General features: G+C 58.6%; 51 protein-coding genes, 1 tRNA gene and 1 other RNA gene. 37 read left to right on the plus strand and 16 right to left on the minus strand.

Annotated elements, in window-relative coordinates:
* Positions 1-28: 28 nt before the first annotated feature.
* Positions 29-1,717, minus strand: a complete 1,689-nt coding sequence (locus N4A58_RS06665) for an acyl-CoA dehydrogenase family protein (protein ID WP_293708478.1) — start codon at positions 1,715-1,717, stop codon at positions 29-31.
* Between the two features lie 147 nt (positions 1,718-1,864).
* Here N4A58_RS06665 and N4A58_RS06670 point away from each other — a divergent pair, with 147 nt between their 5' ends.
* Positions 1,865-2,635, plus strand: coding sequence for a sulfite exporter TauE/SafE family protein (locus N4A58_RS06670; RefSeq protein WP_293708479.1), 771 nt, complete (start codon positions 1,865-1,867; stop codon positions 2,633-2,635).
* Positions 2,636-2,743: 108 nt separating this feature from the next.
* Here the strand turns inward: N4A58_RS06670 and N4A58_RS06675 are convergent, their stop codons facing one another.
* Positions 2,744-4,342, minus strand: coding sequence for a phosphoenolpyruvate carboxykinase (locus N4A58_RS06675; RefSeq protein ID WP_293708480.1), 1,599 nt, complete (start codon positions 4,340-4,342; stop codon positions 2,744-2,746).
* Between the two features lie 335 nt (positions 4,343-4,677).
* Here N4A58_RS06675 and N4A58_RS06680 point away from each other — a divergent pair, with 335 nt between their 5' ends.
* From N4A58_RS06680 to N4A58_RS06710, 7 genes are all read left to right on the plus strand, one after another.
* Positions 4,678-5,379 carry a response regulator transcription factor gene (locus tag N4A58_RS06680; protein WP_072709750.1) on the plus strand — a complete coding sequence of 234 codons (702 nt, stop codon included), beginning with the start codon at positions 4,678-4,680 and terminating at the stop codon, positions 5,377-5,379.
* A complete protein-coding gene (locus N4A58_RS06685; RefSeq protein WP_072709761.1) occupies positions 5,379-7,097 on the plus strand; it encodes a sensor histidine kinase in 1,719 nt (572 codons plus the stop codon). The genes N4A58_RS06680 and N4A58_RS06685 overlap by 1 nt, the downstream gene beginning before the upstream one ends.
* 3 nt (positions 7,098-7,100) lie before the next feature.
* Positions 7,101-7,559: a serine kinase gene (locus N4A58_RS06690; RefSeq protein WP_293708481.1), complete on the plus strand. Its 459-nt coding sequence runs from the start codon at positions 7,101-7,103 to the stop codon at positions 7,557-7,559.
* 7 nt (positions 7,560-7,566) lie between these two features.
* A complete protein-coding gene (gene rapZ / locus N4A58_RS06695) occupies positions 7,567-8,457 on the plus strand; it encodes an RNase adapter RapZ (protein ID WP_293708482.1) in 891 nt (296 codons plus the stop codon).
* Positions 8,458-8,465: 8 nt separating this feature from the next.
* Positions 8,466-8,858: a PTS sugar transporter subunit IIA gene (locus tag N4A58_RS06700; RefSeq protein WP_072709767.1), complete on the plus strand. Its 393-nt coding sequence runs from the start codon at positions 8,466-8,468 to the stop codon at positions 8,856-8,858.
* Between the two features lie 8 nt (positions 8,859-8,866).
* Positions 8,867-9,145: an HPr family phosphocarrier protein gene (locus N4A58_RS06705; protein WP_072709769.1), complete on the plus strand. Its 279-nt coding sequence runs from the start codon at positions 8,867-8,869 to the stop codon at positions 9,143-9,145.
* 69 nt (positions 9,146-9,214) lie between these two features.
* Complete coding sequence (locus N4A58_RS06710) at positions 9,215-10,075, plus strand: lysophospholipid acyltransferase family protein (RefSeq protein WP_293708511.1); 861 nt, start codon at positions 9,215-9,217, stop codon at positions 10,073-10,075.
* 116 nt (positions 10,076-10,191) lie between these two features.
* On the opposite strand, the gene rpsU is transcribed toward N4A58_RS06710, so the two are convergent.
* Positions 10,192-10,395: a 30S ribosomal protein S21 gene (gene rpsU / locus N4A58_RS06715; RefSeq protein WP_072709771.1), complete on the minus strand. Its 204-nt coding sequence runs from the start codon at positions 10,393-10,395 to the stop codon at positions 10,192-10,194.
* Between the two features lie 111 nt (positions 10,396-10,506).
* On the opposite strand from rpsU, the gene N4A58_RS06720 reads away from it, so the two are divergent.
* Together N4A58_RS06720 and N4A58_RS06725 are read left to right on the plus strand one after the other, a co-directional pair.
* Entirely contained in the window at positions 10,507-11,199 is a 693-nt protein-coding gene (locus N4A58_RS06720; RefSeq protein ID WP_293708483.1) for a COQ9 family protein, read from the plus strand.
* Positions 11,200-11,211: 12 nt separating this feature from the next.
* Entirely contained in the window at positions 11,212-12,195 is a 984-nt protein-coding gene (locus N4A58_RS06725; RefSeq protein ID WP_293708484.1) for an NAD(P)H-quinone oxidoreductase, read from the plus strand.
* Positions 12,196-12,207: 12 nt separating this feature from the next.
* Here N4A58_RS06725 and N4A58_RS06730 read toward each other — a convergent pair whose 3' ends face one another.
* The gene (locus tag N4A58_RS06730) at positions 12,208-12,831 is read right to left on the minus strand and encodes a ribonuclease T2 (RefSeq protein WP_293708485.1); all 624 of its coding nucleotides are present in this window, start codon (positions 12,829-12,831) and stop codon (positions 12,208-12,210) included.
* Between the two features lie 129 nt (positions 12,832-12,960).
* Between N4A58_RS06730 and N4A58_RS06735 the strand changes: the two genes are divergently transcribed.
* Entirely contained in the window at positions 12,961-13,722 is a 762-nt protein-coding gene (locus tag N4A58_RS06735) for a DUF1013 domain-containing protein (protein ID WP_293708486.1), read from the plus strand.
* Positions 13,723-13,785: 63 nt separating this feature from the next.
* Here N4A58_RS06735 and N4A58_RS06740 read toward each other — a convergent pair whose 3' ends face one another.
* The 7 genes from N4A58_RS06740 to N4A58_RS06770 form a co-directional block, all read right to left on the minus strand.
* Positions 13,786-14,127 carry a hypothetical protein gene (locus N4A58_RS06740; RefSeq protein WP_072709780.1) on the minus strand — a complete coding sequence of 114 codons (342 nt, stop codon included), beginning with the start codon at positions 14,125-14,127 and terminating at the stop codon, positions 13,786-13,788.
* A gap of 67 nt (positions 14,128-14,194) precedes the next feature.
* A complete protein-coding gene (recR, locus tag N4A58_RS06745; RefSeq protein ID WP_072709797.1) occupies positions 14,195-14,788 on the minus strand; it encodes a recombination mediator RecR in 594 nt (197 codons plus the stop codon).
* A 6-nt stretch (positions 14,789-14,794) separates the two neighbouring features.
* Positions 14,795-15,139 (minus strand): YbaB/EbfC family nucleoid-associated protein, encoded by a 345-nt coding sequence (locus tag N4A58_RS06750; protein WP_072709799.1) that lies wholly within the window; start codon positions 15,137-15,139, stop codon positions 14,795-14,797.
* A 23-nt stretch (positions 15,140-15,162) separates the two neighbouring features.
* A complete protein-coding gene (locus N4A58_RS06755; RefSeq protein ID WP_293708487.1) occupies positions 15,163-16,917 on the minus strand; it encodes a DNA polymerase III subunit gamma/tau in 1,755 nt (584 codons plus the stop codon).
* A 165-nt stretch (positions 16,918-17,082) separates the two neighbouring features.
* An RNA gene (gene ffs / locus N4A58_RS06760) (signal recognition particle sRNA small type) lies at positions 17,083-17,181 on the minus strand.
* A gap of 44 nt (positions 17,182-17,225) precedes the next feature.
* Positions 17,226-17,870: an HAD family phosphatase gene (locus tag N4A58_RS06765; RefSeq protein WP_293708488.1), complete on the minus strand. Its 645-nt coding sequence runs from the start codon at positions 17,868-17,870 to the stop codon at positions 17,226-17,228.
* A 68-nt stretch (positions 17,871-17,938) separates the two neighbouring features.
* Complete coding sequence (locus N4A58_RS06770; RefSeq protein WP_293708489.1) at positions 17,939-19,915, minus strand: bifunctional 2',3'-cyclic-nucleotide 2'-phosphodiesterase/3'-nucleotidase; 1,977 nt, start codon at positions 19,913-19,915, stop codon at positions 17,939-17,941.
* Positions 19,916-20,058: 143 nt separating this feature from the next.
* Between N4A58_RS06770 and nudC the strand changes: the two genes are divergently transcribed.
* Positions 20,059-21,027 carry an NAD(+) diphosphatase gene (nudC, locus tag N4A58_RS06775; RefSeq protein ID WP_293708490.1) on the plus strand — a complete coding sequence of 323 codons (969 nt, stop codon included), beginning with the start codon at positions 20,059-20,061 and terminating at the stop codon, positions 21,025-21,027.
* Positions 21,028-21,070: 43 nt separating this feature from the next.
* A complete protein-coding gene (locus N4A58_RS06780) occupies positions 21,071-21,532 on the plus strand; it encodes an SRPBCC family protein (RefSeq protein ID WP_072709810.1) in 462 nt (153 codons plus the stop codon).
* Between the two features lie 15 nt (positions 21,533-21,547).
* On the opposite strand, the gene N4A58_RS06785 is transcribed toward N4A58_RS06780, so the two are convergent.
* Positions 21,548-22,384: a prephenate dehydratase gene (locus N4A58_RS06785; protein ID WP_293708491.1), complete on the minus strand. Its 837-nt coding sequence runs from the start codon at positions 22,382-22,384 to the stop codon at positions 21,548-21,550.
* 113 nt (positions 22,385-22,497) lie between these two features.
* Here N4A58_RS06785 and N4A58_RS06790 point away from each other — a divergent pair, with 113 nt between their 5' ends.
* From N4A58_RS06790 to N4A58_RS06810, 5 genes are all read left to right on the plus strand, one after another.
* Positions 22,498-23,013 carry a cytochrome c family protein gene (locus tag N4A58_RS06790; protein WP_293708492.1) on the plus strand — a complete coding sequence of 172 codons (516 nt, stop codon included), beginning with the start codon at positions 22,498-22,500 and terminating at the stop codon, positions 23,011-23,013.
* A gap of 169 nt (positions 23,014-23,182) precedes the next feature.
* Entirely contained in the window at positions 23,183-25,108 is a 1,926-nt protein-coding gene (locus N4A58_RS06795; protein ID WP_293708493.1) for an extracellular solute-binding protein, read from the plus strand.
* Between the two features lie 24 nt (positions 25,109-25,132).
* Positions 25,133-26,284 (plus strand): microcin C ABC transporter permease YejB, encoded by a 1,152-nt coding sequence (locus tag N4A58_RS06800; protein ID WP_072709817.1) that lies wholly within the window; start codon positions 25,133-25,135, stop codon positions 26,282-26,284.
* On the plus strand, positions 26,284-27,393 hold the full coding sequence (locus N4A58_RS06805) for an ABC transporter permease (RefSeq protein WP_293708494.1): 1,110 nt from the start codon (positions 26,284-26,286) through the stop codon (positions 27,391-27,393). Before N4A58_RS06800 ends, N4A58_RS06805 begins: the two co-directional genes overlap by 1 nt.
* Positions 27,390-28,982 (plus strand): ABC transporter ATP-binding protein, encoded by a 1,593-nt coding sequence (locus tag N4A58_RS06810; RefSeq protein ID WP_293708495.1) that lies wholly within the window; start codon positions 27,390-27,392, stop codon positions 28,980-28,982. The genes N4A58_RS06805 and N4A58_RS06810 overlap by 4 nt, the downstream gene beginning before the upstream one ends.
* A 24-nt stretch (positions 28,983-29,006) precedes the next feature.
* Here N4A58_RS06810 and N4A58_RS06815 read toward each other — a convergent pair whose 3' ends face one another.
* Positions 29,007-30,422, minus strand: coding sequence for an FAD-binding oxidoreductase (locus N4A58_RS06815; protein ID WP_293708496.1), 1,416 nt, complete (start codon positions 30,420-30,422; stop codon positions 29,007-29,009).
* Between the two features lie 72 nt (positions 30,423-30,494).
* On the opposite strand from N4A58_RS06815, the gene N4A58_RS06820 reads away from it, so the two are divergent.
* Positions 30,495-30,571: transfer RNA gene (locus N4A58_RS06820), tRNA-Met, on the plus strand.
* A 60-nt stretch (positions 30,572-30,631) separates the two neighbouring features.
* On the opposite strand, the gene N4A58_RS06825 is transcribed toward N4A58_RS06820, so the two are convergent.
* Entirely contained in the window at positions 30,632-31,396 is a 765-nt protein-coding gene (locus tag N4A58_RS06825; protein ID WP_072709823.1) for a DeoR/GlpR family DNA-binding transcription regulator, read from the minus strand.
* 269 nt (positions 31,397-31,665) lie between these two features.
* Between N4A58_RS06825 and glpD the strand changes: the two genes are divergently transcribed.
* The 11 genes from glpD (at position 31,666) to N4A58_RS06880 (ending at position 45,045) form a co-directional block, all read left to right on the plus strand.
* Positions 31,666-33,270, plus strand: a complete 1,605-nt coding sequence (glpD, locus tag N4A58_RS06830; protein ID WP_293708497.1) for a glycerol-3-phosphate dehydrogenase — start codon at positions 31,666-31,668, stop codon at positions 33,268-33,270.
* A gap of 28 nt (positions 33,271-33,298) precedes the next feature.
* Positions 33,299-34,387, plus strand: coding sequence for an ABC transporter ATP-binding protein (locus N4A58_RS06835; RefSeq protein WP_293708498.1), 1,089 nt, complete (start codon positions 33,299-33,301; stop codon positions 34,385-34,387).
* Positions 34,388-34,398: 11 nt separating this feature from the next.
* The gene (locus N4A58_RS06840) at positions 34,399-35,475 is read left to right on the plus strand and encodes an ABC transporter ATP-binding protein (protein ID WP_293708499.1); all 1,077 of its coding nucleotides are present in this window, start codon (positions 34,399-34,401) and stop codon (positions 35,473-35,475) included.
* Positions 35,475-36,344 carry a carbohydrate ABC transporter permease gene (locus N4A58_RS06845; RefSeq protein ID WP_072709841.1) on the plus strand — a complete coding sequence of 290 codons (870 nt, stop codon included), beginning with the start codon at positions 35,475-35,477 and terminating at the stop codon, positions 36,342-36,344. The genes N4A58_RS06840 and N4A58_RS06845 overlap by 1 nt, the downstream gene beginning before the upstream one ends.
* A gap of 3 nt (positions 36,345-36,347) precedes the next feature.
* The gene (locus N4A58_RS06850) at positions 36,348-37,199 is read left to right on the plus strand and encodes a carbohydrate ABC transporter permease (RefSeq protein WP_072709843.1); all 852 of its coding nucleotides are present in this window, start codon (positions 36,348-36,350) and stop codon (positions 37,197-37,199) included.
* Positions 37,200-37,223: 24 nt separating this feature from the next.
* Positions 37,224-37,496 (plus strand): DUF2160 domain-containing protein, encoded by a 273-nt coding sequence (locus N4A58_RS06855; RefSeq protein ID WP_072709845.1) that lies wholly within the window; start codon positions 37,224-37,226, stop codon positions 37,494-37,496.
* Between the two features lie 68 nt (positions 37,497-37,564).
* Positions 37,565-39,289: an ABC transporter substrate-binding protein gene (locus tag N4A58_RS06860; protein WP_293708500.1), complete on the plus strand. Its 1,725-nt coding sequence runs from the start codon at positions 37,565-37,567 to the stop codon at positions 39,287-39,289.
* A gap of 112 nt (positions 39,290-39,401) precedes the next feature.
* Positions 39,402-40,889 carry a glycerol kinase GlpK gene (gene glpK, locus N4A58_RS06865; RefSeq protein WP_293708501.1) on the plus strand — a complete coding sequence of 496 codons (1,488 nt, stop codon included), beginning with the start codon at positions 39,402-39,404 and terminating at the stop codon, positions 40,887-40,889.
* Positions 40,889-42,034: an iron-containing alcohol dehydrogenase gene (locus tag N4A58_RS06870; protein WP_367176785.1), complete on the plus strand. Its 1,146-nt coding sequence runs from the start codon at positions 40,889-40,891 to the stop codon at positions 42,032-42,034. Before glpK ends, N4A58_RS06870 begins: the two co-directional genes overlap by 1 nt.
* Before the next feature lie 169 nt (positions 42,035-42,203).
* The gene (locus tag N4A58_RS06875; protein ID WP_293708502.1) at positions 42,204-43,919 is read left to right on the plus strand and encodes a methyl-accepting chemotaxis protein; all 1,716 of its coding nucleotides are present in this window, start codon (positions 42,204-42,206) and stop codon (positions 43,917-43,919) included.
* Positions 43,920-44,187: 268 nt separating this feature from the next.
* Positions 44,188-45,045, plus strand: a complete 858-nt coding sequence (locus N4A58_RS06880; protein ID WP_293708503.1) for a LysR family transcriptional regulator — start codon at positions 44,188-44,190, stop codon at positions 45,043-45,045.
* Here the strand turns inward: N4A58_RS06880 and N4A58_RS06885 are convergent.
* Together N4A58_RS06885 and N4A58_RS06890 are read right to left on the minus strand one after the other, a co-directional pair.
* Entirely contained in the window at positions 45,038-45,451 is a 414-nt protein-coding gene (locus tag N4A58_RS06885) for a response regulator transcription factor (protein ID WP_072709857.1), read from the minus strand. The two genes, N4A58_RS06880 and N4A58_RS06885, sit on opposite strands and share 8 nt — an antisense overlap.
* Before the next feature lie 100 nt (positions 45,452-45,551).
* Complete coding sequence (locus N4A58_RS06890) at positions 45,552-46,493, minus strand: LysR substrate-binding domain-containing protein (protein WP_293708504.1); 942 nt, start codon at positions 46,491-46,493, stop codon at positions 45,552-45,554.
* An 88-nt stretch (positions 46,494-46,581) separates the two neighbouring features.
* Between N4A58_RS06890 and pcaD the strand changes: the two genes are divergently transcribed.
* From pcaD to N4A58_RS06925, 7 genes are all read left to right on the plus strand, one after another.
* Positions 46,582-47,367, plus strand: a complete 786-nt coding sequence (pcaD, locus tag N4A58_RS06895; RefSeq protein ID WP_293708505.1) for a 3-oxoadipate enol-lactonase — start codon at positions 46,582-46,584, stop codon at positions 47,365-47,367.
* Entirely contained in the window at positions 47,367-47,753 is a 387-nt protein-coding gene (gene pcaC, locus N4A58_RS06900) for a 4-carboxymuconolactone decarboxylase (RefSeq protein WP_293708506.1), read from the plus strand. The genes pcaD and pcaC overlap by 1 nt, the downstream gene beginning before the upstream one ends.
* Positions 47,746-48,474: a protocatechuate 3,4-dioxygenase subunit beta gene (gene pcaH, locus N4A58_RS06905; RefSeq protein ID WP_293708507.1), complete on the plus strand. Its 729-nt coding sequence runs from the start codon at positions 47,746-47,748 to the stop codon at positions 48,472-48,474. Before pcaC ends, pcaH begins: the two co-directional genes overlap by 8 nt.
* A gap of 1 nt (position 48,475) precedes the next feature.
* A complete protein-coding gene (pcaG, locus tag N4A58_RS06910) occupies positions 48,476-49,075 on the plus strand; it encodes a protocatechuate 3,4-dioxygenase subunit alpha (protein WP_293708508.1) in 600 nt (199 codons plus the stop codon).
* A gap of 51 nt (positions 49,076-49,126) precedes the next feature.
* Positions 49,127-49,969 carry a 3-keto-5-aminohexanoate cleavage protein gene (locus N4A58_RS06915; protein ID WP_177158250.1) on the plus strand — a complete coding sequence of 281 codons (843 nt, stop codon included), beginning with the start codon at positions 49,127-49,129 and terminating at the stop codon, positions 49,967-49,969.
* Complete coding sequence (locus N4A58_RS06920) at positions 49,966-51,303, plus strand: lyase family protein (protein ID WP_293708509.1); 1,338 nt, start codon at positions 49,966-49,968, stop codon at positions 51,301-51,303. Before N4A58_RS06915 ends, N4A58_RS06920 begins: the two co-directional genes overlap by 4 nt.
* The coding region (locus tag N4A58_RS06925) for a CoA-transferase (protein WP_293708510.1) at positions 51,300-51,482 on the plus strand (183 nt) is incomplete at its 3' end. The genes N4A58_RS06920 and N4A58_RS06925, both read left to right, overlap by 4 nt.

A 51,482-nucleotide genomic window follows, 5' to 3' on the forward strand; every position in this document is an offset into this window, starting at 1 on the left:
CGGGGTGTGGGGCAGAGCCCCACGCACCTTAGCCCAGCAGGCGACGCGCGATCACCTGCGCCTGAATTTCACCAGCACCTTCAAAGATGTTCAGGATGCGCGCATCACACAGGATGCGGCTGATGGTGTATTCCAGCGCAAAGCCATTCCCGCCGTGGATCTGCAGGCCATTGTCCGCCGCCGCCCAAGCCACACGGGCTCCCAGCAGCTTGGCCATGCCTGCCTCGAGGTCACAGCGACGATCGTTGTCCTTCTCGCGGGCCGAGAAGTAGGTCAGCTGACGCGCGATCATCAGTTCCACCGCCATCATTGCCAGCTTGTTGGCCACGCGGGGGAATTCGATCAGCGACTTGCCGAACTGCTTGCGGTCCTCGGCATAGCGCATCGAAACATCCAAAGCAGACTGACCCACACCAACAGCACGCGCTGCGGTCTGGATACGTGCCGATTCAAAGGTCTGCATCAGCTGCTTGAAGCCCTGACCTTCTTCGCCACCCAGCAGGTTCTCGCCCTTAACCGCGAACTTGTCGAAGCCCAGTTCGTATTCCTTCATGCCGCGGTAACCCAGAACCTCGATCTCACCGCCGGTCATGCCGGGTGTAGGGAAGGGCTCTTCGTCGGTGCCGGGGGTCTTCTCGGCCAGGAACATCGACAGACCTTTGTAGTTGTCGGTCGATGGATCGGTCCGCGCCAGCAGGGTCATCACGTGGGTGCGCGCCGCGTGGGTGATCCAGGTCTTGTTGCCGGTCACTTCATAGTCGCCGTCGGCATTCTTGACCGCGCGGGTGCGCAGGCTGCCAAGGTCCGACCCTGTGTTCGGCTCGGTGAAAACAGCGGTCGGCAGCTTCTCGGCAGAGGCCAGTTCGGGCAGCCACTTCTGCTTCTGCTCTTCGGTGCCGCCTGCCAGAATCAGCTCTGCCGCGATCTCGGAACGGGTGCCGAGCGAGCCAACGCCAATATAGCCGCGCGACAGCTCTTCCGAGACAACGCACATCGCTGTCTTGGACATGCCGAATCCGCCGTATTGCTCGGGGATAGTCAGGCCAAAGACGCCCATTTCCGCCAGCTCGTTGATGATCTCCAGCGGGATCAACTCGTCCTTCAGGTGCCATTCGTGCGCATGAGGCTCCACGCGGTCCACCGAATAGCGGCGGAACTGCTCGCGGATCATCTCCATTTCTTCGTCTAGACCCGACTGGCCCGTAGTTAGGTTCGCACGGTTGTCGCGCATGATCTCGACCAGACGAACGCGCGCGGACTGAGAGTTGCCGCTCGCGATCAGGGTTTTGACCGCGTCGGTCATCATCTCTGCGACGGCCTCGGGCGAGACACCCATATCCGACACGCGGATCAGCTCACCTTGGTTCATGGGAATGCCGCCAGCAATCTGGCTCAGGTATTCGCCGAACGCGATCTGCAGGATCAGCTCTTCGGTCTCGCCGAATTTGCCTTCTTCCTTCAGCGCGATCGCCCAACGGTGCATCTCGCGCAGCGCTTCGACATAGGTCGCCAGCCAAGCCACGCCGTGCGCCGCCGTCTGGTTCTGCTCGACCAGAGCGTTCGAAATCCGATCACCGTCAGTCACCATTGCGCGGACATTGTTCAGCGCTTGTTCAAGGATCGCCTCGGCGGGCGCGATCGCTGCCTCTGTCAGGCTGAGCAAATCGGGAAGCAGCGTCGCGGTATGCGCTGCGAAGTCCTGTCCGTCATGTGCCATGAGTCATCTCCTATAATGCTTGTGCAGAGAACTAGAGCCTTTGCAGGCGCAGCGCAATAAAAATACCAAAGTCGGCACGAAAGTATGCCCAATATTGCGCGTTGAATTTTTCACCTACTGCGCTAATGGCCGTGCTAAAGCGCTGAAATGGAACTTGTTACACATCTCATGACACCGTCGGCCTTTGCGCTGGCTTTGAGTGTCGCTTTCATTGCTGGAGTGGTCAAAGGCATGGTGGGTTTTGCCATGCCAATGATTCTCATTTCCGGCCTTTCTTCTGTTATTTCGCCGGAATTGGCGCTCGCGGGCCTGATTCTGCCGACGGTGATCACCAACGGGATGCAGGCCCTGCGCCAAGGGCCCCGCGCTGCGTGGGAATCACTCCTGAAATTCCGCGGATACCTTGGGACGCTGTTGATCGTTCTGTTGCTAAGTGCGCAGTTGATCCGCGTGATCCCCAGCAATGTCATGTTGCTGATCATCGGTATCCCCATCGTGATTTTTGCTGCAACGCAGCTAGCGGGCATGCCGCTCAGGATTTCGTCTCCCCCGAGCAAAGCGACCGAAATTGGGATCGGTGCTTTCGCTGGTTTCATCGGCGGCCTCTCTGGTGTCTGGGGCCCGCCCACTGTGGCTTACCTGACCGCTTTGGATACACCAAAGCAAGACCACATTCGTGTTCAAGGCGTGATCTATGGCCTCGGTGCGATTGTCCTATTGTTCGCCCACATCGGCTCTGGCGTCGTGCGCGCAGAGACCCTTCCGTTCTCGATCGCCATTGTCCCGCCTGCCATCTTGGGTATGTGGCTGGGGCTCAAGGTCAACGACCGTATTGACCAAGCGGCCTTCCGCAAAGCAACGCTGTTCGTCCTGATGATCGCAGGTCTGAACCTGATCCGCCGCGGCCTGATGGGCTAAACGAAAACCGCCGGCCCAAAACAGGACCGGCGGCGTTTATTCACTTTGGCAAAATACCCCGAGGGTGAATTGCCGCAGGCAAGAGGGGGCAGCGCCCCCTCACTCCAATCAACCGATTGCAGCGGCCTTCACGTCTTTGTCGATGTAAGGCACGTACTGCTCGAAGTTGTCCGAGAACATCTTGACCAGTTTCTCTGCCTGCGCGTCGTAGGCTTCGGGATCACCCCAAGTACGGCGGGGATCCAGCAGCACTTCGGGGACACCGGGAACGTCCACGGGTACGTCGAAGCCGAAGTTCGGGTCCTTGCGGAACTCGACTGCGCTCAGGCTGCCGTCCAGAGCGGCGGTCAGCAAGGCGCGGGTTGCTTTGATGGGCATACGCTTGCCGGTGCCGTAGGCGCCGCCGGTCCAGCCGGTGTTCACCAGCCAGCAGGTAGCACCGTGCTTGGCGATCTTGTCCCGCAGCAGGTTGCCGTACACCTCGGGGCGACGGGGCATGAAGGGTGCACCGAAGCAGGTCGAGAATGTGGGCTCAGGCTCGGTCACGCCGCGCTCGGTCCCTGCAACCTTCGAGGTGAAGCCCGACAGGAAGTGGTACATCGCTTGCGCAGGTGTCAGACGCGCGATCGGAGGCAGAACACCGAACGCATCGCAGGTCAGCATGATGACGTTCTTGGGGTGGCCGCCCTGCGCCGAGTAGGACGCGTTCGAGATGTAGTGCAGCGGGTACGCGCAACGCATGTTGGCGGTCAGGCTGTCATCGTCGAAATCCAGCTCGAGGGTCTCTTCGTCGTAAACCATGTTCTCGATCACAGTCGCGAACTTGGTGGTGGTCGCGTAGATCTCGGGCTCGGCTTCGGCGTTCAGGTTGATGGTCTTGGCGTAGCAGCCACCTTCGAAGTTGAAGGTGCCTTTGTCCGACCAGCCGTGCTCGTCGTCACCGATCAGGGTGCGCGACGGATCTGCCGATAGGGTGGTTTTGCCGGTGCCCGACAGACCAAAGAAGACAGCCGCGTCCACGGGGTTGCCGGTGGCGTGGTTGGCCGAGCAGTGCATCGGCATGATGCCTTTGGCGGGCAGCAGGTAGTTCAGCAAAGTGAACACCGACTTCTTGTTTTCGCCTGCATACTCGGTACCGCCGATCAGGATGAGCTTCTTGTCGAAATTCAGCGCGATCACGGTTTCGCTGCGGCAGCCATGCTTTTCAGCGTCCGCTTTGAACGAGGGGCAGTTGATGATGGTGAACTCGGGAACGAACTCGTCCAGCTCGTCACGATCAGGGCGACGCAGCAGGTGACGGATGAACAGGCCATGCCATGCCAGTTCAGTCACAACGCGCACGTCCAGACGGTTGGCCGGATCGGCGCCACCGAACAGATCCTGTACGTAGTAATCCTTGCCCTTCATATGGGCGAGCATGTCCTCGTGCAGGATGTCGAACTTGTCGGCCTCCATGGGGGCGTTGTTTTCCCACCAGATCGTGTCTTCGACGCTGGGGGTGCGGACCACAAATTTGTCCTTGGGCGAACGGCCGGTGTGCTTGCCGGTGGTCACCAAGAAAGCACCGCCACGACCGAGGCGGCCTTCGTTATTCTTTACCGCTGCCTCCACGAGCGCGGGTTCCATGAGGTTGTAATAGACATTACCCAGCTCACTGATCCCTTGATCTTCAAGCCGATGCTGCGGGTTTACCCGTCCAAATGCCATTTTCTTCACTCCTGTCCGCGCCAGCGGTCACAAAACTTGATAGGGCCCCGATGTCGTTGCTTCATTGCAACGTGTCGGTAAAGGGGTCCTTAGCATGATGGAAAAGGAAATGAATAGGATGCTAAGCTGCTGTTAGCGCAACCAAATTCAGTTTATCGCAAACATGACTGCGAAGAGGGACTTTGGTCTGCGACACTCTGTCAGAATTGGACCGCTAACATAATTACCACGTTAGCATAGTACCAAATCCGCGAATCGCAAAAAGGATTGCGGAGAGATACGAAATCCCTGCATAACTGTAAGAAAAAATAATCGTGCAGTACAAGGAATGAGTTATGTCCAGAATTGCTCTGGTGGATGATGATCGCAACATCCTGACATCGGTTGCCATGACCCTTGAAGCAGAAGGGTTCGAAGTCGAGACCTACAATGACGGCCAAGCAGCGTTAGAGGCTTTTGAAAAAAAGCTTCCCGATATGGCTGTGCTGGACATCAAGATGCCGCGCATGGACGGCATGGATCTGCTACAGCGTCTGCGCAAGAAAACCACGATGCCTGTCATCTTCCTCACGTCCAAGGACGACGAGATTGACGAGGTTCTGGGCTTGCGAATGGGCGCCGACGATTATGTCAAAAAGCCATTTTCTCAGCGGCTGCTGGTCGAGCGTATCCGCGCGCTGCTGCGCCGTCAGGAAGCCCTGAACGGAGACAGCGAGGGCGAGGTTGAGGACAGCAAAGTTCTGGCCCGTGGACAGTTGTCAATGGACCCGCTGCGCCACGCCGTGACGTGGAAAGGGCAGGACGTGTCACTCACGGTAACGGAATTCCTTCTCCTTCAGGCACTGGCACAACGCCCTGGTTTCGTCAAAAGCCGTGATCAGTTGATGGACGTGGCCTATGATGATCAGGTTTATGTCGACGACCGTACAATCGATAGCCATATCAAGCGTTTGCGTAAGAAAATGCGGATGGTCGATTCGGAGTTTTCGGCGATCGAAACCCTGTATGGCGTCGGATACCGGTACAACGAAGAGTGATGACTGACATCGGAGATACCTCAGCAGCGCAGAAGCGGGCCGTTCGGTCTGCCGATATCGTGCTGGGTGATGATTACGTTTCTCCGGACGCCCTGCACGAGACCGTTGAGCGCGAAACTGCAGCCAAGCGCGGTGTGCTGACGCTGAATACATCGCCGCTGGCGCGCAAGATCATCACCTTTAACTTGCTGGGTCTGATCGTCCTGCTCGCGGGCATCCTCTACCTGAACCCATCGCGGGAATCTTTGGCGTTGCAGCGTGCGACCTCTTTGGCCGCAGAAGCCGAACTTGTGGCTGACGTATTTGAGGCCCGCTTGAGCGCGCAGGCCGAGGCGGGTGTTGAGAACATCGCTGGGGTCGGAGCCGAGGATACCCTGCGGGGGATGTCGTTGTATCGCGGGACCGAGGTCTACGTTTTCGACGGCAACGGTAACTTGCTGACCGTCGCAGAAGGCAGCCGCAGCCGCGCCGAACTGGCGGATGTCGGCGAGAATGACACCTACATCACGGACGCTCTGGAAACGGTGTGGCAGTGGATGGTGCAATTCTTTGCGCCTGCTGATTCGCTGCCTGCTGGTGTCGAAAACGAGGAGATCGTGCGCGACATGATCGGCGGCGCGCGCATCAACGAGACACGCATGGCCACTGGCGTGGGTGCATTTGGCGACACAGTGTTCACTGTTGCGACCCCAATCATGGTGGGCGACCTGCCTGTCGGCGCGATCGCCATGGCGAGCTCCACGACCGAAATCGACCGCCTTGTGAGCGTTGAGCGCGAACGTGTGCTTCGGATGTTCATCGTCGCACTCTTTGTGTCGGTCGGCCTTAGCCTGCTCTTGGCCTCGACCATCGCGAACCCGCTGTCCGATCTAGCCGCAGCTGCCGAGATTGGCCGCGACCGCAATCGCACGCGGTATAGCCCTGGCCGTGTTCGTATTCCTGACTTGTCCGCCCGTCCCGACGAGATTGGCCGCCTGTCCGAAGCCCTGCGCGGGATGGTCGGTGCGCTGTACGAGCGGATCGACAGCAACGAGCAGTTCGCCGCCGATGTGGCTCACGAGATCAAGAACCCGCTGGCCTCCTTGCGCTCGGCGGTCGGCACCCTGCGGTTCGCCAAGAAGCAAGAGCAGCAGGATAAGCTGCTCGAGGTGATTGAACATGATGTGCGGCGTCTGGACCGCTTGGTCAGTGATATCTCAAATGCGTCGCGTCTGGACAGCGAGCTGGTCCGCGAAGAGGAAGAGACCTTTGATCTGCTGACGATGCTCGGCAATCTGATCCAATATTTGGGCGAGGATGCAAAAGCCAAAGGCATCGACTTTATTTCTGACCTGCCCGACGACTCGATCGAACTGACAGGCCTGGAGGCGCGTCTAGCGCAGGTCTTTGTAAACCTGATCACGAATGCGATTTCCTTTTGCGAGGAGGGCGACGCGATCCGCGTGTGGGCCCGACAGCGGGACAATCGCGTTCTGGTGGTGGTCGAGGATACGGGGCCCGGCATCCCGGAGCAGTCGTTGACCAAAATCTTTAAACGTTTCTACTCGCACCGCCCCGAAGGTCAGTTTGGAAATAACTCGGGTCTGGGACTCGCGATCTCAAAGCAGATCGTCGAAGCCCACGGCGGAGTTGTCTGGGCCGAGAACATCCGTGCCAGCCACGCTGACCCGACTTCGGACCCGCTGGGCGCCCGCTTCGTAGTGGGGCTACCGCTCTAACTCATGCGGACTCTAGCACTGACCGAGATCACAAGGGGGCATGGACCAGCAATGGTTCATGCCTCTACTGTTATGGTGCATGGCCAAGCAGTGGTGTTGTTTGGGGCATCAGGTAGCGGCAAATCCTCGATGGCACTGATGCTGATGTCTTTAGGCGGTACGCTCGTGGCGGATGATCGCACAGTGCTGACACGCGAGGGAGCACAGATTATCGCGCGCTGCCCCGAAACGATCTGTGGACGGATTGAAGCGCGGGGCGTTGGTATTTTGCGGGCGGCTGCGACCGGGTCTGCGCCCGTCTCCCTCTTTGTTGATATGGACCAGACCGAGACAGAGCGCTTGCCGCAGTCACGGGATCTGACTGTGTTCGGCTTGCAAAGGCCGCTTCTTCATAAAGTCGAGAGGGGTTATTTCCCTGCAGCCCTTATGCAATATCTTACCCACGGGATAGATGGGGAATGACAGACACATGTCAGAACAATCACCGCGCGTTGTCTGGGTGACGGGGCCTTCGGGCGCCGGACGGAAAACCGCGATAAATGCGCTCGAGGACTTAGGTTTCGAGGTTATCGACAACCTCCCACTGCGCCTGCTGCCAGCCGTGATGAAGGATGCTGTAGCTGGCGACCGGCTCGCGTTGGGGCTTGATGTGCGCAACCGTGATTTCAGTATGAACGCGATGCTGGATGCAATGGAGGATTTGGCGCGTAACCCCAACAGTGGCGTGCAGCTCTTGTATCTGGACTCTTCGCCCGAGGTGCTGCTGCGCCGATATAGCGAAACTCGTCGCCGTCATCCGCTGTCGCCTGCCGAAACTGCCGAGGTCGGCATCGACCGCGAATTAGATTTGCTGGCACCGATCCGTGCACGGGCAGATATTTTGCTAGACACCTCGGAGATGACTCCACACGACCTGAAGGCCGAGATCGAGCGCCAATTCGCGATTGGGCAAGAGGGTAATCTGGCCGTTTCAATTCAGTCCTTTTCGTTCAAGCGGGGCACCCCGCGCGGCATCGACATGATCTTCGATGCGCGGTTTCTGCGTAACCCCTACTGGGAACCTGCGCTGCGAAAGATGAATGGTCAGGACGACGCGGTCAGCGACTACATCAGCCAAGACCCGCGCTTTGCCGAGTTTTTCGATCGCGTAAAAGGTCTGGTTGAATTCCTATTGCCACAATATGCCACAGAGGGAAAATCCTATTTGTCGATAGGGTTTGGTTGTACCGGAGGACAACACCGTTCGGTTGCACTCGCAGAAAAGCTGGCCAAAGCCCTTGCAACTGCGGGATGGCAGGTGTCAATTAGACATCGTGAATTGGAAAGACAGGCCCCCTCGGGTTCTGCAAAGGGTAAGTAAGGCAAGGCGTGATCGGGATCGTAATCGTCGCGCATGGTGGGTTGGCCAAAGAATATCTGGCCGCGGTTGAACATGTGGTAGGCCCGCAGAGCGGGATCAGCGCCATTTCGATCGAACCGGATCATGACCGTGCACAGAAGCAGCGCGAAATTTCCGCAGCAGCGGATGCTGTCGACAGCGGCGACGGAGTGATTGTCGTGACCGATATGTTTGGCGGCTCTCCGTCGAACCTGAGTCTTCGGGCCTGCAGCCCCAAAAACCGACGAATTCTATATGGCGCGAACCTGCCCATGCTGATCAAGCTGGCCAAGAGCCGCCATTTGAACGTCCCCGAAGCAGCCCAGTGTGCGCTGACCGCAGGGCGGAAATATATTGACAGTTGCGACGTCAGTGAGGACTAAGAGCCCTTATGTCACATTCTGTTTGCCGCACATTCCCGATCATCAACGTCAAAGGGCTTCATGCCCGCGCTTCGGCAAAATTTGTCGAAGTTGTCGAGCAATTCGATGCCCGTGCCGAGGTTGCCCATAACGGCATGTCCACCTCTGGTGACAGCATTATGGGATTGCTGATGCTTGCGGCCGCCCATGGCACATCGATTGATGTTGAGACGACGGGACCCCAGTCGACCGAACTGGCCGATGCGCTCGAAGCTCTGGTCGCGGACCGCTTTGGCGAAGACATGTGATCGCGGGCAGGGGGAACGATTGTGACGGATACATCCGAGTCCCACTCTGACCGTCTTCACTCAGCGTCGCTGAGTGGCCAAGGGGACGGCGGAAACCTATCGGACCAGTCCTACGATCGCCGCCGCCTCTCTTATGCGACTACGTTTGATAATGCTTTCCAACGCCGTACCATTCAGACGATGGAGTTCCTGACCGGCAAGCTACGTCTCCTGCGTCTGATCCGTCGGTTCGAAGCGATGGGCGTGCCCTTTGGTCAACCTTTCTGGAAACAGGCGCTTGAAGTGATGGGGATTCCGCTCGAGACCCCACAAGAACAGATCAATCGTATCCCCGAGACGGGTCCGCTTATCGTGGTCGCAAACCACCCACACGGGCTGGTCGACGGTATGGTCCTGGCGGAACTCATGGGCCGCCGCCGCACGGACTACAAAATCCTGACGCGCTCTTTGCTGACGGGCGTTGGCGAGATCGACGAATTCATGATCCCAGTTCCCTTCGCACACGAAGAAGACGCCCTGCAGAAGAACCTGCTTATGCGCAAACGGGCGATGGATCACCTCTCAGATGGCGGGGCCATTGTGCTGTTTCCGTCAGGTGTGGTCGCCTCATCCGACACCATGTTCGGCCCCGCAATTGAACGGGAATGGAATCCCTTTACTGCGAAAATGATCCAGCGCTCCAAAGCGGACGTGCTGCCGATCTTCTTCCCTGGTTCAAACTCGCGCTGGTACCAGATGGCAAACCGCACTTCAGCCACCCTGCGTCAGGGGTTGCTGCTGCATGAAGTCGTGCATGCTCTGAACAAACCGCAGGCGCCCGTGGTTGGCAACGTCTTCGACCGCGATGAAATCGCGAAATGGTCCACCAACCCCCGCGGTTTCATGGGGTGGCTCCGCGAGCAAACGCTCGCATTGGGAACAACCGCCTAACCTTCATCTTGGTGAAAATACCCACGGCCGTAGGCCGCGCCGTCAGGCGCAAAAAGCAAAACCCCCGCGGCCGGGCCTCGGGGGTCTCAATTCTTTTTCAGTGCGACTGAATGTCTTTATAGACCTTCGCGCTGGGCCTTTTTACGTGCCAGCTTGCGAGCGCGGCGAATCGCTTCTGCCTTCTCGCGTGCCTTCTTCTCAGAGGGCTTCTCGAAGTGCTGCTTAAGCTTCATTTCACGGAAAACGCCTTCACGTTGAAGCTTTTTCTTCAGGGCGCGGAGCGCCTGATCGACATTGTTGTCACGAACACTGACCTGCATACCGGTGTCACCACCTTTCTAGTTTAGAGTTTCAATCAATAGCAGGAAGTGGCCGTATAGCATCGGCGCCCTAGTTTGTCTAGCATCCGGAGAAACAGACGGAGCAGACATATGACCGACTCGCCCAAAGCACAGCTTCTCGACGCGATCAAGATGCACGTCCCCTTTGATGGGTGGACTCGCCCTGCCTATCAGGCGGCTGTTGCCGACACAGGGATTGATCCCGTTTTGGCCAGCGCCGTGTGCCCTCGTGGGGCCGTCGACCTAGCCATTGCGTTTCATCAGGAAGGCGACGCGCAAATGGTGATGCGGATGGCCGAACCCGATGTTGCGGAAATGAAGATCCGTGAAAAGATCACCTTTGCCGTGCGCACGCGGCTGGAGCTGGTCGAGGACAGGGAACTGGTCCGCCGCGGGATGACGCTGTTTTCGCTGCCCCAGCATGCGGCTGATGGCTCCAAACTGATTTGGCAGACCTGCGACGCAATCTGGAATTCAATCGGTGACACCTCTGACGATGTGAACTGGTACACGAAGCGCGCGACGCTGGCCGCTGTCTATTCTTCGACCGTGCTCTACTGGCTGGGGGACGAGAGCGAAGGACACGAGGCGACGTGGGCCTTCCTCGATCGCCGGATCGAGAACGTCATGCAGATCGAAAAGATGAAGGCGACCGTGCGCAAAAGCCCGTTCCTCTCCAAGCTGATGGCAGGGCCGAATGCGGTACTTTCGCACATCAAGGCCCCTTCGCGCTTGAACGATCAGGGATTGCCGGGTCACATGGCCCCGAAATCCCAAAGCTGACCCGAGGACGAAATGACCCAAGACATGCGCGTGATCGAAATCGCTCAACCGGGCGGCCCCGAAGTGCTGACCCCAGCACAGCGTGACATTCCGGCGCCAAAGGCAGGCGAAGTTGTGATCCGCGTGGCCTATGCCGGTGTGAACCGCCCCGATGCTCTGCAGCGCGCGGGACTCTACAATCCGCCCCCGGGGGCAAGCGACTTGCCGGGCCTTGAGGCTTCGGGCGAGATTAGCGCGGTGGGCGAAGGCGTGTCAGAGTGGAAGGTCGGCGATCAAGTCTGCGCCCTTCTGCCTGGCGGAGGCTACGCAGAGTACGTGGCAACGCCTGCAGCGCACTGCTTGTCCATCCCTGACGGCATGTCGATGGACCAGGCGGCCTGTCTGCCCGAGACCTTTTTCACCGTGTGGTCGAACGTTTTTCAGCGGGGCGGCTTGCAGGCCGGCGAGCGGTTCCTGATCCACGGCGGCTCGTCGGGCATCGGCACGACAGCAATACAGCTCGCCCGCCATTTCGGTGCCCGTGTGTTTGTCACAGCCGGGTCGGAAGACAAGTGTGCAGCCTGCATCGATCTAGGCGCAGAGCGCGCGATCAATTATCGCGACGAAGACTTCGTCGAGGTGGTCCGTGCTGAGGGTGGTGCGAACCTGATCCTAGATATGGTCGGGGGCAGCTATCTGCCGCGCAACGTCAAATCGCTGGCTGATGACGGTCGCTTGGTTCAGATCGCGTTCCTGCAGGGGCCCAAGGTCGAATTGAACTTTGCCCAAGTCATGATGCGCCGTCTGACAATCACGGGCAGCACTCTGCGCCCCCAGAGTGATCTGGCCAAAGCGCGTATTGCAGTTGAATTACGAGAAAAGGTCTGGCCACTGCTGAGCGCTGGTCAGATCAAACCCGTGATGGATAGCGAATTTGCTTTGGACGAAGCGAGCCAAGCGCATGCCCGCATGGAAAGCAGCGGGCACATTGGCAAGATTGTCCTGAAAGTCAGCTAATGGGCATCGCCCCTAGCGAATAGGGGCGAACAGCGCATCCTTTTGCGTGCAATCGCGCACCACGTCCTGTCCGCAGGGGACAGGGTCCAAATCCTTGGACAGACATATGCGCACTTCCTGAATGCGGCGGTCGCGGCAGGTGACCGTCAGCATATCTGGCTCAAGCTGGGGATTCGCTTTTAAAAAAGCTTCTTCGACCAGAGAGGCGGGCAGGCGGACCTCTTCCTCCAACCGGCGAAAGACGTCAGGACGGGTGATCGTTTCATAAGCCTGACGGGACAGATCAAAATAGGTGTTTGGACTTAGGCCAGTGCAGACGCCATGCTTTTTCCACTGATGCCACGCCAGCCCTCCAGAGCCCATGATATCGGCTATCTCGCCGGTTTCGCGGCGAGATGGCGCACGCTCTACCGTGTTGCAATAACTGGGATATCCGCGGTGAAACTGGGGCCAAAGGCCGTGCAGGCTCCATCCCAGATCGGTGTCGCACTGCTCGGCGTCCCGCGCATCCCCTTCGATTGCGCACCACGTCGGGCTCCAGCTCAGGGCCATGACGTAGTAGTCGAACTCACCGGCTGTGTCGCCCTCGGCATGTGCCACAGCGGTCGAAAGTAGCAGTCCTATCACCCAACGCATTTGCCCTTTTCCTTTTACCCGTTTCACGCTATATCGCCGTTCAGTTCCCCGTAAATTGTGAACAGTTCTGCCAAGGCAGGACAGCCCCGAAGGCGGGCGACGGGGGAAGTCTATTCAAGGAGTGACCACATGGGCAAACCGATCATGGCGAAGGCAACGGCTGTATGGCTCGTTGACAACACCACTCTGTCGTTCAAGCAGATCGCTGATTTCGTCGGCATGCACGAGCTGGAAATTCAGGGGATCGCCGACGGCGATGTGGCCGGTTCGGTGCGTGGGTTTGATCCCGTCGCAAATAACCAGTTGGACGCCGAAGAGATCAAGCGCGCGGAAAACAATCCGATGCACAAGCTGAAGCTCAAGTTCAACAAAGCGGCTCAGGGCGAGGAAAAGCGCCGCGGCCCGCGCTACACCCCCCTGTCCAAGCGTCAGGATCGTCCGGCGTCGATCCTGTGGCTCGTCAAGTTCCACCCCGAACTGGCGGACAGCCAGATCGCCAAGCTGGTCGGCACCACCAAACCGACCATCGCAGCGATCCGCGAGCGCACCCACTGGAACATTGCGAACATCAACCCGATCGACCCCGTCGCACTGGGCCTGTGCAAGCAGTCGGAGCTGGACCTTGCCGTTCAGAAAGCAGCCGAGAAGCGTCGCGCCGAAGGCGTGATGTCGGACGACGAGCGTCGCGCGCTGGTTAGCACCGAGGCAAGCCTGTCCATGGACTCGGCCGAGCCTCGTATCCCCACCGCGATCGAAGGTCTGGAGACCTTTAGCTTCGGATCGGACTCGAACGATCAGGAAGAAGAAGCAGACAAATTCGACGACACCCGCGATGCGGACAGCTTCTTCAACTTGCCGAACTCGAGCGACGACGAAGACGACGACAAATAAGACGGAATACGGTTCCACGAAAAACCCGGCCTAGTGCCGGGTTTTTGCTTTTTGGGCTGCGTGTCAGACAGGAACCTGATTATGTGCGATCAGTTTCCAGCCTTCGTCTGCTTCGCAATAGGTGGAGCTGCAGAGCGCGCGATAGGTGTCTTTGCCGCGCTTGGCGTGGGCCTCGTAGGCCAAAACAAAGGCCGATCCATGACGCATCGCGATTTCGTCCTCGAACTCGACTGATTCCCAGCGCGGACCTTTTTCAATCACATTGAGGATTTTCTTGCCGCACAGAATGCCGGTTGGCTTCGGAAGTACCATGACCGCGTCTTCAGCGATTTTGTCATTGTAGAACGCAGGACCTTCGAGCCAGAACCTTTGTTCGTCCTGCCAGCGGGCTTGCTCAATATTCATTATAATAGCCTCAATAAATTCCGGACCTTAAACCCAGTGAAGCTAACTTAGTTCCAATTTATTAAAATTAAATTGATCTACGTGCCTTGAGCGCGGCAGAAATTGTGCCGTCGTCCAGATAATCCAGTTCTCCGCCGATCGGGACGCCTTGGGCAAGCGAAGTTATGCGCACGCGGCCATCCAGCTGGTCCGCGATGTAGTGAGCGGTGGTTTGCCCGTCTACAGTTGCGTTCAGCGCCAGAATAACTTCGGAGATCTGTTCGTTTTCGATACGGGCGACCAGCTGCGGAATGCGGATATCTTCTGGGCCGATATCATCAAGTGCCGATAGCGTACCGCCAAGCACATGGTACCGCCCGCCAAAAACCGCGCCGCGTTCCATCGCCCACAGATCGCTGACGTCTTGGACAACGCAAATCTCGCCGGTTGCGCGCTTTTCAGACCGGCAGATGTCACAGATGTCCTCGGTCCCGATATTCCCGCAGTTCAGACATTCGCGGGCGGTTGCCGCGACCTTGGCCATCTGTTCCGCAAGCGGGGACAAAAGCTGTCCCCGCTTGCGGATCATTTGCAGCACAGCACGCCGCGCCGAGCGAGGCCCCAAGCCAGGCAGTCGGGCCATCATCTCGATCAGCTTGTCGATGTCGCGGGTGCTGCTCATATTCGTTTAGAAGGGCAGCTTCATGTCCGCAGGCAGGCCCATTTCGGCGGCCAGCTTCTGCATCTCTTCGGCGGCCTTTTCTTGTGCCTTATCTTGTGCGTTAGAGATCGCGGCAAGGATTAGGTCCTCGACCACCTCTTTGTCCTCGGCACTAAAGATCGAAGGGTCGATGTCCAGCGACTTCACCTTGCCTTTGGCATTGGCGGTCGCCTTGACCAGACCCGCCCCAGCTTCGCCAGTGACGGTCATGTCGTTCATTTCTTCCTGCAGATCGGTCATGCGGGTCTGCATGTCCTTAGCAGTTTTCATCATCTTGGCCATGTCGCCCATGGCGCCCAAACCTTTGAACATCGGGTTTCTCCTATTTCGGGTGGTTACTGATCCTCGAAAGGATCCCATTCATCTTCGACTTCGGGCAGAGCCTCTGACATCGCTTCGGCTTGCTGCTCGGCCTGCGTGCGGATTTCCGTAATTTGCGCCTTGGGAAAGAGGGCGCGCACGGCGGCAAACATCGGGTGTGCCTCGGCTTCCTGTCGCAGTGCCAAGGCTTCGGCGTCGCGCACTTCGGCAATCGTCTTGCCACCGCCAGAGCCTACCACAATCACGGCCCATCGCGCACCAGTCCATGCCTGCAATCGCGACCCAAGGCGTTGCGCCAGATCACGCGGTGCTTGGTCCGTCACTTCGCACTCAATCCGACCGGGACTGTATTTCGCGAGCCGGAAGTAATTCTCAACCTCGATCAAGAGTTTTACGTCGCGATGGGTGCGGATCAGGTCCAGAACGTTTTCGAATGTCGCATAGGCCGCAAGCGGGTTCGCCTGTGCGGTCACCGGCTGTGCTCCGCCACGGGCAACGGGACCACTGGGACCAGTATGGGTTGGCGTGGGCATAGAGCCGCGGGCTGATACGTTGCCTCCGCCGCCACCAGCGGGGCCGCCGCTCGGCGCGGGGCCGCGGGGCGGGTCTTGCTGCAGCTTACGTACCAACTCCTCGGGGCTTGGCAGCTCTGCCACATGGGTCAAACGAATGATCGCCATCTCGGCGGCCATCATGGCGTTCGGCGCGGCACTGACTTCCTCTAGCGCCTTCAGCAGCATTTGCCACATGCGGGTCATCGACCGGATCGGCAAACGGTTCGCCAGATCAACACCGCGGCGGCGCTCGTCTGGACTGATGGTCGGATCCTCTGCCGCATCGGGGGTGATCTTCACCACGCTGATCCAGTGGGTGATCTCGGCCATATCTCGCAGAACGGCCAAGGGATCGGCCCCATCCGCGTATTGCGCCCCCAACTCGGTCAAAGCCCCAGCGGCATCCCCGCCCATGACCATCTCGAACAGGTCCATCACGCGGCTACGATCCGCCAGTCCCAGCATCGCACGCACTTGATCTGCGGTGGTCTCACCCGCCCCATGGCTGATCGCCTGATCCAGCAGCGAGGTTGCATCGCGCGCGGATCCTTCGGCCGCGCGGGTGATCAGCGCCAAAGCATCATCGGAAATATCTGCGCTTTCAGCCCCTGCGATCTTACGGAGCAACGCAATCATCACCTCGGGCTCAATCCGGCGCAAGTCGAACCGCTGACACCGCGATAGCACCGTCACAGGCACCTTGCGGATTTCGGTCGTCGCAAAGATGAACTTCACATGGGCCGGAGGCTCCTCCAGCGTCTTGAGCAGCGCGTTGAACGCACTGTTCGACAACATGTGAACCTCGTCGATGATATAAATTTTGTAGCGCGCCGAAGCCGCCCGATAATGCACAGAATCGATGATTTCACGAATGTCACCCACACCGGTGCGCGAAGCGGCGTCCATCTCCATGACGTCGACATGACGCCCTTCCATGATCGCGGTGCAGTGCTCGCACTGACCACAAGGCTCGGTCGTCGGCCCGCCGTTTCCGTCCGGCCCGATACAGTTCATCCCCTTGGCAATGATCCGCGCGGTGGTCGTCTTACCGGTCCCGCGAATGCCGGTCATGATGAACGCCTGCGCAATCCGGTCCGCAGCAAAGGCGTTCTTCAGCGTGCGCACCATTGCGTCCTGACCGACCAGATCGGCAAAGGTTTCGGGGCGGTATTTCCGCGCCAATACCTGATAGGCAGTCTGTCCGGTCTCGCTCATGGGGCCTCCCAATTCTTCCGTGGCAAACCTAAGGCTCACCCTGTCAAAGGTCCAGCGCCGCTGCTTTCACTTTGGCAAAAATACTCTGGGGGAGACGCGCGCCAGCGCGGCGGGGGCAAAGCCCCCACTCGCGTGGGTTCCACGAGATCAAGATGTCGGGGAATAAGGTGAGAGGTTGAACAGCGACCCAAGCGGGGCTCGTTGCGGCTGCTTCCTTCCGGACCTGACCGGGTTGGCGAGGCGCTCGCCCGCGCCAACCTCTCAAGGCGTCATTTAGGGCGTTCGAAAACAGAATGCAAGGGGGCGGATTATCCGATGATCCCCGCCCATTTCAGTCCCGCCATCAGGTCGTCGGCTACGAAATGTGCAAATCGGCGCGACGATGGGATGGCGTCCGGCACTTGAACCACCGTCAAACCTGCGGCGAACGCGGCTTGCGCACCGGTCTCCGAATCTTCGAATGCAAGCGCACGGCCGGGCGCAACTCCCAGCTGTTGCGCGGCCAACAAATAAGGCTCGGGCGCGGGCTTTGCGTTTTCCACGTGGGCGACGGTCACAACCACATCGAAATGGGAGTGCAGCCCGGTCGCGGTCATCTTGAGTTCCGCCTCACCCTGTTGGGACGAGGTGCAGATCGCTTTGGGCAGGCCCGCCGCATCGACCGCCGCCAGCGCGTCCAAGAGGCCCGGCTTATGAGGGATGCCGTCTGTCGCATACAGCTCTCCGACAATCTCGGCCCAGCGTCGTTCGATCTGCGCCATGTCCACATCGTCATACCGGGCACGGATGATGGCGCCACCGGTTTGCTTGTCGCGGCCGACAAGTTGGTGGAACAGGTCTTCTTCCAGATCAATGCCTTGCTCAGCAAAGGCCCGACGTCCAGCTTGCCAGCCCAGAGCCTCTGTGTCGATCAGCGTCCCGTCGAGATCAAAAATAACCGCGTCAAACTTCATCGCGCTCTCCTGACAACCAAAAGGGCGACCCGCGAAGGCCGCCCCTCTTTCGGGTTATCGCTATCAGCTTAGAGAGCGATGCGGAAGAGCGTGAAGCCTTCGTCGCCTTCGCCCGCCTCAGTGATGTCCAAGGCTGCGATGTCGCTTAGATGCGCTTTGGCTTTGGGGCCGGTTTCGAACAACACTGTTGTGTCCGGCACCGGTGCAAAGGACCAGTTGTTGTCAGCAGTTGGATTGATGGTTCCTTGCTCGACGATATAGCGGACAAGGATATCGCGGTTGGTGTCCGGCCCTTCAAAGATGATCGTATCGCCCTTGGCTCCGGGGAAGTCACCACCGCCGCTGGCGCGGTAGTTGTTGGTGGCGACGATAAATTCCTGATCAGGATCAACAGGCGCGCCGTCGTATGAGAGATTCACGATGCGGTTCGCCTCTGGATTCAGGTCTTCGCCCTTTGGCCCGAACTTCGAGGGCTGGGTTAGGTCGATCTGATAGGTTACCCCGTCGATGACGTCGAAGTTGTAGCTGGGGAAGTCGGGGTCCAGCAGGGTCTGGTCCTGTTCACCTTCGGTGATCTGGTTGAACATACCAGCAGAGCGTTCCAGCCAGTCTTTCAGCTGCGCTCCAGAGATTTTCACGGCCCGAATCGTGTTGGGGTAGAGATACAAGTCCGCTACATTCTTGATCGCCACATCGCCGACTGGCACGTCGGTGTAGTAGTCAGGACCACCGCGGCCGCCCGCCTTGAACGGCGCCGCAGCCGAGAGCAAGGGCAGCTCCGCGTACTCGGTGTCTGCGAGCATCTGTTCAATGTACCACATCTGCGCATTCGACACGATTTGGACGGACGGATCGTCGGCAACCAAAGCGAAATAGCTGTAAAGCGGCGCGCTGGTCTTGCCCACGGCGCGGCGCACATAGTCCAGCGTTTCGTTATGCTCTTGGCGGACAGACGCGAGCACGGCGTCGTCGCTTTCGACCAGCGGGGTGATGCTGCGGTCGTCGCCGCGTTCGTAGATCGGACGCACGGTGGCAGAGTGGGTTACAATGCGCCATTCGCCGCCTTCGCGTTCCAGCATCAGGTCAATCAGGCCCATATGGCTGCCCCAGAACCCGCCCATGACGGCGGGCTTGCCGTGGATTGTGCCAGCCTCGGCGTCCACACCGGCGAAATCAGCGTAGGTCGGGCTGGGGAATACGAGGTGACTGTGGCCGGTCATCAGCGCGTCAATGCCGTCGATTTCGGCCAACGGGACCGAGGCGTTCTCCATCCCATCAGTTCGCTGGGCTGATCCGATGCCCGAGTGGGACAGTGCAATCACAATATCCGCGCCCTGTTCTTTCATCTCGGGGACATAGGCTTCGGCGGTTTCTAAAATGTCGCGAGCTTCGACATTGCCGACCAGATGCTTCGAATCCCAGTTCATGATCTGCGGCGGGACGAAGCCGATCAGGCCGATCTTGATCTGATGCGTCTGGCCTGCACCGTCGGTGATGGTCCGGTCCAGCAGCACGTATGGCTTCACTAGTGTTTCGTCCTGAGTCGGGGTGGCACCTAATTTCGTCGCCACATTGGCCGAGACGACAGGAAAACTGGCACCGGCCAGTGATTTCATCAGGAAGCTGAGGCCGTAATTGAATTCGTGGTTACCCAAGGTCGAGGCATCGAATCCCAGCGTGTTCATCGCTGTGATGACGGGGTGCATGTCCCCATCTTTCATGCCCCGTTCGTAGGCGATGTAATCGCCCATAGGGTTGCCTTGTAGAAAATCCCCATTGTCGACGAGCAAGCTGTTAGTCGCCTCGGAACGGATGTCTTTTATGTAAGAGGCCGTGCGGGCGAGGCCTACCGTATCAATGGGCCTGTCCGCGTAGTAATCATAGGGAAACACATGCACGTGCAGATCCGTTGTTTCCATGATCCGTAGGTGCGCCTGATTGGTAGCGGCGCCTGCGGAAAAGGGGTGTAGAACGATCATCGTCCCGCCCGCTGCAGTACTTGCCAGAAAGTTGCGACGTGTAATTCTGTATTTCGAAACGACCATTTCATCATACTCCCATCCATTCCCGGTATTCAGGTAGAGTGCAACTATGACGCGTGCATAACGATAAGCATTTCTGCAGAGAGGCCGTTGCTGCGCGTGCATCCGCGTGGCATGAAGCTGGAAGATTAAGATAGGAACCGGCAATGCGCGACGCAGAGACAGTAACATTCGGAGGCTCTGATCTAAACCGCGCGGCTCATTTGCGAAGCAATGCCAGTGCCCTAGCAGATTTGCGCCGTGACCCCACCGGAACGCACATCGTTCTGTGGCAAGGCAAGCCATTGGTGCAGGGCGAGGAAATGGATGATTTGGTCCGTTTGCCGCACGACCATCCGCTTCTTTCAGAATGCGAGCCTGATGTCCTATTTCTGGGCATGGAAGAGGGTGGACCGGTCTTTGGTCACTGGCTCAAGGACTGGTGGCCCGAAGGTTTGGATGGCTCTGAACTGGGGGGCTTTGTCGATACGACGCAGCAAACCCACCCGACGTTGAAGCCCGATCAGGTCTTTGCCGAGTTACGAATGATCATGACTCATCTGAGCCCGCGCGATGCCGAATTGGCCGCGATATTGCGGGCGATGGTTGAATGGCACCGCCGTCACGGCTTCTGCGCCTGCTGTGGGCAGAAAACCGAAACCGGACAGGGTGGATGGCAGCGCGGCTGTGACGGATGCAAGTCCCAGCATTTTCCGCGGACCGACCCCGTTGTGATCATGCTGATTACCCATGGCAACTCGGTGCTGCTGGGCCGTTCACCGGGCTGGCCCGAGGGAATGTACTCTCTGCTCGCTGGGTTTGTGGAGCCGGGCGAAACGCTAGAGGCTGCGGTGCGACGCGAGGTCGTGGAAGAGGCGGGGATTAAAGTCGGGCGTGTGGAATATCTGGCGAGTCAGCCTTGGGCCTTTCCAGCCAGCCTCATGACTGGTTTCCGCGGCGAGGCGCTGACCGAAGAGATCAAGATCGATCCGGCAGAATTGGAAGACGCGGTTTGGTTCAGCCGCGAAGAGGTTGCCAAAGCCTTTATCGGTCAGCACCCGACCCTGAAGCCTGCCCGCAAAGGAGCGATTGCCCAGTTCCTGTTACAGAAGTGGCTTTCTGACCAGTTAGATTGAAAGATAGATTGAGTTTCTTTGAAATTACGGAATTGATGGAAGCATGAAGTTCAGCACACGAGAAGACATCGATTTGCCCCTCGACAAGGTATTCGAGGAGGTCAGCGACCTCGATCAATTCGAGCGTGCGGCCCTGCGCCGTGGGGTCAAGATCCGTCGTCTCGATAACCATGCAGATGCCCGTGCGGGTATGCAGTGGGAAATGGATTTTGTGCTGCGGGGCAAGGAGCGTCATCTGGACGCGCAGATGATCAGCTACGATCCCCCTAACGGCATGATGTTCGAAGGAAAATCTGGCGGCATGCTACACCATCTCACCGTTGACCTCACGCCCCTGTCAAAGAAGCGGACGCGGCTACAATTGGAGTTGGAACTCAAGCCGCGCAGTCTGCCAGCACGTCTGTTGATCCAGTCGTTCAAGCTGGGGAAGCAGAAGCTGAACAAGAGGTTCAAGCAGCGGGTGACTGACTTTGCTCGCGAGATGGAGAAATCGGCCGCGCGCTAAGGCGCGGCTTTGCAGTCAGCTCTCGCGGCGGGGCGATGCGGGGTAGACCCCCAGAATTTTCAGATGATCGGTGAAGTAGCTCAGCTCTTCGAGCGCGAGACGTACGTTGTCGTCTTCTGGATGACCCTCGATATCCGCATAGAACTGGGTCGCGGTGAAGTGGCCACCGACCATGTAGCTTTCCAGCTTGGTCATGTTGACGCCGTTGGTCGCAAATCCGCCCATCGCTTTGTAGAGCGCGGCGGGGATGTTGCGAACGCGGAAAACAAAGGTGGTCATCATCTTGCCCGACCCGCGGCGGGTCAGGTCGATCGCGGGACGCATCAGCAGGAAGCGCGTGGTGTTGGTGCCCTCGTCTTCAATGTCCTTGGCCAAAACATCTAGACCGTAGATCTCACCAGCAAGCTCGCTCGCCAGCGCTGCCTGTTCGGGGTCATTGCGCTCGGCGATCTCGCGGGCAGACCCCGCAGTGTCGGCGCCGGTGATACGCTGAATACCGTGTTCTGTCAGGAATGACCGGCATTGACCCAGCAGCATCGAGTGGGACATCGCGGATTTCACCTGCGACAACTGGGTGCCCTTGATTCCGAGCAAGGTGATTCGGACACGCACGAACGCTTCGTCGACAATATGCAGGCCGGATTCGGGCAGAAGGTAGTGAATATCGGCGACTCGGCCGTAGGTCGAATTTTCGACGGGCAGCATGGCGAGGTCAGCTTCGCCCGATTTTACGGCAGTGATGGCGTCTTCAAACGTTGCGCAGGGCATTACTTCATCATTTGGGCGCGCTTCGCGGCATGCCTGATGCGAATAAGCGCCAAGTTCCCCCTGGAAAGCGATACGTTTTGCCATGTTTTTCGTCCATTTCTGCCAAATCGGGCGTTTGGTCGCGGTAACTACACCTTGCGTCCATTGGGGGGAAGCGCATATGAAGCCGCAACAGCTAACGAAGTGAGACGCGAGCCATGCTTGATACGATGACCTTCACCAAGGTTCTGGGCGGATTTTGTGGCGCCTTTCTGATTTTCCTTCTCGGCAAGTGGGTTGCTGAAGAAGTTTACGCGATGGGCGGAGGCCACGGTGACGAGCACGCACAGGGCTATGTCATCGAAGTCGCGGATGCAGGCGGTGCAGCAGAGGAAGAAGAAGGCCCTGACTTTGCAACCCTGCTTGCCAGCGCAGATGCGGGCAAAGGCGAACGCGTCTTCAAGAAATGCGCTGCATGCCACAAAGTTGACGGCGAAGATGCAACCGGCCCGCACCTGAACGGTGTTGTAGACCGTGCCATTGGTAGCGTCGCTGGCTTCAACTACTCTGGCTCGCTGAGCGCGGTCGGTGATGTTTGGAGCGCCGAGAACCTGAACGTATTCTTGGAAAACCCCAAGGGCGCAGCGCCCGGCACATCGATGGGCTTTGCTGGCCTGCGCAAGGTTGAGGATCGTGCTGACCTCGTCGCTTACCTGCAGAGCATCAGCAACTAAGGTTTATCCTGAATTTGAAATTCAAAAAGGGCTGTCCACTCGGGCAGCCCTTTTTCGTTTTAAGCTGTTGTTCACGCTCGCTCACGCATCCTCGACTTGCACCTTTGTCGCTTCACGCTTTAGCGTTGCGAACTATATGATCGTGACAGCGACATTTCAGGAGGTTTTTATGCGCCAACCCCATCGTCCCCGTCAGGCCGCCGCCCGCAGCGCCGCGCGCCCTGATCCGCGTCCGCAGATGCGTCAGATGCTATGGGGAGGGTTGGTTGGTCTGGCCGTGCTGGCCGGTGCCTCTATGGTCAAGGCTCAAGAGACCGAAGGCGACACGATCAAGACCTACGGCTACTCGTTCTTTGGCGAGCTGAATTACCCGCAGGATTTCGAACATCTGGATTATGTGAACCCCGACGCACCGCGCGGCGGCGAGATGGCAATTTCCGCAGACGGCACGTTTGACAGCATGAATCCCTATTCGCGCAAGGGGCGGGCGGCGTCGCTGTCGTCTATCCCTTTCGAATCGCTGTTGATCGGGGTGTCCGACGCAGAAGAGGTCTACTATGGCCTACTTGCCGAGAGCCTCGAGTATCCCGAAGACAAATCGTGGGTGATCTTCAATATGCGCCCCGAAGCGAAGTTTTCGGATGGCAGCCCCGTGACCGCTCATGACGTGGTGTTCAGCCACAACCTGATGATGGAGCAGTCCCTGCAAAGCTACCGCGAAGCCGTGGGTAAGCGCGTGTTGGGGGCTGAAGTCATTGATGACTACACCGTGAAATTCACCTTTGCCCCAGACATCCCGCGCCGATCGCTGATTGATCAGGTTGGTGGTCAGCCGGTTTTTTCGAAAAAATGGTACGAGGAAACGGGCGCACGTTTGGATGAAAGCCGCATGGAAACCGGGCTTGGGTCTGGTCCCTACATGCTAGAAAGCTACGACATCAACCGCCGCGTCGTGTACAAGCGCCGCGATGATTACTGGGGCGATGACCTGCCGATCAATCAGGGCCGTAACAACTTCGACCGAATTCGTGTCGAATACTTTGCCGACTCCAACGCCGCGATGGAGGGGTTCAAGGCAGGCGCTTACACCTTCCGCCAAGAGAACAGTTCGCGGTCTTGGGCCACGGCCTATGATTTTCCGAATCTAAATGATGGCTACGTCGTCAAAGAGGAGTTGCCCAACGGCAACGTGCCCGCAGCGGCTGGTTTCGTCTTTAATCTGGACAAAGAAAAGCTGCAGGATATCCGCGTCCGCGAGGCGATCGGGCTGGCCTACAATTTCGAATGGACCAACAAGCAGGTGCAATTCGGCCTATTCCAGCAGCGCACCTCGTTCTGGGAAAATAGCCCTGTTGCCGCCAAGGGTTTGCCCGAAGGCAACGAGCTCGAGTTGCTCGAAAAATACGCTGACCTCCTGCCCGATGGTATCCAAACATCCGAGCCGGTCATGCCCCATACCTCGGGCGACAGCCAGCTGGATCGTCGCAACCTGCGCAAGGCGTCACGCTTGCTAGAAGATGCTGGATGGGTTGCTGGAGATGACGGGATGCGCAGCAAAGATGGTCAGGTCCTTAGCCTTGAGATCATTGAAGACAGCCCAACCTTTGACCGCATTGTGCTGCCCTTCATCGAAAATCTGAAAGCTCTGGGTATCGACGCAACCTACAATCGCATCGATCCGGCGCAGTTCACCAATCGCCGTCGCGATCGCGACTACGACATGATTTACACCGCTTATGGCATGTACGAGCATCCCTCGACCGGTCTGATGCAGCAGTTCGGCTCGGCTGATGCGGCTTACAGCCTGTTCAACCCCGCGGGCCTCGCCGATCCGGGTGTGGACGCACTGATCGACGAGATTGTTGCGGCCACCACGCTGGACGAGATTGAACCCGCCACTCGCGCGTTGGACCGTGTCTTCCGCGCGAAGCGGTTCCTGATCCCGACGTGGTACAACGATGTCTACTGGGTCGCCTATTACGACATGTATGGCCACCCAGAAGAGCTGCCTCGTTTTGATCTGGGGTATCTGGATTTCTGGTGGTACGACGCTGAAAAAGCAGAAAAACTCAAAGACGCAGGCGTGCTGCGCTAAGGACGACGTTAGGGGACTTGCCGTATGGGCGCCTATATTCTGAGGCGATTGCTTCTCGTGATCCCGACACTCATCGGGATCATGATCATCAACTTCGCACTGGTGCAGTTCGTCCCGGGCGGTCCGGTTGAGCAGGCCATCGCGCGCTTCCAAGGCGAAGGCGACGTGTTCGAAGGTATCGCGGGCGGTGGCAACGATGCCAATGTCGGCGGTGACACGGACAGTGGCTACCTCGGTGCGCGCGGCTTGCCGCCAGAGTTCATTGCCCGTCTAGAGGTCGAGTACGGGTTCGCCCGCATCGTTTGTGAAGATGGCTTCGAAGGCACGCCCTCCATCGAGGCCGAGGAGTGCACCAAAGAGAATATCCCGATCATTGAGCGCTTTGGCATCATGATGTGGAATTACATGCACCTTGATTTCGGAGAGAGCTTTTTCCGAGACTCGCCCGTCTTTGCGATCGTGCTGGAGAAGATGCCGGTGTCGATCTCACTTGGGCTGTGGTCGACTTTGATCGCCTACATCGTGTCGATCCCGCTGGGTATCGCCAAGGCGGTGCGCGATGGCACCAGTTTCGACGTCTGGACCAGCAGCGCCATTATCGTGGGCTATGCGATCCCCGGTTTCTTGTTCGCGATCCTGCTGATCGTTTTGTTCGCGGGCGGCTCCTACTGGCAAATCTTCCCCTTGCGCGGTCTGACCAGCGACAATTGGGATAGCCTGAGTCTGGGGGGCAAGATCATCGACTACTTCTGGCACATCGCTCTACCAGTGCTGGCGAGCACGATTTCGGCCTTCGCAACGCTGACATTGCTGACCAAGAATAGCTTCCTCGATGAGATTAAGAAGCAGTACGTCATGACCGCCCGCGCCAAAGGCCTGTCAGAGAAGGCAGTGCTCTATGGTCACGTCTTCCGAAACGCGATGCTGATCGTGATCGCGGGCTTCCCCGCAGTGTTTATCGGCGTGTTCTTCGGCGGTAGCCTGATTATCGAAACGCTGTTTTCGCTGGATGGCTTGGGCCGTTTGGGGTTCGAAGCAGCGGTAGCGCGCGACTATCCAGTCATCTTTGGCACGCTTTTCGTGTTTGGCTTGATCGGTCTGGTCGTCGGCATCCTGTCGGACCTGATGTACGTGGTCGTGGACCCAAGGATTGACTTCGAACGGAGGGAAGGCTGATGGCTCTGTCTCCTCTGAACCAGCGCCGTTGGCGGAACTTCCGCGCGAACGGGCGCGCGTTCTGGTCGCTAATCCTGTTTTGCGTTCTGTTCGGGCTGTCGCTCTTTGCCGAGTTTCTGGCGAACGACAAACCGATCCTCGTGAGCTACCGCGGTGAATTCTATACGCCGGTCTTTAACTTCTACCCAGAGACAGCCTTTGGTGGCGACTTTAAAACCGAAGCCATCTACCGCGATGTCGAGGTAAAATGCCTCATCGCGACGGGTGGGTCCGAGTTCTGCTGGGATGACCCCGAAGGCTACATGGAAGAGGCGCAGACAAACGGCACCGTCGAAGGTGAGCCCGTCGAGACCGGCTGGATGCTCTGGCCGCCAATCCCTTACAGCTATGACACGCCGAATGACATTGGACGCGCGGCCCCCAGCCCGCCCGATAGTGATCACTGGCTTGGCACTGATGACACGACTCGCGATGTTTTGGCACGCGTGATCTATGGCTTCCGTCTGTCGATTATCTTTACCCTGATCGTCACCACGTGTGCGTCTATCATCGGGATCATCGCGGGGGCGCTTCAGGGCTTCTTTGGCGGATGGCTTGACCTGATCTTCCAGCGCGTGATCGAGATTTGGGGTGCGACCCCGTCTTTGTACATCATCATCATCATGTTCGCGATCTTGGGGCGCAGTTTCTGGCTCCTTGTGTTGCTTACGGTGCTGTTCAGTTGGACCTCGCTTGTGGGCGTTGTTCGGGCCGAATTCCTGCGGGCGCGCAATCTGGAATACGTTCGCGCGGCCAAGGCGCTGGGGGTCAGCAACTGGACCATCATGTTCCGCCACATGCTTCCGAACGCGATGGTCGCGACGTTGACCATGATGCCCTTCATTATTACTGGCACAATCAGCACGCTGGCGGGTCTGGATTTTCTGGGCTTTGGTCTGCCGTCGTCCGCGCCGTCGTTGGGCGAGCTGACGTTGCAAGCCAAACAGAACCTTCACGCGCCTTGGCTGGGCTTCACCGCCTTCTTCACTTTTGCGATCATGCTGTCGCTGCTGGTCTTTATCTTCGAAGGCATACGCGATGCCTTTGACCCGAGGAAAACCTTCAAATGACGAATGTTCTCGAGGTCGATAACCTCAAAGTAAGTTTCCGACAGGACGGTCAATCAGTTCAGGCAGTCAAAGGTGTGTCCTTTGCAGTGGCCAAGGGCGAAACTGTCGCGCTGGTGGGCGAGTCCGGTTCTGGCAAATCAGTGACCGCGCTGTCGACGGTGCAGCTGCTTGGAGACGCGGCAGAGGTTTCGGGTGCAGTCCGGTATCAGGGGCAGGACATGGTCACGGCGTCGGATGCGCAATTGCGCAAGGTCCGCGGCAACGACATCAGTTTCATCTTCCAAGAGCCGATGACCTCTTTGAACCCGCTGCACACGCTGGAAAAACAGCTTGGGGAAAGTCTGGCCCTGCACCAAGGGATTGCAGGCAATCAGGCGCGGGATCGGATCATTGACCTTCTGGACCGCGTGGGCATTCGTGACCCTGAAAAGCGGCTCGGCTCTTATCCGCATCAGCTCTCAGGGGGGCAGCGGCAGCGTGTTATGATCGCGATGGCCCTGGCTAACAAGCCGGAGCTGCTGATCGCAGACGAGCCGACCACGGCGCTTGACGTCACCATTCAGGCGCAAATTTTGGAATTGCTGGCAGAATTGAAGCGGGCAGAAGGCCTGAGCCTGCTGTTCATCACCCACGATCTGGGTATCGTGCGCCGGATTGCCGATCGCGTCTGCGTAATGAAGGATGGGCAAATCGTGGAAACTGGCCCTACAGCCGAGATTTTCGCCAATCCGCAACACCCCTACACCCAGAAGCTTCTGGCGGCAGAGCCCACCGGCACAGCCTTGCCCCTAGCGCCCGATGCGCCCGAGGTTTTGCGGACAGAAGGGCTCAGAGTTTGGTTTCCGATCCAGCAGGGGTTGCTGAAACGAACTGTCGGCCACGTGAAGGCTGTCAATGATGCCACCCTGTCCCTGCATGCCGGAGAGACCTTGGGCATTGTGGGCGAGTCCGGGTCGGGCAAGACCACGGCCGCACTGGCGATCATGCGCTTGATCGAAAGCCAAGGCGGGATCTGGCTACATGGCCAAGATGTGCGAAAGTACAAAACCAAAGAGTTGCGCAAACTGCGCCGTGACATGCAGATCGTGTTTCAGGATCCGTATGGTAGCCTCAGCCCGCGTATGACCTGCGAGCAGGTGATCAGCGAAGGGCTTGGTGTGCACGGAGTTGATCCGGGCAAGAACCCGCGTGATCTGGTGGCAGAGATGATGTCTGAGGTCGGGCTGAACCCTGACTTCATGCACCGCTATCCCCACGAGTTCTCGGGCGGCCAGCGTCAGCGGATTGCGATTGCTCGGGCTATGATTCTGCGGCCCAAGCTACTGGTACTGGACGAGCCGACGTCTGCCTTGGACATGACGGTGCAGGTACAGATCGTCGATATCCTGCGGAACCTGCAACAGAAGTACGGGCTGGCCTATCTGTTTATCAGTCACGATCTACGGGTTGTGCGCGCGCTGTCGCACAAAGTGATGGTCATGCGGAATGGTGATGTGATCGAGGCAGGTGCCGCCGAAGACGTTTTCACCAACCCGCAGACCCCCTATACGCGCGATCTTCTGGCGGCGGCGTTTTCCGAAGCTGTTTGAAGCTGGCAGCTGAGCCAGTCTCTTTTAGCTTTCTAGCGGCGGGATCACTTTGCCCGCGTTCAGGATGCCTGCCGGATCAATCGCATTCTTGATTGCCAGCATGGTGGCCAACGCTGCAATGGGCTTGTGGCGTGCCATGCTGTTTAGTTTTGACAGGCCTACACCGTGTTCTGCTGAGAACGAGCCACCAAGTTCACGGACCTCTGCTTCGACCATAGCCATGATCGCGTCCTTCAAATCGGGCGACGTCGGACGCACGGTGTAATGGATATTCCCGTCTCCCAAGTGCGCGACCGTCATGTCCGTCGCGCCGGCGTCGACCTTTGGCAGGGCCACGGCCATGCGATCGAAAAATGTGGGGATCTCGTCGAGGGGTAAAGCAATGTCGTTAATGATCGCAGCGCGCGGCCCATGGAGCGAAAGTTCGGCGGCGCTTTCGCGGATTTTCCAGAAGGCGGCACGTTGCGTGTCGTTCGACGCGATCACTGCGTCAGTGACGAGCCCATCCTCCATCAGCGTGGCGAGGCTGGCTTCGAACGTGTCTTGTAGAATTGGAACGCCCTCAGGGCTGAGCGCTGCATCGCGCGGCGCGGTGGAGGCAAGTTCGACCAGAATGTTCACGGGATAAGTCGCGTCAAAGGGCGCGCGTTCGGTTGGGTGCAGGTCGGTATAAGCCGCCATGTAGTTTGCGGGCATGAATTCAAACGCCTCTACTGCGTCCGAACTCGCCTCTTGCAGTCGGTTCAGGGTTGTCAGGGCGTCAGCCAGCGAAGCGCAGGCCAGAAACCCGGTCGTCCGGACGCGCGGCGTCGGGTAGAGCTTGAGAGTGGCGGCAGTGATGATCCCAAGTGTGCCCTCGGCCCCGATGAGTAGATGTTTCAGCGCGTAGCCTGTATTGTCTTTGCGCAGCGCGGACATCAGATCCAGAACGGTGCCGTCGGGCAGGACAGCCTCTATCCCAAGGCACAGATCCCGCGTGTTCCCGTATTTCAGGACATTCGAGCCGCCCGCGTTTGTGGACAGGATCCCGCCAATGGTCGCTGATCCTTGGGCGCCAAAGGTCATGGGGAACTGCAGGCCCTGTTCAGCCGCAGCTTCGCGAAGAGTTTGCAAGATGGTGCCAGCCTGCGCCACTGCCACGCGGGTCACAGGGTCGATCTTGCGGATATGAGTCATGCGGTCGACCGAGAGGACCAGCGCATCCGGCGCGTGTGTGCCGCCAACCAACCCGCTTAGACCACCGGCGGGAACCACGGGGACTCCATGGGCGTGCGCGAGCTGCATGATCCGCGACACCTCTTCTGTCGAGCTGGGTCGGATCACAGCCATGGGATCGCCTGTCCACGCGCCTGTCCAGTCCTTGACCCATGGTGCGCAATCCGCGCCGGTCAAAAGGAGAGTCTGCGGCAGGGCTTCGGCAAGGCTGGCGAGAAAATTCATTAAAAATTCCATTTCAGGGCTTTTGGCGCTTGACGGTCCTTTACCGTGGCCTTAAGTCAGCGTCCACCAGATGGCGGAGTAGCTCAGTTGGTTAGAGCAGCGGAATCATAATCCGCGTGTCGGGGGTTCAAGTCCCTCCTCCGCTACCAGGTTTCCCAAACAGTTTTGATAAAAGAAACATTTGGTTATGCCTGATGACAGCGCGCCGTTTATGGCTGCGCAATGACCACTTCAGTTCCCCAACGCTCGCATTTTTGTTGGAGATCTCGGGGCAGGGGGCGATCCGTGAAGAATGCATCCAGATCAGCGAGCGATCCGATTCTGGCAGGTGCGTTCCGCTGGAATTTAGAGCCATCCGAAACGAGGAACGTTTTGCGTGACTGCCGCAGGATGGCCTGACTCACGCCAACCTCTTGGACGTCGAAATCCAGAATGTCCCCATCTTCGTCAAGCGCAGAGCAGCCGATCACCGCCAGATCGAATTTGAACTGGGCAATCGCCTGCACTGTCAAATTCCCGATCAAGCCTCCATCAGATCGCCGCAGGGTGCCGCCCGCCACAATCACCTGACAATCCGAGTTTTGCCCCAAGATATGTGCGACGTTGAGATTGTTCGTCACCACCATCATGTCGCGGTGACGCAGGAGTTCAGAGGCCACGGCCTCTGTGCTGGTGCCGATGTTCAGGAAAATCGAGGCATTCTCTGGGATTCGCGCGGCGCAGGCTTGGGCAATCGCAATCTTAGCGTCGGACTGCAGCAGACGACGCTCTTCGTATTCGATGTTCGTGGTGCCAGAGGGCAGAATGGCCCCGCCATGCACACGTTCCAGATGGCCGCCGTCGGCCAGATCGGTCAGATCGCGGCGGATTGTTTGCAGTGTAACGCCGAAATGGGCGGCCAATCCCTCGACGGTGACTTTGCCCTCGCGGCGGGCAATCTCCAGAATCTCTGGATGACGTAGTGTCTGGGACATGGCTCTCCTCCAAGCATCGCTCGATTATGCGCGTTTTTGTTCGTTATTCAAGAATCAGCAAACGAATCACCCTCGAATCGCAAATATGAGCGGTTTGCGGCGCAACAATCTTGCGCTGCACTGCGGAAAGTAGATCATGTCATACAGATTTCACAATATTTTTCAGTCGGATACCTGAAAGCGAACATTAACGAACATTTTAGGTTTCCTTTTTCTGCGTTCAGGCGTAGCTTTTCCCTCGAACCGAAGCGCGGTTGAGGGAGGACCCTGTGTCGGCATCTGGCGAAACGCAGCAGATTTTTGACCTGTTCATTATTGGCGGGGGCATCAATGGGTGCGGCATTGCGCGCGACGCGTCTGGCCGTGGTCTGAGTGTCGCCTTGGCCGAGATGAATGATCTAGCCTCTGCAACCTCTTCATCTTCGACAAAGCTGTTTCACGGTGGCCTGCGCTATCTGGAATATTTCGAGATTCGTCTGGTGCGCGAGGCGCTGATCGAACGCGAAGTGTTGCTCAAGGCGATGCCGCATATCAGCTGGCCCTTGCGTTTCGTGCTGCCTTACCACAAGGACATGCGTTTCGAGAATTCGACTCCGACCTCGCGCATTCTGAATACTGTGATGCCATGGATGAAGGGGCGCCGCCCCGCGTGGCTGATCCGTCTGGGCCTGTTCATGTACGACAATCTGGGTGGGCGCGAAATTTTGCCCGGCACCTCGACTGTCGACCTGACCCAAGGCCCCGAAGGCGCGCCGCTGCAGGAGCGCTTCGAAAAGGCCTATGAGTATTCCGATTGCTGGGTCGAGGACTCGCGTCTGGTTGTCCTGAACGCTCGCGACGCCGAGGCGCGCGGCGCCGAGATCATGACCCGTACCAAAGTTATGTCCTGCGTGCGTGTCGACGACATGTGGGAAGTGATCGTGCAGGACACGAACACTGGTGTTCAGCGCCGTTTCCGCGCCAAGATGCTGGTGAATGCGGGGGGGCCTTGGGTCGGCGATATCATCCACGGCAAGATCCGCTCGAACAGCACCGAAGGCGTTCGTCTGGTCCGTGGCAGCCACATCGTGACCCGCAAGCTCTACGATCACGACAAGTGCTATTTCTTCCAAGGGACCGATGGCCGGATCATTTTCGCCATCCCCTACGAGCAGGACTTTACCCTGATCGGAACCACAGACGCCGAGCATACCGATCCTTCGATCAAGCCCGAGTGCACCGATGAAGAGCGCGATTACCTGCTGTCCTTTGCCTCGGACTATTTCAAGCAACCGGTGACCCGCGACGATATCGTCTGGAGCTATTCTGGCGTGCGTCCGCTGTATGATGACGGTGCAAGCAGTGCGACGGCTGCGACCCGCGACTACACGCTCAAGGTTGATGCCGTTGGCGGTGCGCCCGTGCTGAATGTCTTTGGCGGCAAGATCACAACCTATCGCCGACTGGCCGAGAGCGCGCTGGAGCATATCCAAGAATATTTCCCACAAGCGCCAGGCACTTGGACCGCCGGTGTTGCCTTGCCGGGCGGGAACTTTGCGGTTAGCGACACCGAAAAGCTGATTGCTGATCTGCAACAAAAATATCCGTTCCTGACGCCCTTTTGGGCACGTCGCTTGATCCGTGCGTATGGGGCCGAGGCCTCGGAAGTGCTGGGAGACGTTCGGGAAGCGGAGCAACTTGGGCGTGACTTCGGGGCAACCTTGACCGAGGCTGAGGTCCGCTGGCTGATGGAACGCGAATACGCGCAAACAGCCGAAGACGTCGTGTGGCGGCGTAGCAAATTGGGTCTGCGTTTGACGGCTGAACAGGTCGCGGCGCTGGACCAGTGGATGAGTGACGCTCGGAGCATCGGGGCCGCGCAAGCGGCGCAATGATGCGATCGAACGACTGGGAGGAGGAACAATGACTCTCGCTCTTGAGCGGGTCACAAAGGTCGTGAGCGGCCAGACCCATATTTATGAGACCGATCTGGTCTTGCAGCCCGGCACGATGAATGTGCTGCTTGGACCGACCTTGTCGGGCAAGACGTCTCTGATGCGCTTGATGGCTGGTCTAGATGTCCCGACCTCGGGCCGGATCATGTGGAACGGTCAGGATGTGACCGGAATGCGTGTTCAGGACCGTCAGGTCGCGATGGTCTACCAGCAGTTCATCAACTACCCTTCGATGACCGTCTACGACAACATTGCCTCTCCGCTAAAGCTGATGGGCAAAACCTCGGCCGAGATTGACGCCGCGGTCAAGCAAGCCGCCGACCTGATGAAACTGACCCCGATGCTTCAGCGCAAGCCGCTGGAACTGTCGGGCGGCCAGCAACAGCGCTGCGCACTAGCGCGGGCCTTGGTGAAAAACGCGGGTCTGGTGCTGCTGGATGAGCCTCTGGCGAACCTCGACTACAAACTGCGCGAAGAGCTTCGGATCGAGATCCCCAAGATTTTCGAAGAGTCGGGCAGCATTTTCGTCTACGCGACCACCGAACCCGAAGAGGCTCTGCTTCTTGGCGGCAACTGCGCCACTCTGTGGGAAGGCCGTGTGACCCAGTTCGGTCTGACCCCTTCGGTCTATCGTCAGCCCGTAGATGCGACCACCGCGCGTGTGTTCAGTGATCCGCCCATGAACTTCTTGCAGATCAGCAAGACCGGCCACGTTCTGATGTTCGGCAAAGGCCAGAAGACCCCCGCAACCGGCGCCTTGGCGAACTTGCCGGATGGCCGCTACATCGCTGGTTTCCGTCCCAACCACGTCGAGATTGGCAAACACACTGCCGATGCGATGAAGTTTACCACGAACCTCGTTGTGACAGAGCTGACCGGCTCGGAAACCTTTGTTCACCTTAATCACCACGGCGAGCGCTGGGTCGGTCTGGTGCACGGGGTGCACAACCTGACGCTTGGCGCGCCGCTCGATGTCTATCTGGACCCGAGCCACGTCTACATCTTTGGCGAGGACGGCAAGCTGGTTGCCCCTGCCGCCTACGCAGCCGCCGCTTAAGGGAGAGGACCATGGCCAAGATTACCCTTGATAACCTCGCCCATTCGTACCTGCCGAACCCTACGTCCGAGGATGATTTCGCGCTGAAGCAGCTGGACCACGACTGGGTCGATGGCGAAGCCTATGCGCTGCTGGGTTCGTCCGGTTGCGGCAAGTCTACCCTTTTGAACATCATCTCGGGGCTGCTGACCCCGTCGCAGGGGCGCATCCTCTTTGATGGTCAGGACGTAACGCACGCGCCCACCGCCGAGCGCAACATCGCGCAGGTGTTCCAGTTCCCCGTGGTGTACGACACCATGACGGTGCGCGAGAACCTAGCCTTTCCGCTGAAAAACCGTGGCGCGGACCCCAAATACGTCGCCGAGCGAGTCCAACAGATCGGCAACATGATCGGCATGGAAGCGGAACTCGACCGCAAGGCGCGCGGCCTAACCGCTGACGCCAAGCAGAAGATCAGCCTTGGCCGCGGGATGGTCCGCGAGGACGTGAACGCGTTGCTGTTTGACGAGCCGCTGACCGTGATCGACCCCCACATGAAGTGGGAACTGCGGACCCAGCTGAAGAAGCTGCACCACGAATTCGGTCACACCATGATCTACGTGACCCACGACCAGACCGAGGCTCTGACCTTTGCGGACAAGGTTGTGGTTATGTACGACGGCCGAGTTGTTCAGATCGGCACCCCGGAAGAGCTGTTCGAAACGCCCGAGCACACCTTTGTCGGGTACTTCATCGGCTCGCCCGGCATGAATGTGATTCCTGCCAAAGTGGACGGTGACCGCGCTTATGTGAACGGAAGCTACGTGCAACTAGGCCGTGGCTATGAGCCAATCGACGGCAAAGTCGAAATCGGCGTGCGTCCCGAGTTCGCGACCCTGTCCGAGACAGAGGGTCTGCCGGTGAAAATCCGCCGCGTCGAAGATGTGGGCCGTCACAAAATTATTCGCGCCGAGTTCTTTGGCAGCGACATCAACATTATCGCGAACGAGGGCACCCCGATCAGCGCGGACATGAACCGCGTCAGCTTCGACCCCGCCCACGTCAACGTCTACGCCAACGACTGGCGCGTTAAGGGGGAGGTCGCCTGATGGAAAAGACAGTCAACCAAAAGGCATGGTTTCTGGTCCTGCCTGTTCTGATCCTTGTGGCGTTTTCGGCGGTGATCCCGCTGATGACCGTAGTGAACTACGCGTTTCAGGACACTTTCGGGAACAACCAGTTCTTCTGGGCCGGTCTCGATTGGTTCGATGAACTGCTACACTCGGACCGGATGTGGGACGCGCTGGGTCGTCAGATCGTGTTCTCTGCGATCATTCTGGCGATCGAGATCCCGCTGGGCATCTTCGTCGCGCTGAACATGCCGAAAAAAGGCTTCTGGGCCAGCTTCTGTCTGGTTCTGATGTCCCTGCCTCTGCTGATCCCTTGGAACGTGGTGGGCACCATCTGGCAGATCTTTGGCCGCGTGGACATTGGCCTTCTGGGCTACACGCTGGATAAATTGGGCATCAGCTACAACTACACTCAGGACTTCTACGCCGCGTGGATCACTGTGATCGTGATGGACGTATGGCACTGGACCTCGTTGGTGGCGCTGCTCGCCTATGCCGGTCTGCAGTCGATCCCCGACGCCTATTATCAGGCAGCCAAGATCGACCAAGCCAGCCGCTGGAAAGTCTTCCGCTACATCGAACTGCCCAAGATGATGGGTGTTCTGATGATCGCGATCCTGCTGCGCTTTATGGACAGCTTCATGATCTACACCGAGCCGTTCGTTGTCACCGGCGGTGGCCCCGGCAACGCAACCACCTTCTTGTCGATCGACCTCGTGAAGATGGCGCTTGGGCAATTCGATCTGGGACCGGCAGCAGCCTTCTCTCTGATGTACTTCCTAGTGATCCTCTTGATTTCGTGGGTGTTCTACACCGTCATGACCAACCTTGATAAGCGGGAGAGCTGATCCATGGCCGATATGACCGTCAATCAATCCGCTGCCCGCAGCAAGCCCGCGGTAAAAGTGAATACCCGCGCCATCGTCATGGGCCTATACCTGTTGTTCCTACTGCTGCCGATCTATTGGCTGCTGAACATGAGCCTGAAAACCAATGCGGAAATCCTTGGTGATTTCTCGCTTTGGCCCCGCGATCTGACATTTCAGAACTATGCGACGATCCTGACCGATCCCAGTTGGTACATGGGGTACGTGAACTCGCTGATCTACGTTGTGATGAACACCTTCATCAGCATCGTGGTGGCATTGCCCGCAGCCTATGCGTTCAGCCGCTACAGCTTCATGGGTGACAAGCATCTGTTCTTTTGGCTGCTGACCAACCGCATGGCACCGCCCGCCGTGTTCGCGCTGCCCTTCTTCCAGCTCTATAGCTCGGTCGGGCTCTTCGATACGCACATCGCGGTTGCCCTTGCGCACTGCTTGTTCAACGTGCCGCTCGCCGTTTGGATTTTGGAAGGCTTCATGCGCGGCGTTCCCAAAGAGATCGACGAAACCGCCTATATCGACGGCTACAGCTTTGGACGGTTCTTCATCAAGATCTTCATGCCTCTGATTGCCAGCGGCGTGGGTGTGGCAGCATTCTTCTGCTTCATGTTCTCTTGGGTGGAATTGCTACTTTCCCGCACCCTGACCTCGGTCGAGGCCAAGCCGATCGCCGCCACAATGACCCGTACGGTTTCGGCCTCTGGCATGGACTGGGGCGTGTTGGCTGCCGCGGGTGTCCTGACTATCGTGCCTGGTGCGCTCGTGATCTACTTTGTCCGCAACTACATCGCCAAGGGCTTTGCCCTGGGTCGTGTGTAACCCCGAAGAATAGGAGATCGATCAATGGCTTGGATGGCATGGACTTGGCCGACTGCAATCTTCTTTGGTGTGATTGCGATGCTGCTGCTCACCTTTACGGTGCTGGCTATCAAATTCCCCGAGACGCCCCGCACGGGCGTCCTGCGGATCGAAACGACGCGCGGTGATCGTCTGTTCATCACGCTTCTGGGCTCTGCTTTCATCAACCTCGCATGGCTGGGGTTGGTGGGGGACAACCAGCCCTACGCTCTGGGGGTTTGCCTTGTTTACGCTCTGGCGGTGTTCCGCTGGGTCTAAAGGCTGACCTCTGCCGGCGGCAACGACCGCCGGCCAATATGTGAACGGTTCAATATAGGGAGGAAACTATGAACCCGTTTTTCAAATCAACTACGGCACTGGGCATCGCGCTGACCCTGCTGTCCGGCCCCGCGTTCGCGGATATGGAGGCTGCGAAGCAGTTCCTCGACGAGGAAATCGGTGAGCTGTCCGCGCTGAGCCGGGCCGAGCAGGAAGCCGAAATGCAGTGGTTCGTGGATGCCGCGCAGCCGTTTGCGGGCATGGAAATCAAGGTGGTTTCTGAAACCATCACCACCCACGAATACGAATCCAAAGTGCTGGCGCCTGCCTTCACCGCGATCACCGGCATCCAGGTCACCCACGACCTGATCGGCGAAGGCGACGTGGTCGAAAAGCTGCAGACACAGATGCAGTCGGGCCAGAACATCTACGACGGCTATATCAACGACTCCGACCTGATCGGCACCCACTGGCGCTACCAGCAGGCCCGCAACCTGACCGACTGGATGGCAGGCGAAGGCGCTGACGTCACCAACCCGAACCTCGACATCGACGATTTTGTCGGCGTCTCGTTCACCACCGGCCCCGATGGCAAGCTGTATCAGCTGCCCGACCAGCAGTTCGCGAACCTCTATTGGTTCCGCTACGACTGGTTCAACGATCCCAAGACCCAAGAGGACTTCAAAGCCAAGTACGGCTACGATCTAGGTGTTCCGGTCAACTGGTCGGCCTATGAGGACATCGCAGAGTTCTTTACCGGTCGTGACATGTCTTATGCGGGCGGCCCGTCCGAGGGCGTCTATGGCAACATGGACTACGGCAAGAAAGACCCGAGCCTTGGCTGGCGTTACACCGATGCGTGGCTGTCGATGGCTGGTGCTGGCGACAAGGGTGAGCCCAACGGTCTGCCCGTCGACGAATGGGGTATCCGCGTTAACGAAAACAGCCAGCCTGTCGGTTCGTGCGTGGCCCGTGGCGGCGCAACCAACGGCCCCGCAGCGGTTTACGCGATCACCAAATCGATCGAGTGGCTGGAAAAGTACACGCCCCCTGCAGCAGCCGGTATGACCTTCTCTGAAGCAGGTCCGGTGCCCGCACAGGGTAGCATCGCACAGCAGATGTTCTGGTACACTGCCTTCACCGCCGACATGGTCAAAGAAGGCCTGCCGGTCATGAATGAAGATGGCACTCCCAAGTGGCGCATGGCTCCCAGCCCGCACGGTGCTTACTGGGAAGAAGGCACCAAGATTGGCTATCAGGACGCCGGTTCGTGGACTCTGATGGAGTCGACCCCTGTCGACAACGCCAAGGCTGCATGGCTCTACGCGCAGTTCGTCACCTCCAAGACTGTGGACGTGAAGAAATCGCACGTGGGTCTGACCTTTATCCGCGAGTCCACCATCCAGCACGACTCGTTCACCGAGCGCGCACCGCAACTGGGTGGTCTGGTCGAATTCTACCGTTCGCCCGCCCGCGTTCAGTGGTCGCCGACCGGCACCAACGTGCCTGACTACCCCAAGCTGGCTCAGCTGTGGTGGCAGAACATCGGCGATGCAATGTCGGGTGCCAAGACTCCCCAAGAGGCAATGGACTCGCTCTGCGCCGATCAGGAAAAGGTTCTGGAGCGTCTTGAGCGCGCCGGCGTTCAGGGTGATATCGGTCCCAAGCTGAACGAGGAGCAGGACCCCGAGTACTGGCTGTCGCAGCCCGGCTCGCCCAAGGCCAAGCTCGAGAACGAGCGTGAAGAGCCCCAGACCGTTTCCTACGACGAGCTGATCGCCAGCTGGAAGTAAGCGGTTTTGAAACAGGGGCGGGGCCAGTCATGGCCTCGCCCTTTGTTGTTTGCAAATTCCCGTTAAATTAGAAAAAGTCCCCACGTTGCACCGAGGCAGAGGAGGCCCCCTGATGACGTATATTTTAGCAATCGATCAGGGCACCACATCCAGCCGCGCGATCCTGTTTGACAGCGAGATGAAGCTGCGCGCGACCGCTCAGGAAGAATTCACGCAGCATTTCCCAAAGTCAGGCTGGGTCGAGCATGACCCCGCGGATATCTGGTCCACCACCGCTGGCACGGCCCGCGAAGTGATCGAACGTTGCGGCATCAGTGCCAACGACATCGCTGCCATCGGCATCACCAACCAGCGCGAAACCACCTTGGTTTGGGAAAAAGACACCGGCAAGCCGATCTACAACGCCATCGTCTGGCAAGACCGCCGCACGTCAGACTATTGCAAAGAGCTGAAGGCCGCTGGCCACGAAGAGATGTTCACCGACCGCACCGGCCTGCTGCTGGACCCCTATTTCTCGGGGACCAAGCTGAAGTGGATCTTGGATCACGTGGACGGTGCCCGCGAACGCGCCCGCAATGGCGAGCTGCTGTTTGGGACTGTCGATACGTTCCTCATCTGGAAGATGACGGGGGGCAAATCCCATGTGACCGACGCCACGAACGCCGCGCGCACGCTGCTCTATGATATCCGCAAAGGGCGCTGGTCGCAGACGATCTGCGATCTGCTAGACATCCCGATGGAGATGCTGCCGACCGTGCAGGATTGCGCCAGCGAGTTCGGCGTGACGCGCGCGGATCTCTTCAGCAAAGAGATCCCGATCCTTGGCGTCGCGGGCGACCAACAGGCCGCGACCGTGGGGCAGGCGTGTTTCAAACCCGGCATGCTGAAATCGACCTATGGCACGGGGTGCTTTGCGCTGCTGAACACAGGCGACACGCCTGTTCGGTCGAACAACCGTCTGCTGACGACCATCGCCTACCAGCTGGATGGCAAGCCGACCTACGCCCTGGAAGGCTCGATCTTTATCGCGGGTGCGGTAGTCCAGTGGTTGCGGGACGGTCTGCAGATCATTCGCAGCGCGTCAGAAACCTTGCCGCTCGCAAAGCAAGCGGATGATGGTCAGGACCTGATCCTCGTTCCCGCGTTCACCGGCCTTGGTGCGCCCTATTGGGATGCAGAGTGTCGTGGGGCGGTCTATGGCCTTACCCGCAACTCTGGCCCTGCCGAGTTCGCCAAAGCAGCTCTAGAGAGTGTCGGCTACCAAACCCGTGACCTGCTGGAGGCGATGACCGCCGATTGGCAGAACGAAGGCGGCGAAGCGACCCTGCGCGTGGATGGCGGGATGAGCGCCAACGACTGGGCCATGCAATTCCTGTCAGACATCATCGGCGCGCCTGTGGACCGCCCGACTGTGCTGGAAACCACTGCGCTTGGCGCCGCTTGGCTTGCTGGCATGAAGGCTGGCGTCTATCCGCCCATGGAAGAGTTCGCCAAAACATGGGCGATTGAGCAGCACTTCGACCCCTCTATGGACGACGAAACCCGCGCGACCAAGTACGACGCATGGAAGCGCGCTGTTCAGGCCACGATGAGCGTCTGATGCAGTTCGCTCTGGCCGCCCCCGCCCGCATCGAATTTGGCCGCGGCAAGTCTAGCATGGTCGCCCCTGCGGTGACCGCACTCGGCTTGCGTGTGCTCTTGGTGCGTGGTCGATCTGTTGCTTGGGCGGACACGCTAGAGCGGGACCTGAAGTCTGGTGGCGCTGCGGTCACGGTGGTCTATGGCGCTGGCGAGCCGGACTTGCCGTTACTACTTGATTTGGTCGATGAGGCCAGAGAATCGCAGATCGACGTGGTTGTCGGAGTGGGTGGCGGATCGGTTATCGACTTGGCCAAGGCTTTGGCGGCGTTGGTACCCGCCCCTGCAGGGCCGATGCGCTATCTCGAGGTGGTAGGCGAAGGTAAACCCCTAGAGGCGGCACCTCTGCCATTCGTGGCGGTCCCCACCACATCAGGCACAGGCGCAGAGGTCACCAAGAATGCGGTGATCGGCATTCCCGAAGCGTCCCGCAAAGTCAGCCTGCGCGACGATCGCATGCTTGCGGATCTGGCCGTGATCGACCCTGCTCTGACGGATGGTTGCCCGACCTCGGTCACTTTGGCCTCGGGGTTGGACGCGATCGTACAGGTCATCGAACCCTACCTGTCGTCCCGCGCGACAGTGCTGACCGATGCCTTGTGTCGGGACGCAATCCCGATGGGGCTTTCCGCTCTTGTCCGGCTGATGAAGGCCGAGGATACCGAGGCGCGCGACGCAATGGCTTTGACCAGCGTGTATGGTGGCCTGGCGCTCGCGAATGCGGGCCTTGGGGCGGTGCACGGCGTAGCGGGGGTGCTTGGGGGAACGACGGGTATCGCGCACGGCGTTTTGTGCGGGCGTTTCTTGTGCCCAGTGCTTCGGGACCACGAAGCCGCGCCCGATTTGCCAGAGGATACGCGGGTGAGGCTGCAACGCGTCAAGGAATGGATCGCGACGGCGCTCGGGACCGACCCTGAGCAAGCAATTGATGCGTTAGATCGTTGGATAGACAGCGCTGGCCTACCGAGATTGAGCACTCTTGTAGATACTTTGATTGATGCCGAAAGGATCGCCGAGGCTTCCGCTATGTCGTCGTCAATGAAGGGGAATCCCGTGACGATCCCGCAGGACCGCTTGACCAAAATGATCGCCAAGACATTTATGTAGCGGCTTCGCGCAATATCAAAATTGCGCAAATGTAATACCTTTCCTCTAATCTAGGGATAGTTTTGGGCGTTTCTTTGTATGAGACGGACGTCCCTGTAGATCCGTAAGATTGTCATTTTTTCCTTCGAACGTCCGGCTGCCGCTACAACATTTCGATGGAAAAACGCCTATGGTACAAATGACTGCCCGCCCCGCCGCAAGTGAACTTGTTCACGGAGAATGGGAGAATGTTGATGCCTTGGAAGCACTTAACGTCTTGTCCAATCCCGTCATGATTGCCGACAATGAAATGGTTATCCGTTTCGTCAACGACGCCGCCTACAAGATGTTCGAGGCGATTGAACCGGACATCCAGCAGGACCTGCCCAAGTTCCAGGCCCGCGGCGTTCTGAATAAATCGATCGATCAATTCCACAAGAACCCCGCCTATCAGCGCCGTCTGGTCTCTGGAATGCTGAAACCCCATGACGGCAAGTTCACCATCGGCGGCAAACATTTGGAATTCCGCGCGACGCCAAAGTTCGACATGGACGGCAACCTCGTGTCGATTTTTGTCGAATGGAAGGACCAGACCGAACTCAAGGATGCTCAAACCCAGGTTGAACGGCTGATCTCGGGTGTTCTGGACATGGCCGCTGCGCATCAGGATGGCATGATCACTAGCGTTATCTCGCCCGATGGGTTGGATGCAGAATATGCGTCGATTGCGACCAAAGTGAACGAGATGGTTAACGGCCACATTACCACCAAGAAAAAGATCATCGTCGCGATGCAGGCCTTTGCCAAAGGCGATTTGGATTTTGAAATCGAGCAGTTCAGCGGCGAACGCAAGTTCATCAACGATGCGATTGAGGACGTCCGCCGCGCCTTCAAGACTGTTGTGAACGACATTCAAGGGCTGTCGCAAGCCATCGTAGACGGCAATCTGGATCAGGTGATTACCCCCGAGAATTACGATGGCGCCTATCGTGATATCATCGAAGCATTCGAGCTGGCCTATGCCTCGCTGAACAATACGATTCACGAAATCAATGAGCAGATTAACCAGATCTCGGTGACGATCACGCAGATCAGTTCCTCGGCGCAGTCCTTGTCGGGTGATGCTCAGATGCAGTCTACAGCCGTCGAGCAAATCTCGGCGACCACCGAAGAGACTGACCAGATGGTGCGCAGCAACGCAGACTCTAGTGCTTCGATCAGCAAGGTTGTGACGGCGGCCCGTGGGGTGACCACTGACGGGCAAGCGAAGATGGCGGAAATGGTCGCGGCCATGCATGACATCCGCGGCGCATCGACGGATATTGGCAAAATTATCAAGGTGATTGACGAAATTGCCTTCCAGACGAACCTGTTGGCGCTGAACGCAGCGGTTGAGGCAGCCCGAGCAGGCGAACACGGACGCGGCTTTGCCGTCGTAGCCCAAGAAGTGCGCAATCTGGCAGGACGTTCGGCCCAAGCGGCTAAGGAAACTTCGGACCTGATCGAAAGCTCTGGCAACAAGGTGAAGGCAGGCGTGGCGCTGGCCGATGAAACGCAGTCGTCCTTTGTAAGCATCACTTCGGATATCGAGAAGATCGACGTTCTGATGGCGAACATCGCAAGCAGCAGCGCCGAGCAATCCCGCGGGATCACGCAGATCAGTCAGGCGGTGAACGAGATAACCAAAAGCAGTATGTCAGTGACCAGCCAATCGGACGAATTGGCCGCAGCAGCTGCCGAGATGGAAGCAGCAACGCAATCGGTCAAAGGTCAAATGCAAAGGTTCAAACTGCGCCCGCGCAGGAAAGCTACTGCAACAGCCAACACTGCTCAGGATATGATGCAGGGTGTCTCCCCTGAGATGATGAAGCAAATACAGGCATTTATCGCAAGCCAAGCGCGATAACGCTAAGTCAAAATATCGCGATGCGAAGGTGCCGAGCGTGGCACCTTCGCGTATTTGTATCTCATCTTGCGATTTTATGTCGGTGGGATCGAACATCTTTCCGTTGCGTCAGTTTTAATTATATGCAAAAAAATTAATGCAATTTTGTCGTGTGCGCCCTAATTCGAACACACATTCGGAGTACAACTTTCAGAGATAGCTTTTGAGCAGGATGCAGCGCGCTGCGTCTGGCGTCTTTGAATTATTTTATTTTGGATAACGATTTGCCATGGAAAACTGGAACGATCTACGCATCTGCCTAGCGCTACACCGGTTCGGGACCATGTCGGCAGCGGCCTCTTACATCGGGGCAAATGTCGCGACCGTGTCACGCCGGATCCACAAACTTAGCGAAGAAATGGGCCAACCGCTGTTCACCAAGAAGGGTGTGATCTGGACGGCGACGCCCTTTGCCATGCATTTTATTTCTTGGGCCGAGCAAACGGAATGGCGGCTCGCGGATCTATCAGAAAAGCAAAATGCGGACATCACGAGCGTGATAGTTCGACTTGACGAGACCACGCGCGGATCAGTGGCGATGTCGGGTATCAGCGCCTTGGCCGCGGAACGACCAGATCTGAACGTGACGTTTACCACCTTAGACGGAGCCTCGCGGGGCGGCGACATCCAATGTGCGCTTAGCTGCAATGCGCTTGAGGATATGGACCTGATGCAGGTGCCGGTGGGTCACGTGCGCCGCGCGGTTTGGTGTGGGGCTAATTTTCAGAAGGACTTGCGGGGTTGGGTCAAAGTCGGCTCTGCGAGACGGGATGAACGCCTACATGCGGCGTTGCATCAGGCCTTTGGTGCGCCCACGGTTGTGACCGAGGATGTGTCTGGCGTGATGGATATTGTTCGCAAAAACCCGCTCGTGGTCGTTCTACCTGTTGATCTCGCGCTCAGTCAGAGGGGGCTCCGGCTCGTCGACAGTTTCCCGGTAATCGAGGATGAAGTTTACCTCTATCTGCCGACGATCCGCGAGAATGAGCAGCTCGGGCAGGACTTGATCGCTGCAACGCGCAAATCCCTTTGCACTGAAGACAACGCGCTGGTGTTGCCGCGCTTGGCCCTGGCAGCGGTTAGCTGATCGGCGTCGCAGCCAGTTGACGCAGGGCACCCGCCCGCGCGGCAAGGGTCGCGGCAATTTCTAGCGCGCTTTCGCTCAGCATATCCTTGTCGACAAAGACATCGACGTCGTGGGCTGCGACGAATGCCTGCCCGTGGATCTCTGGCAGGCTGGAAGTCAGTATAATCCCCGCGCAGGCAGTTTTCGAATTCAGGGCGCGCACTGAACGAATGAGTTCGCCGCTCAGCGCCCCATCAATATAAGCATCCAAGATGATGACGCAGCCCGCGCTTCTTGATGCGTGGCAAAAATTCAGAAACTCATTTGGCTTTTCAAAAACCTCAACAGAGTGCTGTCCGCATCGGGACAGCCAGCGCATCATGAGTTGAGCATGTAGGGAGTCGTCCTCGAGAATTGCGATCTGCATCAGGGCCGACCCATTTTGACTGTTTTATCTCTGCTTTTGCATATTGATCGACTCACCCTTGGGTTGAAAGGTGTGGAATTGCATTGGGGTAAATGCGTTGTTAACCAGAATGGTCGTTACGGTACATCCGCGTGGGGTGCGCTTTGGTGGTTTCGAGCAAAACTGACACGAAATCTCGTTGCTCTGCGCTGGACAGAGTTTGGTCGCGCATTGACACGCCCACAGGCCCGCCAAGCAGATCGCCTTCGAGTTCAAGCACCGCAAGAGTGCCATTCTCAAGTTCCGCACCGACGACCCCGTGCGAAATGAACCAAATCACGTCAGAGCGCTGTACCACCCGCCGGCCAAAGGCGAGCGACACGTTCTCGAACGCGGGGCTGACATTGTTCAGGCCAATGGAGTGCAAATAGGACCGCACCGAGGACGCGATCACCGCCCCTGATGGCGGCAGCATCAGCGGATAGTTTCCGATCTCCTCCAATTGCCAAGAGCGCGACAAGAGAGGGTGATTTGGCCTGACCACGGGCACGACTTTTTCCGAATAGAGCTGCCGGAAGCTCAGACCTTCGACCGCACCGGCAGGTGGCATCCGCCCGACGACCATATCCAATGCCCCCTCGCGGAGCTGCGACAACAGCATCCAGTTCGGTCCGGTCGTCACGCGCAGCAGGCAATCGGGGTGCATATCGCGGAATTTGAGTGCCGCCTCGGGCAGCAGGAACGTGGCCGCAGTGGGCAGAGCGCCGACGGACAGGCGGGACGGGGCACGTGGGGCCTCGCGCACCAAATCTTGCGCGCGCTGAAGGTCGATCATCGCAGAACCGGCGTGCTGCTGGAACAGTTTGCCTGCCATGGTCAGCGCAAGTCGCCTGCCAGAGCGGTCGAACATTGGCACGCCAAGAATATCCTCAAGCTCTTTGATGGTTTTGGATGCGGCGGGTTGGCTGACGTTCAGGGCGTTCGCGGCCGCGCTCAGACTGCCAAGGCGGGCTGTTTCCAGAAAGCACCGGATGTGACGCATCCGAATGTGAGGGTCAATCATGTCATAACTCATGGGTTATGTATTTTTTCTCTATTTATAATTTTCATAGAGGTCTGGTCATGTCAAACACCAGCTCAGGGAGATTCACATGCAGACTGTTTTGTTCGATCAGATGATGGTTCATTTCCGTGACGAAGGTCCTCGGGATGGCCGCGTGGTGATGTTTGGCAACTCGCTCGGGACCGATCTGCGGGTCTGGGACATCTTGCTGCCTTTGCTGCCCGAAGGTCTGCGCATCGTTCGGTTCGACAAGCCCGGTCACGGGCTGAGTGATTGCCCCGAGGCGCCTTATGCGATGGGCGAATTGGTCCGTGATGCAGAGAACCTTGCCGAGCATCTGGGTCTGAAAGACATCACTTTTGTCGGGCTGTCGATTGGCGGTCTGATCGGACAGGGCTTTGCGGCCAAGCGTCCCGATCTGGTCAAAGCCTTGGTCCTGATGGACACCGCAGCCCAGATCGGCACCGACGACATGTGGAACACCCGCGTGAACGCAGTCCGCAAGGGCGGCATTGAATCGCTGGCCGACCCCATTCTGGAACGCTGGTTTGCGCCGACCTATCGAAACGGTCAGCCGTCTCAGATGGCCGCATGGCGCAACATGCTGTGCCGTACCCCCGCCGAGGGCTACATCGGTTGCTGTCAGGCCATCGCTGCGGCGGACCTGACTGAAAGCACTCGCGCCCTGACCCTGCCCGTGCTTGCAATGGCAGGCGATCAGGACGGCAGCACGCCCCCCGCAATCGTTCAAGCTACTGCCGAGCTTTGCGGTGCTGCGTTCCACATTATCGAAGACGCGGGCCACTTGCCCTGTGTCGAGCAGCCCGAAGTGGTTGCAAAACTTATCAATGACTTTCTGGAGGCCACAGCCTGATGTCCGACCGTTTTGACACCGGCATGAAAACCCGCCGCGAAGTTCTGGGCGATGCCCACGTAGACCGCGCCGAGGCCAACAAAACCGATTTCGATCTCGCTTTCCAAACCCTGATCACCGAGGGCGCATGGGGGACTGTCTGGTCCTCGGACGGCATCAGCCGCCGCGAACGCTCGATGATCACGCTGGCCCTGCTGGCCGCGACCGGAAACTTCGAAGAGATCCCCATGCATATCCGGGCCACTGCCCGTACCGGCGCAAGCACGCGTGACGTTCTGGAAGCCTTTCAGCACGTTGCCATCTACGCCGGGGTCCCACGCGCGAACCATGCCTTGAAATTGGCGAAAGCCACCTATGCCGAAATGGAGGCGGCATCTGATGACTGATTTAGGCCCGCTTATTCCGCGGAATCGCGAAGCGCACCCAGACGCATACGATCCTGCATATAAAACTTCTGTTGCCCGTTCCCCCTACCTGCCTTTGTTGTCGATGGAATCCGGCCTCTCCGAGGAAACCGGTCCCACCTTTGGCCACAGCAAACTTGGGGCGCTCGACAATAACCTGATCCTCAACTGGACCAAGGGCGCGGCCCCCGCTGTGGGTGAACGCATCCTGATGCACGGCCGTGTGGTGGATGAAAACAACCGCGCTGTGCCCAACACGCTGGTTGAAATCTGGCAGGCGAACGCCGGTGGCCGTTACCGCCACAAGAAAGACACCTATCTTGCGCCTCTGGACCCGAACTTTGGTGGCTGCGGTCGCACCCTGACCGACGAGAACGGCTACTACCAGTTTCTGACCATTCGCCCCGGTGCCTATCCTTGGCCGAACCGCGGAAATGACTGGCGCCCGATGCACATCCACATCTCGGTCTACGGTCACAGCTTTGGTCAGCGCCTGATCACCCAGATGTATTTCGAGGGCGATCCGCTGATCAACCACTGCCCGATTGCGGCAACCATCAAGAACCGCAGCCAGCTGGACCGTCTGGTCGCGCCGCTGGATCTGGCAAGCTCGCGTCCGCTGGACTTCTTGGCCTACAAGTTTGACATCGTTCTGCGCGGTCGCCGCCAGACCATGTTCGAAAACAAGCTGGAGGGGATGTAAGATGGTACAGAAACTGGACACTCTGGTAGAGACCCCGTCGCAGACCGCTGGCCCCTACGTCCACATCGGTTTGATGCCCACCTATGCGGGCAACGCGGGCTACTACGACGAAGAGATCGGCACCAGCCCCATCGCCGATGGCGTCAAAGGCGAAGTGATCGAGATTGTTGGGTCAGTCTTCGACGGCACCGGTTGGGCCATGCGCGATGCGCTGCTCGAAAGCTGGCAGCCCGACGCGGCTGGCAGGTTCGCGGGCCAAGAGGGTGCAGACCCCGCCGTGACTGGCCACTGCCGCTTTGCTGCGGATGCCGAGACTGGCGAGTTCACCCTGCGCACCGTGAAGCCGGGCAAAGTTCCGAACCGTGGTGGTGGCTTCTCGGCCCCGCACATTTCGGTCTGGATCTGCGCACGCGGCATCAACATCGGTCTGCAAACCCGCATCTACTTCGAGGACGAGGACAACAGCACTGACCCGCTGTTGGCCCGCATCGAGCAGCGTCCCCGCGTGGACACGCTGATCGCGAAAAAGACCGCCGACGGCAAATACCGCTTCGACGTCCGTCTTCAGGGCGAAGGCGAGACGGTTTTCCTCGACATCTAAGTTATTCGGGGCGTCCATGAGTGGGCGCCCCTCAGTATGAAAGACGCGAACATGACCAAACCCTGCATCATCTGTGTGGCGATCACTGGCTCGCTGCCGACCAAAGAGAACAACCCTGCGGTGCCGATCACTGTGGCAGAGCAGATCGAAAGCACTCAGGAAGCTTTCGAAGCTGGCGCAACCATCGCCCACTGCCACGTGCGTGACGACGAAGGCAAGCCGACCTCGGACCCCGAGCGTTTTGCCCGCCTGAAAGAGGGTTTGGAAAAGCATTGCCCCGGCATGATCGTGCAGCTGTCGACCGGTGGCCGCAGCGGTGCGGGCCAGACCCGTGGCGGTATGCTGCCCCTGTCGCCCGACATGGCGTCGCTGTCGGTTGGCTCGAACAACTTCCCCACCCGTGTCTATGAAAACCCGCCGGAACTGGTCGATTGGCTGGCCTCCGAGATGGTGAAATATGGCGTGAAGCCCGAGATCGAGGCTTTCGACCTGAGCCACATCCTCAAGGCCGCCGACATGTTTAAGAAGGGCCAGATCGCAGAAACCCCCTACGTCCAGTTCGTGATGGGTGTGAAGAACGCAATGCCCGTGGACCGCGATGTCTTTGATTACTACATCAAAACCGTGCACCGCCTGTTTGGCGAGGATGCCAACTGGTGCGCAGCCGGTATCGGTGCCCACCAGATTACCCTGAACGACTGGGCCGTGTCGTCAGGCGGTCACGCCCGCACCGGTCTGGAAGACAACGTACGTATCGACCGCGACACACTGGCGCCCTCGAACGCGGCACTGGTGCAGCGCGTGGTCGATCTGTGCGACAAGTACGAGCGCCCCGTTGCCACATGGCAGCAAGCGCGTGAAATGCTGAACCTCAAGGTCCCCGCAATCGCATGACCCCGACCCCTTTGACTGGCGCCGTGATGGCGCCGCTCTATGGCGATCAACAGGCCACCGCCCTTCTGTCAGAAGAGGCGGTCGCCGCGCATATGGTCGCCTTTGAGATAGCTTTGGCCCGCGCGACCGAGGCGGCTGGCCTGACTGAAACCGGCAGCGCCGATGCAATCGCTGCCGCGCTGGACGGGTTCGATGCGGACTTGGCTGGACTGGGGCAGGGGACCGCTTCGGCGGGTGTTCCCGTGCCAGCTCTGGTTGCCCAACTGCGCGCCGCGTGCGGCGAGGCAGGGCAGGCCTTGCACTGGGGCGCGACCTCGCAAGACGTAGTGGACACCGCGACCGTGATGGCCGTGCGTGATGTGCTGGAGCTGTACGCGGATCGCGTGTCTGCGCTGATTGGCGCTTTTGAACAGCAGTCCGAGGCATTTGGCGATGTGGTTATGGGTGGCCGTACCCGGTCGCAAGTGGCCACTCCGATCACCTTTGGCATGCGGATCGCTACGTGGGCGGCACCGCTGATCGCATTGGAAGCAGAACTGCCCGCGCTGAAGGACCGGATCGCTCGGGTCCAGTTCGGCGGAGCGGCAGGCAACAATCTGGCCGTGGCACCCCACGGGGCAGACATTGCCGCAACTTTGGCGTCTGAATTGGGCCTAGGTGCGACAGTCCAGTGGCACGGCGACCGCAGCGCAGTCATGGCTGTGGGCGCTTGGGTGGGCCGCGTGACCGCAGCCTTGGCCAAGATGGCAGGCGACCTGATCCTGATGGGTCGGTCCGAAGCCGCCGAGGGCAAGGCAGGTAAAGGCGGCGGATCGTCGACCATGCCGCAGAAGTCCAATCCCGTCGCGTCCGAGGCGATCGTCACGCTGAATGCCTATGTCACCGCGCTGACCCCCATGCTCGCCATGGCGGCCAGCCCTACAGAAGAGCGGGACGGGGGCCGTTGGGCGATGGAATGGTTCGCCCTGCCGCAAATCCTGATCGCAGGTGCAGCAGCATTGCGTCATGGCGCCGATCTGGCCGCGACCCTGCAAGCCTTCCCCGAGAATATGACGCGGATGCTGGACGCAAACGGCGGCGCGATCATGTCCGAAGCTGCCAGCTTTGCCCTTGCCGCGCACATGCCGCGTGCCGAGGCGCAAACGCTGGTGAAGGATGCTCTGAAACTGGTGAACGGGCAGGGCAAAACCCTGACCGAAGCTCTGTCCGAAATTGGGCCCGACGGGATCGACTGGGTGCAAATCCTTAATCCCCGTCAGGCCATCGCGCCGTCGCAGGCGCAGGCAAAGGCGATCTTTGCCAATCGAACCAACTCTTTGGAGGAGACGAAATGAACAAAGTGTATGGCAGCGCGGCGGAGGCTCTGGATGGCCTGCTGCGCGACGACATGCTGATCGCGGCAGGGGGCTTTGGCCTGTGCGGGATTCCCGAACTGCTGATTGATGCGATCGTGGAAAGCGGGGTCAAAGGTCTGACCGTTGCGTCGAACAACGCCGGTGTGGATGGCTTTGGC

Source organism: Donghicola sp., from assembly GCF_025210255.1.
GTDB classification, from domain to species: Bacteria; Pseudomonadota; Alphaproteobacteria; order Rhodobacterales; family Rhodobacteraceae; genus Donghicola; species Donghicola eburneus.

Coding starts and splice junctions, on each gene's coding strand:
- N4A58_RS06805 (WP_293708494.1), top strand. CDS start 26,284: ATGGCTCTGTCTCCTCTGAACCAGCGCCGTTGGCGGAACTTCCGCGCG.
- N4A58_RS06790 (WP_293708492.1), top strand. CDS start 22,498: ATGCTTGATACGATGACCTTCACCAAGGTTCTGGGCGGATTTTGTGGC.
- pcaH (WP_293708507.1), top strand. CDS start 47,746: ATGACTGATTTAGGCCCGCTTATTCCGCGGAATCGCGAAGCGCACCCA.
- N4A58_RS06680 (WP_072709750.1), top strand. CDS start 4,678: ATGTCCAGAATTGCTCTGGTGGATGATGATCGCAACATCCTGACATCG.
- N4A58_RS06770 (WP_293708489.1), bottom strand. CDS start 19,915: ATGGTCGTTTCGAAATACAGAATTACACGTCGCAACTTTCTGGCAAGT.
- N4A58_RS06675 (WP_293708480.1), bottom strand. CDS start 4,342: ATGGCATTTGGACGGGTAAACCCGCAGCATCGGCTTGAAGATCAAGGG.
- N4A58_RS06730 (WP_293708485.1), bottom strand. CDS start 12,831: ATGCGTTGGGTGATAGGACTGCTACTTTCGACCGCTGTGGCACATGCC.
- N4A58_RS06725 (WP_293708484.1), top strand. CDS start 11,212: ATGACCCAAGACATGCGCGTGATCGAAATCGCTCAACCGGGCGGCCCC.
- N4A58_RS06840 (WP_293708499.1), top strand. CDS start 34,399: ATGGCCAAGATTACCCTTGATAACCTCGCCCATTCGTACCTGCCGAAC.
- N4A58_RS06870 (WP_367176785.1), top strand. CDS start 40,889: ATGCAGTTCGCTCTGGCCGCCCCCGCCCGCATCGAATTTGGCCGCGGC.
- nudC (WP_293708490.1), top strand. CDS start 20,059: ATGCGCGACGCAGAGACAGTAACATTCGGAGGCTCTGATCTAAACCGC.
- N4A58_RS06920 (WP_293708509.1), top strand. CDS start 49,966: ATGACCCCGACCCCTTTGACTGGCGCCGTGATGGCGCCGCTCTATGGC.
- N4A58_RS06800 (WP_072709817.1), top strand. CDS start 25,133: ATGGGCGCCTATATTCTGAGGCGATTGCTTCTCGTGATCCCGACACTC.
- N4A58_RS06780 (WP_072709810.1), top strand. CDS start 21,071: ATGAAGTTCAGCACACGAGAAGACATCGATTTGCCCCTCGACAAGGTA.
- glpK (WP_293708501.1), top strand. CDS start 39,402: ATGACGTATATTTTAGCAATCGATCAGGGCACCACATCCAGCCGCGCG.
- N4A58_RS06720 (WP_293708483.1), top strand. CDS start 10,507: ATGACCGACTCGCCCAAAGCACAGCTTCTCGACGCGATCAAGATGCAC.
- N4A58_RS06785 (WP_293708491.1), bottom strand. CDS start 22,384: ATGGCAAAACGTATCGCTTTCCAGGGGGAACTTGGCGCTTATTCGCAT.
- pcaD (WP_293708505.1), top strand. CDS start 46,582: ATGCAGACTGTTTTGTTCGATCAGATGATGGTTCATTTCCGTGACGAA.
- N4A58_RS06705 (WP_072709769.1), top strand. CDS start 8,867: ATGTCACATTCTGTTTGCCGCACATTCCCGATCATCAACGTCAAAGGG.
- pcaG (WP_293708508.1), top strand. CDS start 48,476: ATGGTACAGAAACTGGACACTCTGGTAGAGACCCCGTCGCAGACCGCT.
- N4A58_RS06915 (WP_177158250.1), top strand. CDS start 49,127: ATGACCAAACCCTGCATCATCTGTGTGGCGATCACTGGCTCGCTGCCG.
- N4A58_RS06690 (WP_293708481.1), top strand. CDS start 7,101: ATGCGGACTCTAGCACTGACCGAGATCACAAGGGGGCATGGACCAGCA.
- N4A58_RS06825 (WP_072709823.1), bottom strand. CDS start 31,396: ATGTCCCAGACACTACGTCATCCAGAGATTCTGGAGATTGCCCGCCGC.
- N4A58_RS06735 (WP_293708486.1), top strand. CDS start 12,961: ATGGGCAAACCGATCATGGCGAAGGCAACGGCTGTATGGCTCGTTGAC.
- recR (WP_072709797.1), bottom strand. CDS start 14,788: ATGAGCAGCACCCGCGACATCGACAAGCTGATCGAGATGATGGCCCGA.
- N4A58_RS06740 (WP_072709780.1), bottom strand. CDS start 14,127: ATGAATATTGAGCAAGCCCGCTGGCAGGACGAACAAAGGTTCTGGCTC.
- N4A58_RS06815 (WP_293708496.1), bottom strand. CDS start 30,422: ATGAATTTTCTCGCCAGCCTTGCCGAAGCCCTGCCGCAGACTCTCCTT.
- N4A58_RS06845 (WP_072709841.1), top strand. CDS start 35,475: ATGGAAAAGACAGTCAACCAAAAGGCATGGTTTCTGGTCCTGCCTGTT.
- pcaC (WP_293708506.1), top strand. CDS start 47,367: ATGTCCGACCGTTTTGACACCGGCATGAAAACCCGCCGCGAAGTTCTG.
- N4A58_RS06880 (WP_293708503.1), top strand. CDS start 44,188: ATGGAAAACTGGAACGATCTACGCATCTGCCTAGCGCTACACCGGTTC.
- rpsU (WP_072709771.1), bottom strand. CDS start 10,395: ATGCAGGTCAGTGTTCGTGACAACAATGTCGATCAGGCGCTCCGCGCC.
- N4A58_RS06885 (WP_072709857.1), bottom strand. CDS start 45,451: ATGCAGATCGCAATTCTCGAGGACGACTCCCTACATGCTCAACTCATG.
- N4A58_RS06685 (WP_072709761.1), top strand. CDS start 5,379: ATGACTGACATCGGAGATACCTCAGCAGCGCAGAAGCGGGCCGTTCGG.
- N4A58_RS06670 (WP_293708479.1), top strand. CDS start 1,865: ATGGAACTTGTTACACATCTCATGACACCGTCGGCCTTTGCGCTGGCT.
- N4A58_RS06765 (WP_293708488.1), bottom strand. CDS start 17,870: ATGAAGTTTGACGCGGTTATTTTTGATCTCGACGGGACGCTGATCGAC.
- N4A58_RS06750 (WP_072709799.1), bottom strand. CDS start 15,139: ATGTTCAAAGGTTTGGGCGCCATGGGCGACATGGCCAAGATGATGAAA.
- N4A58_RS06795 (WP_293708493.1), top strand. CDS start 23,183: ATGCGCCAACCCCATCGTCCCCGTCAGGCCGCCGCCCGCAGCGCCGCG.
- rapZ (WP_293708482.1), top strand. CDS start 7,567: ATGTCAGAACAATCACCGCGCGTTGTCTGGGTGACGGGGCCTTCGGGC.
- N4A58_RS06755 (WP_293708487.1), bottom strand. CDS start 16,917: ATGAGCGAGACCGGACAGACTGCCTATCAGGTATTGGCGCGGAAATAC.
- N4A58_RS06835 (WP_293708498.1), top strand. CDS start 33,299: ATGACTCTCGCTCTTGAGCGGGTCACAAAGGTCGTGAGCGGCCAGACC.
- N4A58_RS06890 (WP_293708504.1), bottom strand. CDS start 46,493: ATGATTGACCCTCACATTCGGATGCGTCACATCCGGTGCTTTCTGGAA.
- N4A58_RS06875 (WP_293708502.1), top strand. CDS start 42,204: ATGGTACAAATGACTGCCCGCCCCGCCGCAAGTGAACTTGTTCACGGA.
- N4A58_RS06810 (WP_293708495.1), top strand. CDS start 27,390: ATGACGAATGTTCTCGAGGTCGATAACCTCAAAGTAAGTTTCCGACAG.
- N4A58_RS06850 (WP_072709843.1), top strand. CDS start 36,348: ATGGCCGATATGACCGTCAATCAATCCGCTGCCCGCAGCAAGCCCGCG.
- N4A58_RS06860 (WP_293708500.1), top strand. CDS start 37,565: ATGAACCCGTTTTTCAAATCAACTACGGCACTGGGCATCGCGCTGACC.
- N4A58_RS06855 (WP_072709845.1), top strand. CDS start 37,224: ATGGCTTGGATGGCATGGACTTGGCCGACTGCAATCTTCTTTGGTGTG.
- N4A58_RS06665 (WP_293708478.1), bottom strand. CDS start 1,717: ATGGCACATGACGGACAGGACTTCGCAGCGCATACCGCGACGCTGCTT.